The 57,671-nt window shown below is 63.4% G+C and carries 37 protein-coding genes and 3 pseudogenes (1 of these 40 running past the window's edge); 25 read left to right on the top strand and 15 right to left on the bottom strand.

Annotation, left to right across the window (positions count from 1 at the left end; genetic code table 11):
- Positions 1-541: the 5' portion of a transporter gene (locus tag RTI28_RS24535; RefSeq protein WP_410479039.1), read on the bottom strand. Its footprint begins 335 nt before the window's first position; only the first 541 of its 876 coding nucleotides appear in the window; its start codon is at positions 539-541; its stop codon lies off the left edge, out of view.
- 97 nt (positions 542-638) lie between these two features.
- Positions 639-1,616 (bottom strand): helix-turn-helix transcriptional regulator, encoded by a 978-nt coding sequence (locus RTI28_RS24530; protein WP_316922869.1) that lies wholly within the window; start codon positions 1,614-1,616, stop codon positions 639-641.
- A 367-nt stretch (positions 1,617-1,983) separates the two neighbouring features.
- Between RTI28_RS24530 and RTI28_RS24525 the strand changes: the two genes are divergently transcribed.
- The 7 genes and pseudogenes from RTI28_RS24525 (at position 1,984) to RTI28_RS24500 (ending at position 9,298) form a co-directional block, all read left to right on the top strand.
- Complete coding sequence (locus tag RTI28_RS24525; protein ID WP_316922868.1) at positions 1,984-2,991, top strand: AraC family transcriptional regulator; 1,008 nt, start codon at positions 1,984-1,986, stop codon at positions 2,989-2,991.
- Positions 2,992-3,222: 231 nt separating this feature from the next.
- Complete coding sequence (locus RTI28_RS24520) at positions 3,223-3,951, top strand: hypothetical protein (protein ID WP_316922867.1); 729 nt, start codon at positions 3,223-3,225, stop codon at positions 3,949-3,951.
- Positions 3,878-4,141 (top strand): hypothetical protein, encoded by a 264-nt coding sequence (locus RTI28_RS24515; RefSeq protein WP_316922866.1) that lies wholly within the window; start codon positions 3,878-3,880, stop codon positions 4,139-4,141. Before RTI28_RS24520 ends, RTI28_RS24515 begins: the two co-directional genes overlap by 74 nt.
- Before the next feature lie 146 nt (positions 4,142-4,287).
- Positions 4,288-5,004 (top strand): annotated as a pseudogene (locus tag RTI28_RS30515) (cache domain-containing protein); the annotation flags it as partial.
- Between the two features lie 162 nt (positions 5,005-5,166).
- Positions 5,167-5,922, top strand: a complete 756-nt coding sequence (locus RTI28_RS30510; protein ID WP_410479042.1) for a methyl-accepting chemotaxis protein — start codon at positions 5,167-5,169, stop codon at positions 5,920-5,922.
- 153 nt (positions 5,923-6,075) lie between these two features.
- A complete protein-coding gene (locus RTI28_RS24505) occupies positions 6,076-6,984 on the top strand; it encodes a LysR family transcriptional regulator (RefSeq protein ID WP_316922864.1) in 909 nt (302 codons plus the stop codon).
- Positions 6,985-7,726: 742 nt separating this feature from the next.
- Complete coding sequence (locus tag RTI28_RS24500; RefSeq protein WP_316922863.1) at positions 7,727-9,298, top strand: TerC family protein; 1,572 nt, start codon at positions 7,727-7,729, stop codon at positions 9,296-9,298.
- Here the strand turns inward: RTI28_RS24500 and rarD are convergent.
- Both rarD and RTI28_RS24490 read right to left on the bottom strand, forming a co-directional pair.
- Entirely contained in the window at positions 9,261-10,148 is an 888-nt protein-coding gene (gene rarD, locus RTI28_RS24495) for an EamA family transporter RarD (RefSeq protein WP_316922862.1), read from the bottom strand. The genes RTI28_RS24500 and rarD overlap by 38 nt on opposite strands.
- Positions 10,149-10,191: 43 nt before the next feature.
- The gene (locus RTI28_RS24490) at positions 10,192-11,772 is read right to left on the bottom strand and encodes an EAL domain-containing protein (protein ID WP_316922861.1); all 1,581 of its coding nucleotides are present in this window, start codon (positions 11,770-11,772) and stop codon (positions 10,192-10,194) included.
- A gap of 373 nt (positions 11,773-12,145) precedes the next feature.
- On the opposite strand from RTI28_RS24490, the gene hppD reads away from it, so the two are divergent.
- Entirely contained in the window at positions 12,146-13,222 is a 1,077-nt protein-coding gene (gene hppD, locus RTI28_RS24485; protein WP_316922860.1) for a 4-hydroxyphenylpyruvate dioxygenase, read from the top strand.
- A 52-nt stretch (positions 13,223-13,274) separates the two neighbouring features.
- On the opposite strand, the gene RTI28_RS24480 is transcribed toward hppD, so the two are convergent.
- Both RTI28_RS24480 and RTI28_RS24475 read right to left on the bottom strand, forming a co-directional pair.
- The gene (locus RTI28_RS24480; RefSeq protein ID WP_316922859.1) at positions 13,275-14,072 is read right to left on the bottom strand and encodes a CSS-motif domain-containing protein; all 798 of its coding nucleotides are present in this window, start codon (positions 14,070-14,072) and stop codon (positions 13,275-13,277) included.
- Positions 14,073-14,200: 128 nt separating this feature from the next.
- Positions 14,201-14,914 carry a type 1 glutamine amidotransferase domain-containing protein gene (locus RTI28_RS24475; RefSeq protein WP_316922858.1) on the bottom strand — a complete coding sequence of 238 codons (714 nt, stop codon included), beginning with the start codon at positions 14,912-14,914 and terminating at the stop codon, positions 14,201-14,203.
- A gap of 145 nt (positions 14,915-15,059) precedes the next feature.
- Here RTI28_RS24475 and RTI28_RS24470 point away from each other — a divergent pair, with 145 nt between their 5' ends.
- Positions 15,060-15,530, top strand: a complete 471-nt coding sequence (locus RTI28_RS24470) for a nucleoside deaminase (RefSeq protein WP_316922857.1) — start codon at positions 15,060-15,062, stop codon at positions 15,528-15,530.
- Between the two features lie 26 nt (positions 15,531-15,556).
- A complete protein-coding gene (locus tag RTI28_RS24465; RefSeq protein WP_316922856.1) occupies positions 15,557-17,623 on the top strand; it encodes an ATP-binding protein in 2,067 nt (688 codons plus the stop codon).
- Here RTI28_RS24465 and RTI28_RS24460 read toward each other — a convergent pair.
- The 5 genes from RTI28_RS24460 to RTI28_RS24440 form a co-directional block, all read right to left on the bottom strand.
- Positions 17,575-18,540 (bottom strand): lysylphosphatidylglycerol synthase domain-containing protein, encoded by a 966-nt coding sequence (locus RTI28_RS24460; protein ID WP_316922855.1) that lies wholly within the window; start codon positions 18,538-18,540, stop codon positions 17,575-17,577. The genes RTI28_RS24465 and RTI28_RS24460 overlap by 49 nt on opposite strands.
- The gene (gene clsB / locus RTI28_RS24455) at positions 18,537-19,751 is read right to left on the bottom strand and encodes a cardiolipin synthase ClsB (RefSeq protein WP_316922854.1); all 1,215 of its coding nucleotides are present in this window, start codon (positions 19,749-19,751) and stop codon (positions 18,537-18,539) included. The genes RTI28_RS24460 and clsB overlap by 4 nt, the downstream gene beginning before the upstream one ends.
- The gene (locus tag RTI28_RS24450; protein ID WP_316922853.1) at positions 19,748-20,530 is read right to left on the bottom strand and encodes an endonuclease/exonuclease/phosphatase family protein; all 783 of its coding nucleotides are present in this window, start codon (positions 20,528-20,530) and stop codon (positions 19,748-19,750) included. Before RTI28_RS24450 ends, clsB begins: the two co-directional genes overlap by 4 nt.
- The gene (locus tag RTI28_RS24445) at positions 20,527-22,158 is read right to left on the bottom strand and encodes an ATP-binding protein (RefSeq protein ID WP_316922852.1); all 1,632 of its coding nucleotides are present in this window, start codon (positions 22,156-22,158) and stop codon (positions 20,527-20,529) included. Before RTI28_RS24445 ends, RTI28_RS24450 begins: the two co-directional genes overlap by 4 nt.
- Positions 22,159-22,791: 633 nt before the next feature.
- Positions 22,792-23,847: a tetratricopeptide repeat protein gene (locus RTI28_RS24440; protein WP_316922851.1), complete on the bottom strand. Its 1,056-nt coding sequence runs from the start codon at positions 23,845-23,847 to the stop codon at positions 22,792-22,794.
- Between the two features lie 186 nt (positions 23,848-24,033).
- Here RTI28_RS24440 and RTI28_RS24435 point away from each other — a divergent pair, with 186 nt between their 5' ends.
- The 4 genes from RTI28_RS24435 to RTI28_RS24420 are packed head-to-tail and all read left to right on the top strand — an operon-like array spanning position 24,034 to position 45,858.
- Complete coding sequence (locus tag RTI28_RS24435) at positions 24,034-25,737, top strand: ShlB/FhaC/HecB family hemolysin secretion/activation protein (RefSeq protein WP_316922850.1); 1,704 nt, start codon at positions 24,034-24,036, stop codon at positions 25,735-25,737.
- Positions 25,738-25,767: 30 nt separating this feature from the next.
- Positions 25,768-44,016 carry a filamentous hemagglutinin N-terminal domain-containing protein gene (locus RTI28_RS24430; RefSeq protein ID WP_316922849.1) on the top strand — a complete coding sequence of 6,083 codons (18,249 nt, stop codon included), beginning with the start codon at positions 25,768-25,770 and terminating at the stop codon, positions 44,014-44,016.
- Positions 43,904-45,436 (top strand): DUF637 domain-containing protein, encoded by a 1,533-nt coding sequence (locus RTI28_RS24425; protein WP_316922936.1) that lies wholly within the window; start codon positions 43,904-43,906, stop codon positions 45,434-45,436. The genes RTI28_RS24430 and RTI28_RS24425 overlap by 113 nt, the downstream gene beginning before the upstream one ends.
- Positions 45,433-45,858 (top strand): hypothetical protein, encoded by a 426-nt coding sequence (locus RTI28_RS24420; RefSeq protein WP_316922848.1) that lies wholly within the window; start codon positions 45,433-45,435, stop codon positions 45,856-45,858. The genes RTI28_RS24425 and RTI28_RS24420 overlap by 4 nt, the downstream gene beginning before the upstream one ends.
- On the opposite strand, the gene RTI28_RS24415 is transcribed toward RTI28_RS24420, so the two are convergent.
- Both RTI28_RS24415 and RTI28_RS24410 read right to left on the bottom strand, forming a co-directional pair.
- Complete coding sequence (locus RTI28_RS24415; RefSeq protein ID WP_316922847.1) at positions 45,819-46,397, bottom strand: RNA 2'-phosphotransferase; 579 nt, start codon at positions 46,395-46,397, stop codon at positions 45,819-45,821. The two genes, RTI28_RS24420 and RTI28_RS24415, sit on opposite strands and share 40 nt — an antisense overlap.
- A complete protein-coding gene (locus tag RTI28_RS24410; RefSeq protein ID WP_316922846.1) occupies positions 46,390-46,617 on the bottom strand; it encodes a hypothetical protein in 228 nt (75 codons plus the stop codon). Before RTI28_RS24410 ends, RTI28_RS24415 begins: the two co-directional genes overlap by 8 nt.
- A gap of 377 nt (positions 46,618-46,994) precedes the next feature.
- Between RTI28_RS24410 and RTI28_RS30505 the strand changes: the two are divergent.
- The 11 genes and pseudogenes from RTI28_RS30505 to RTI28_RS24370 all read left to right on the top strand — a co-directional run bounded on the left by RTI28_RS30505 (position 46,995) and on the right by RTI28_RS24370 (position 56,504).
- Positions 46,995-47,293 (top strand): annotated as a pseudogene (locus RTI28_RS30505) (DNA/RNA non-specific endonuclease).
- Positions 47,294-47,404: 111 nt separating this feature from the next.
- Positions 47,405-47,728: a hypothetical protein gene (locus RTI28_RS24405; RefSeq protein ID WP_316922845.1), complete on the top strand. Its 324-nt coding sequence runs from the start codon at positions 47,405-47,407 to the stop codon at positions 47,726-47,728.
- Positions 47,729-48,510: 782 nt separating this feature from the next.
- Positions 48,511-51,954, top strand: a pseudogene (locus tag RTI28_RS24400) (DUF637 domain-containing protein); the annotation flags it as partial.
- Between the two features lie 15 nt (positions 51,955-51,969).
- Positions 51,970-52,218: a hypothetical protein gene (locus RTI28_RS24395; protein WP_316922843.1), complete on the top strand. Its 249-nt coding sequence runs from the start codon at positions 51,970-51,972 to the stop codon at positions 52,216-52,218.
- A gap of 720 nt (positions 52,219-52,938) precedes the next feature.
- Positions 52,939-53,214 (top strand): HNH endonuclease, encoded by a 276-nt coding sequence (locus RTI28_RS30500; protein ID WP_410479038.1) that lies wholly within the window; start codon positions 52,939-52,941, stop codon positions 53,212-53,214.
- 12 nt (positions 53,215-53,226) lie between these two features.
- On the top strand, positions 53,227-53,301 hold the full coding sequence (locus RTI28_RS30495) for an HNH endonuclease (protein WP_410479041.1): 75 nt from the start codon (positions 53,227-53,229) through the stop codon (positions 53,299-53,301).
- A gap of 35 nt (positions 53,302-53,336) precedes the next feature.
- Positions 53,337-53,675 (top strand): hypothetical protein, encoded by a 339-nt coding sequence (locus tag RTI28_RS24390; RefSeq protein WP_316922842.1) that lies wholly within the window; start codon positions 53,337-53,339, stop codon positions 53,673-53,675.
- 201 nt (positions 53,676-53,876) lie between these two features.
- Positions 53,877-54,299 (top strand): hypothetical protein, encoded by a 423-nt coding sequence (locus RTI28_RS24385; RefSeq protein ID WP_316922841.1) that lies wholly within the window; start codon positions 53,877-53,879, stop codon positions 54,297-54,299.
- Between the two features lie 43 nt (positions 54,300-54,342).
- Positions 54,343-54,855 carry a hypothetical protein gene (locus RTI28_RS24380; RefSeq protein ID WP_316922840.1) on the top strand — a complete coding sequence of 171 codons (513 nt, stop codon included), beginning with the start codon at positions 54,343-54,345 and terminating at the stop codon, positions 54,853-54,855.
- A 175-nt stretch (positions 54,856-55,030) separates the two neighbouring features.
- Entirely contained in the window at positions 55,031-56,089 is a 1,059-nt protein-coding gene (locus RTI28_RS24375; protein ID WP_316922839.1) for a polymorphic toxin-type HINT domain-containing protein, read from the top strand.
- The gene (locus RTI28_RS24370; protein WP_316922838.1) at positions 56,076-56,504 is read left to right on the top strand and encodes a hypothetical protein; all 429 of its coding nucleotides are present in this window, start codon (positions 56,076-56,078) and stop codon (positions 56,502-56,504) included. The genes RTI28_RS24375 and RTI28_RS24370 overlap by 14 nt, the downstream gene beginning before the upstream one ends.
- A gap of 260 nt (positions 56,505-56,764) precedes the next feature.
- Here the strand turns inward: RTI28_RS24370 and RTI28_RS24365 are convergent, their stop codons facing one another.
- Together RTI28_RS24365 and RTI28_RS24360 are read right to left on the bottom strand one after the other, a co-directional pair.
- Complete coding sequence (locus tag RTI28_RS24365) at positions 56,765-57,055, bottom strand: hypothetical protein (protein WP_316922837.1); 291 nt, start codon at positions 57,053-57,055, stop codon at positions 56,765-56,767.
- Positions 57,056-57,320: 265 nt separating this feature from the next.
- On the bottom strand, positions 57,321-57,671 hold a 351-nt coding region (locus RTI28_RS24360), incomplete at its 5' end, for an IS66 family transposase (protein WP_316922836.1).

Here is a 57,671-nt window from a genome sequence, read left to right as displayed (position 1 = left end):
CTTCCAGTACCCACTTGTCGCCGATGCCCTGGGTGTAGTTGTAGACGAAGGTCGCGCCCCAGCGGTTGGCGCCCGGCGACACGTCGGGGTTCTGTGCGTGGTACTCGCCGACCGGCAGGGTGATCAGGGTCAGCAGGCCGCTGTAGGTGCGCGACGCGGCGTCATTGATGAAGAACAGCGTGCCGCCCACCTGCGGATCGCCGAAACCGCTTTCCCCGCTATGCCGGGCCGCGCCGGGCAGGCGCGCCTCGATATCGGCGAAGGGCACGATGAACTGCGGGGTGCACAGGGTGCCGCAGAGATCGGTGAAGAACACCTGGCGGTAAGCCATGGCATTGACCTTCAGTTCGGCCTTGCCGGTGCTGTCGGCCGGGCCGTGGAAGTCGTCGGCGCGGGTCGCCGGCAGGTACAGCACGCCGAGGCTGGTGCCGGACGGGGCGCCGAAGAAGTCGCGGGCATTGAGGTCGGCGGCGCTGGCGTGCAGGCTCGACAGGCCGCCGGCCAGCGCCAGGGCGCGGAGCAGGGTGTGGGTCATGGGCATTGCGTCTCTTCTTGGTGTTGTTGGCAAATGGCAGGCAAAGCGCGGCCGTCACCGGCGCAAGGCCGGCGAGGCGCGGGGTACGGATCAGCGGTTCAGGTCAGTCGGGGGGCGAGTGCAGCAGGTGGGCGATGCGCGTCTTATCGTTGACCCCGAGCTTGTGGTAGATGGCGCGGATGTGATGGCGCACGGTGTTCGGTGACAGGCCCAGGTCGCGGGCGATTTCCTTGTAGGTCTTGCCTTCGCCGAAGCCCTGGGCGACATCGTTCTCCCGCGGGCTCAACTGCGCCAGGGGCGTGCGCGCACGGGCGGCGAGGAGGAACAGGTCGCCGACCGCCGAGGCTTCGATCTGCAGGTGCTTGCCGTCATGCCCGCGGGCATCCAGCGCGACCGGCAGCAGCGGACCGCTCCAGTCCGGCCACTCGCCGAGCAGCAGATCGACGAAGCCCTTTTCCGCGCAGTGCAGGGTGCCGCGCTGGTCGCACACGGCCAGGGCCAGGTTGCGCGAGGGGGTGAGGGACTCGCGCTTGGCCACCAGGGTGCGGATATGGTTGGCCGACACCGCGGCCACCAGGTGCAGCATGGCGTTGTCCAGCAGCAGCCGGTCCTGCTCGCTGAAGCGCGGCGCGCCGGGGGCGCGGTACAGGGCCAGGTGATCGCTGAGGTGGGTCTGCGGATCGATGTAGACCACGCAGAGCAGCTCGCCGATGCCATGCCGCTGGCCGAGCCAGTTGAGCCCGGCGCCATTGGCCGGGTCGGCCATGTCGATGATGACCGAGTGGCCGGGGTGTGCATGCACGCGGCCGACGGTGACATCGATGTGGCGGATCGACTGCCAGTCCGTCAGGTAGCTGGCCGGCAGGTTGTACAGGTACGAGCTGTGTTCTTCGGGCAAGCCGTCGATCAGCGCGGCGCGGCCCCACCAGGCACTGGCGAAGGGCAGCACCTGGCCGATGCAGTCCAGGGCCGGGCGGTGGAAACCCTCGATATCGTGATGCTGCGCCAGGCGCTGCAGTTCCAGGGTCATGTCGCTGAACGCCTGCAACAGGCGGGCGGGGGCGGATTCGTGCCGGGTCATTGGCGGCTACCTCTGTGCGACTGTTGTTATTGGTTTCGTCAGGGGTTCGAGAAGGACCGGGGCGTCACGGGGGACGTTGGCAGGGCCTGGTAGCGAGTGTCGGCGAAATGGCGCCGGATCACTATCCTGCAGATGCACGATGGTGGGGGAGTCTGTTCGTCGGCACCTGCTGTGCCCGGTGAGGTCGGACAACTGCCTGCGCCCTGCGCAGGTGATGGTTTGCCCTAAGCCGTTGCGCAGCCCTCGGGAAAAGCCTTACGCCATTAAAGGTTAGGGGGCGGACGACGATCAATTGAGTCAGAGAGCGTGGCAGTGGTCGTATGACTGCCTGGACTACGCTCGACTCTTCGCTCTTCGGACTTTCTTCATGCCTACCGTTTCGCGGGCTTTCGCTGCCGCCCTGACCACCGCCCTGGGCGGTTCCCAGCCCGCCGTGCGCGAGCTCTGCCAGCGCCTCGGCGCGCCACTGCTGACGGCCTCGGGGCCGGCTTTCGTTCCCCTTGCCGCCGTCGAGGGGGTGTTCGAACAGGCCAGTCTGCTCAGTGGTGATCCGGGCATCGGCCTGCGTGCCTTCGATCACGCCCATCCGGCCAATCTCGGCCCGCTGGGCTATGCGCTGATGTCCAGCCCGACCCTCAAGAGCGTGCTGGTCGCCCTGGCCGAGCATCACCACCTGGTCGGTACCGGCTTCTGTCTGTTCGTCGAGGAGCGCGTCGAGGGCGTGCGCCTGGTCGGGATGCTGAGCGGTACCGGGCAACGTCCGCTGTCGCGGGTGTTCATCGATGCGGTGGCGGCGATCACACTGGGCCTGTTGTGCTGGCTGGTGCCGGGGCGGGTGATTCGTCCGTTGCGTGCCGAGCTGAGTTATCCGCGCCCCGTCGACTGTCGTGCCAGCGAGCGAATCTACGGAACGCAGGTCGAGTACGACGCGGCGCGCAACGCCCTGTTGTTCAGCCATGCCGATGCCGCGCTGGTGGTGGCCAGCCACGATCCGGCGCTGCATGCGGTGCATGCTGAATACCTGGCGCGCTGGCAGCGCCAGGTCGGCGGCGATCGCCTGAGCCTGCAGGTGCGCGGGGTCATCGGCGAGCAACTGGCCCTGGGCCGGCCGGTGACCCTGGCGGGGGTGGCCGAGGCGCTGCGGCTCAGCCCGCACCGCCTGAGCCGCGGCCTGGAAGGCGAAGGCCACGGTTTCCTGCGTTTGCTCGACGAAGTCAGGCTGCGCGACAGTCACCAGTTGCTGCGCAACAGCGAGCTGAGCTTCAAGCAGATCGCCTACCGGGTCGGCTTTCGTCATCAGAGCGCTTTCAACAAGGCCTGCGAGCGCTGGTTCGGCGTCGGCCCGGGGCGTTATCGCGAGCAGGGGCAGGGCTGAACGGCTTTCGTTTATCCGTGCGGCGCATTCATTTATCCCCCGCCAGCGCGCCGACCTGCGCCGTGGAAAAAGCCGCCACACTATGCCGCACACGTTTGCGCAGCTGTCGAAGGACCTTCTGCCCGTATGCCAGGCATCACCCCTCCACTCGTTTTTCTCCTGCTGTCTGTCCTGCTCGTGCTGCTGTCGCGGGCTTGGCGCCTGCGCCGCGAGCGTGCGCGCAGACACCGTGTGCGCCAGCGCAACGCCAGCGCCCAGTCCACTGCCCGGGCCGCGCTCGGGCAGATGCGCGGCGAGCTGCAAGGCCTGGCCGGGCTGGCCGATCAGGTCAGCCTGCTCGGCGCCGAATGCGACACCACGCTGCAACAACAACAGGGCAAGCTCGAGGAGGTCGCAGCGGCCTTGCTGCGGATCAGGGTGGAGAGCCAGCAACTGACCGAGGACGCGCGCCAGGTGGGCAGCGAAGCGCGGCAGTCGCTGCTACTGGCCGCCAGGGGGCAGACTGGGCTCAGCGCCACCCTGATGGCCCTGCGCAGTGTGGACCGGGCCGTGCTCGCCACGCCGGCAGCGGCGCTCGGCGAGGAAATCAGGGGCCTGGCCCGGCAGGGACGCGACCAGACCTACGACGCCAACCTGGCCCTGGCCGGCGTCGGCGCGGCGGCGAGCAGTATCGAAGAGCGTGGCCTGTCGCTTGCCGTGGCCTGCGAGGCACAGGCGCTCGGCATCGAGGCGCTCGATGCGGCGCTGGCGGAGGTCCGCCAACTGGCCCTCGCCTCGGCCTGGCGTTCGCGCCAGGCGCGTGCCGCCAGCGACGCGCTGCAGGCCGAGGCACAGCGGCTGGATGCCCGCATGCGTGACCTTCAACAGGATGCCGGAGATGAAAAACATGCTGTTCAAGACCCTGTTGCGGCGTTGCCAGGCCTGGCTGAACGGTCTGCGCGGCAAACCGCCGAGCACTGACCAGGAGCCGGCGCAGGCGCTGGTCGAGGCGCTGCGGCAACTGGCCCGGGAAGCCAATCGCCTGGAGGCGCAACTGCACCAGTTGAGCGAGAAACGCCAGGCCCAGGCGCGGCCATCGGGGCGACCGGCGCTGCGTCTGGTGCACAGGGGGGAACCGCCGCTGCCGCCGGATTCTGAAAAACAGTTGTGAATGTTATCGGCGCTGTGAATTGCTGATTGAAACTGTCTTCACTTCACTGTTTTCGAATGTTCAGTCTCGTAAATTCAAATACATAAGTGTATGTTTGCCGGCGCAGGCATGCCTGCCATCACTTATTACAAGAACGAGAGCATTCCATGTCCGGGTTGAGAACGCTGCGCATCAGTTCCCGCGTCACCTTGCTGGTGGCGTGCATGTCCCTGTTCGTCCTGTGCCTGAGCGGCTGGCTGGGGTTGACCCTGCAGCGCAGCCTGCTGGCGGAAAAGATGGCCGGGGTCGGTACCGCGCTGAACACCGCGTCGAACATCCTCGGCCATTACCAGCGCCAGGCCAGCGCCGGCCATCTGAGCGAGGAGGAGGCGCAGCGCCAGGCGCTGCAGGCGGTCAGCACCATTCGCTACCTGGGCGACAACTACCTGCTGGTGCTCGACCTCGACCACCGCATGCTCATGCACCCGACCGCGCCGGCGCTGGTCGGCAAGCGCCTGGCGGATTTCAAGGACGTCCACGGCAAGCCGTTCGCCCGGGAGATGATCGACACCGCGCGCAGCCAGGGCCGCGGCACGGTCGACTACTGGTTCCCGCGGGCCGCCGGTGGCGAGCCGGAGTACAAGGTTTCCGAGGTGTTGCTGTTCAAGCCCTGGGGCTGGGTGCTGGCCAGCGGCATCCATCCCCAGGATGTGCGTGACGAGGTGAACCTGGTGCTGCGCCTGCCGGCGCTGGTTGTCGGCCTGGCGCTGGCGGTGCTGGTGCTGTTCGCCTGGCTGCTGGTGCGCAGCATCACCCGTCCGCTGAACGACACGGTCGATGCCCTGGCCCGCGCCACCCACGGGCATACCGACCTGACCCTGCGCCTGCCGGTGGACGGCAGCGACGAACTGACCCAGGTGTCGCGCAGCTTCAACAGCCTGGTACTGGCCGCCCATGACGTCACCGCCAGCGTGGTCGACGCCAGCCAGGCGATCGCCCGCGCCAGTGACGACCTCGAGCGCATCACCCGCGCGGCGCAGGACAACATGGCCCGGCAGCAGGCGGAAACCGACAGCGTGGTGACGGCCATGACCCAGATGGCCAGCACCGTGCAGGAAGTGGCGCAGAACGCCAGCGTCGCCGCTCGCGCCACCGAGGATGCCGAACGCCAGGCCAGCGAGGGGCGCGGCACAGTGGACGAGACGGTCGAGGCCATTGGCGTGCTGGCCCAGGGGCTGCAGCAGAGCCGGCGGGTGGTGGACCAGTTGGCGGCGGATTCCGCCAGTGTCGCCCAGGTGCTGGACGTGATCACCGCCATCGCCGAACAGACCAACCTGCTGGCGCTCAATGCTGCCATCGAAGCGGCGCGGGCCGGCGAGCACGGGCGCGGTTTTGCCGTGGTGGCGGACGAGGTGCGCGGCCTGGCCATGCGCACCCAGCAGTCGACCCTGGAGATCCAGCGGATCATCGAGCGGGTGCAGGCCGGTGCCGGCGAGGCGGCAGGGCAGATCGGCAACAACGTCGCCGCCGCCGAGCATCCGGTGCAGGCATCGGCCCGCGCCGGCCAGGCCCTGGAACGCATCACCCACTCGGCGGCCACGGTCAGCCAGATGGCCTTGCAGATCGCCAGTGCTTCGGAAGAACAGGCAGCCACGGCGGAGGAGATCAACCGCAGCATGACGCGGATTCACGCCGCCGCCTCGACCGGAACCCGCACCCTGCTGGAGACGGGGGAGGCCTGCGAGGGGCTGAAGCGGGTGTCGCGGCTGTTGCAGGAGCAGGTGGCCAGGGTGGTGATCTAGCGGCCACCCGCGCTTGCCCAGCAAAAATATGCTCCCTGCGCAGGAAAATGCTGGTTTGCCGCCGCCCTTCGGGCGCTGCGTCTGCGCTAAGGTGTCAGGCACAACGACAGAACGCTGCGGGACGGAGCCGGCAGCCGGGCAGGAGAGGTTCACGTGGCTTCCTACACCTTGCGGCAACTCAAGTATTTCGTCACCACCGTCGAAGCCGGCAGCGTCGCCGAGGCCTCGCGCCAGCTGTACATTGCCCAGCCTTCGATTTCCACGGCGATCAAGAGCCTGGAAGAAAGCTTCGGCGTGCAGCTGTTCATCCGTCATCACGCCCAGGGCGTGTCGCTGACACCCAGCGGCAAGCGCTTCTACAGCAAGACCAAGGCGCTGCTGCAGATGGCCCGGGAGTTCGAGCAGAACGCCCTGGCCGACAACGACACCGTGGCCGGACAGATCGACATCGGCGTGTTCGAGACTGTCGCGCCGCTGTACCTGCCGCGGCTGATCGCCGGCTTCCGCGAGCGCTATCCCGGCGTCGATATCCGCCTGCGCGACGGTGAGCAGCAGGAGCTGATCCAGGGCCTGACCTCGGGCGCCTTCGACCTGGCTTTTCTCTACGATCACTACCTGGACAACACCATCGAGACCGAGCCGCTGATGCCGCCGCAGAAGCCCTATGTGCTGCTGCCGCACAAGCACCGCTTCGCCAGCCAGGGCCAGGTGTCGCTGCGCGACCTGTGCCCGGAGCCGATGATCCTTCTCGACGTGGCGCCGAGTCGCACCTACTTCGTCAGCCTGTTCAACGAGCTGGGGCTGACCCCGAACATCGTCTTCAGCTCGCCTTCGATCGAAATGGTTCGTGGCATGGTCGGGCAGGGCTTCGGTTTTTCCCTGCTGGTCACCCGGCCCAGCTCCGAGTGCACCTATGACGGGCAGAAGGTGGTGGCGGTGGAGATCGCCGAGCCGGTGGAAACCTCGGGGCTGGTGGCGGCGCGGCTCAAGCGCGTGCAGTTGACCCGGCCGGCGCAGTTGTTCGTGGATTTCTGCCGCGAGGAGCTGGCGCACCTGGCCTGATTTGCCGGTCCGCGTTGCTTGCGCTTTGCCCGTAGGCGGATGGCTTGCGCGTGAAGGTCATAGGTATCTACATAACGTTGAAGGCTTGGCGGGGAACTGCATCGAGGCTGCCAGGTGCTTGCCGTGACAGGTGCAGTGTCCTTGAGATCGAGCGCCGCCCGCGCGGCGCATCGCGGATGAATCCGCTCCCACATCGGTTGCAACGTGCCTATGTCTGTCAGGCCATGGTTGACCGCCTTGTTGGTTCGACGCGATATCGAGCCGAACCTGACAGCCTCCCCGCGATACATCGCCGCAAGACAAAGGCTGACAACTCAACTCTCACAGGCCATGGCACGTTGCAATAGATGTGGGAGCGGATTCATCCGCGATGCGCCGCGCGGGCGGCGCGCGATCTGGAGGGCGCTGCAAGACTCGAGACAGGCACCTGGCAGCCTTGATGCGACTCCCCGGCAAGCCTTCAAAGCCGCTTCAACCGGGAGATGGCGCCGTTGCTGGTGGTATCGATGTGGGTCGAGGTATTCGGCTGATGGCGTGGGACAAAGTCACCCAGCCTGCACCCTTGCTACAGATTGAAATACTTTCCCCCTGTAGTAAAACGCCGCTACAACTGTAGGATCAACGTCCCTTTTTGATCTCAGGTTGATATGACTTCCTTCTCTTCGGAGCCCCCCAGTACCAGGCCTTCATGGCCTGTCCTCGTTTCCCGTCCCCGTGACGCTTCCTGCATGAGTGCCCATCCATGGAATGGCTAGCCGACCCCACCGCGTGGCTGGGTCTGGCCACGCTGATCGTCCTGGAACTGGTCCTGGGCATCGACAACCTGGTGTTCATCGCCATCCTCGCCGACAAGCTGCCGCCCCATCAGCGCGACCGCGCGCGGGTGATCGGCCTGTCGCTGGCGCTGATCATGCGCCTGGGCCTGCTGGCCTCGATCTCGTGGATGGTGACCCTCACAGCGCCGCTGTTCGAGGTGTTCGACAAGTCGTTCTCCGGTCGTGACCTGATCATGCTGTTCGGCGGTGTGTTCCTGCTGTTCAAGGCCACCATGGAACTGCATGAGCGCCTCGAGGGCCACGTAGTGCAGGCCGGCGGGCCGGTGCGGCACTCGGCGTTCTGGCCGATCGTCATGCAGATCGTGGTGCTCGATGCGGTGTTCTCCCTAGACGCAGTGATCACCGCCGTGGGCATGGTGGAGCATCTGTCGATCATGATGATCGCGGTGATCTTCTCCATCGGCATCATGATCGTCGCCAGCAAGCCGCTGACCCGCTTCGTCAACGCCCACCCGACGGTGATCATGCTGTGCCTGGGCTTCCTGATGATGATCGGCTTCAGCCTCACCGCTGAAGGCCTGGGCTTCCACATTCCGAAGGGCTACCTGTACGCGGCGATCGGTTTCTCGTTGCTGATCGAGGCCTTCAACCAGCTGGCCCGGGCCCGTCGCAAGCGCAGCCTGCAGCAGCACCGGCCGCTGCGTGAGCGCACTGCCCATGCGGTCCTGCGTCTGCTCGGCGGGCGCCGGGTGGAAGCCGATGAGGTTGGCGAGGAGATCGCCGACCTGGTGGGCGATGGCCAGGAGCAGGTGCTGTTCGACCGGCGCGAGCGGGTGATGATCAGCGGCGTGCTGAACCTCGCCGAGCGTCCGATCAAGACGCTGATGACGGTGCGCGCCGAAGTCGACGCCATCGATCTCGCGCAATCGCCGCAGGCGATCCGCGAGGCCCTGGGCCACTCGTCGTACTCACGCCTGCCGCTGATTCGCGACGGGCGCATCGAGGAGCCGCTGGGCTACGTGCACAAGAAGGAACTGCTCAAGGAACTGCTGGCCGGTGGCGAGCCGGACCTGGAGCAATTGATGCGCGCGCCGCTGAACCTGCTGGAGAGCTTCAGCATCCTCAACGCCCTGGAACAGATGCGCGCCGAGTCGACCCACATCGCCTTCGTGGTCAACGAGTTCGGCGATTTCACCGGCGTGTTGACCATGACCGACATCCTCGAATCGATCGCCGGCGAATTGCCCGACGCCAGTGAGGTGGAGGGGCCGGGCATCGTCGCCGAGCAGGGCGGCTACCTGGTCAGCGGGGCGCTGAACCTGCGTCAGATCCAGGCGCAGATCGGTTTCGCCGCCCGGCCCACCGACGACTACCAGACCCTCGCCGGGCTGGTGATGAGTCTGCTCGACCGCCTGCCGGTGGTCGGCGACCAGTTGGCCTGGGACGACTGGACCATGACCGTGGTCGCGGTGGAGGAACGGCGGGTGCGTCAGGTCCGCCTCATACCGGCGAGCGTCGCTGACGCAGCAGGTGCCTGACGCCTTCGAGCACCAGCACCAGCACTGCCAGCCAGATCGGCAGGTAGGTCAGCCACTGATCCTGGGCGATGCTTTCGCCCAGGATCAGCGCCACCATCACCAGCAGCACCGGTTCCACATAGCTGAGCAGGCCGAACAGGCTGAACGCCAGCATCCGGCTCGCCAGCACGTAACTGATCAACGCCAATGCACTGATGGCGCCCAGCAGCGGAATCAGGCCGTAGAGTTGTGGGTGGGTGGCCAGGTCATCGGCGTTCAGTGGTCCGCTGATCACGAAGTACAGGGCGGCGGGCGACATCAGCAGCATGTCGGTCCACAGTCCACCCAGGTGATCGGTACGCAGGCGTTTGCGCAGGACGAAATAGATCGGATAGCCACCCGCGACCACCAACACCTCCCAGGCGAAGCTGCCGTGTTGGTAAAGCTCGTGGCCGACACCGGCGGCGGCCAGGGCGACCGCGATTTTCTGCAGGCGTGACAGGCGTTCGCCGTAGACCAGGCGACCGGTCAGGACCATGGTCAGCGGCAGCAGGAAATAGCCCAGCGACACCTCCAGGCTGCGCCCTTGCAGCGGTGCCCAGAGAAACAGCCACAACTGCACCCCTACCAGGGCCGAGGTCGCGCACAGACCGAAGAACAGCGCGGGCGTCTGCCGCACGCGGCGCAGCAGCCCGGTCACCAGTGACCAGTCGCGGGTAACGATCATGAACAGGGTGGCGCAGGGCAGGGTCAGGAGCATGCGCCAGCCGAAGATTTCCTCGCCATCGAGCGGGGCGAGCAGGGAGGTGTAGTAGTACATCACGGCGAACAGGCAGGATGCCATCACCGATAAAGCAATGCCTCTGGACAAGGGGGCCTCGAACAACAGTAAAGCGGGGGGAAGGATTGGCCGCTCATGATCTCAGGGCCGGCGCCGGTTGGGCAACCGCCGCGGGCCGGGGCTGGTCGGCCAGGGCCTTGACGAAGTCGTTCAGGGGCATGGGCCGGCCGAACAGGTAGCCTTGCTGGTAGTCGACCCCGAAGCGCGCCAGGTAGTCGCGTTGCTCCGCGGTTTCCACGCCCTCGGCGACGATGCCCAGGCCGAGTTTGCCGGACAGCTCGATGATGCTGTCGAGAATGTGCAGCGACAGGGCATCGACGCCGATCATGGCGACGAAGCTCTGGTCGATCTTCAGGTAGTCCACCTTGAACTGGCGCAGGTAGCTCAGGCTCGACTGGCCCGTGCCGAAGTCATCGATGGCCAGCAGCACGCCCATGCTGTGCAGGCGCTCGAACAGCGCGTCGGTGGTGGCGCTGGGGATGATCGGCGTGCGTTCGGTGAGCTCCAGGGTCAGCGTCAGGCGGCCCGGCGGGAAGGCGTCGAGCAGGGCCTGGCAGTCGTCGCACAGGGTCAGGTCCTGGCAGTGCGCGGCGGTGATGTTGATGCCCAGGTGAAAACCGTCCTCGAACAGCCCGGCCCAGGGCGCGAGGTCGCTGGCCAGCTTCTCCATCAGGCGCCGGGTCATGGCCACGATCTGCCCGCTGTGCTCGGCGAAGGGAATGAACAGGTCGGGGCGCACCAGCCCTTCCCGTGGGTGGTGCCAGCGCATCAGCACCTCGGCGCCGGACCAGCGGTAATCGCCATGGCGCACCACCGGCTGGAAATAGGCGACGAACTCGTCGGCCTCCAGGGCCCGCTGCAGCTCGGCCCGTGGTGACGAGGCACGCCGCAGTTGCCAATGACAGGCGCTACCGGCGCTGGCGCCGAGGAACAGCAGCAGGCCGAACAGCGCCGGGTATTCGCTGCGCATCAGGCGCCAGGTGTAGTCGGCGGCGAAACCGCTGTGCAGGGAAAAGGCGTAGCGCTGCGAGGCGATGGCCCGGCCGGCGACGGCGTAGTCCGGCACCGGACCGCTGTTGACCTTGCCTGCGCGGTCGATCCAGTGCGGGCCGACCTGCAGACGCAGGTCGATGTCCGGGGCGATCAGGCGCAGCGCGGTGATCAAGTGGGTGCCGTCGATGGTGGCGATGGCCGCGCGCGCGCCGTCGCTGGCCCGATAGACCAGCAACGGATGGTCGGGGGTGACCGAGTTGCCGTCCATCAGCCACAGGCTGCCGGCGGTGTAGTCGTCCGGATCGACCTGTTCGCTGAAGTCGCCGAACAGCGAGCTGCAGTACAGGTGATTGGCATGGATCAGGTTGGTGGAGCGCACGAACGGGCGTCGGGTCACCTGTTCGCGCAGGGCCAGGGTCACTTCCGCGCAGGGCTTGTCGGCCAGCGGCAGCAGGGCGTTGGCGGCGCTCGCGGCGTTGTCCAGCAATTGCTCCAGATGCTCGACCACCTGTTGTGCGCTGTTCAGGGCACGGGCCTGCAGTTCGCGCTGGGCCTGCCAGTGCATGATCGCCAGGCCGCAGAGCACCGGCAGCAGGCCCACCAGCCAGGGCAGCAGGCGGCGCAGGGTGCGGCGGCGATAGCGGTTTTTCTGCAGGGGCATGCCGGGTCCGTCCGAAAACGTTTCCGCACAGCATAGCGGGTGAGGGGCGGCGGATCGTGCGGGGGCCTGTGTGGGCGCGGGCAAGCGCGCTGCCACAATGACTCGGTTGGGCCAAACTCTGACAGGACAGGCGACAAATCAATTTACGCACTGTAGAATCTGGTTACGCATACAATAATAAGGTTCTCCGTCTCGCGGGGAATCAAGCCCGCCGAAAATGGGTCTCCTATGAAGTGTCATGGTTTCAAGCTGATTCTTGGTGACTACCTTGCCCGCAGTACCCGCGGCATCTCCTGCGCGCCACCACGTTCACTCGCATCGACCGCCTGGTAACGAAGGTTATTGAACCGTTTTGATGATGAGGAATACGAACATGGCAGATCTCTTCGACAACCCGATGGGCCTGATGGGCTTTGAATTCATCGAGCTCGCATCGCCGACCCCGGGCACCCTGGAGCCGATCTTCGAGATCATGGGCTTCAGCAAGGTCGCCACTCACCGTTCCAAGAACGTGCACCTGTACCGCCAGGGCGGGATCAACCTGATCCTGAACAACGAGCCGAAAAGCGTCGCCTCCTACTTCGCCGCCGAGCATGGCCCGTCGGTCTGCGGCATGGCCTTCCGCGTGCGCAACGCCCATGAAGCCTACGCCCGTGCCCTGGAACTGGGCGCGCAGCCGGTGGAAATCGAAACCGGGCCGATGGAACTGCGCCTGCCGGCGATCAAGGGTATCGGCGGCGCGCCGCTGTACCTGATTGACCGTTTCGAGGAAGGCAGCTCGATCTACGACATCGACTTCAACTGGATCGAAGGCGTCGATCGCAATCCGGTAGGTGCCGGGCTGAAGATCATCGACCACCTGACCCACAACGTCTATCGCGGGCGCATGACCTACTGGGCCGGCTTCTACGAGAAGCTGTTCAACTTCCGCGAGATCCGCTACTTCGACATCAAGGGCGAATACACCGGCCTGACCTCCAAGGCCATGACCGCTCCGGACGGCATGATCCGCATTCCGCTGAACGAGGAGTCGTCCAAGGGTGCCGGGCAGATCGAAGAGTTCCTGATGCAGTTCAACGGCGAGGGCATCCAGCACGTGGCCTTCCTCACCGACGACCTGCTCAAGAGCTGGGACGCCCTGAAGAAGCTCGGCATGCGCTTCATGACCGCGCCGCCGGAAACCTACTACGAAATGCTCGAAGGCCGCCTGCCTGCTCATGGCGAGCCGACTGCCGAGCTGCAGAGCCGCGGCATCCTCCTGGACGGTTCGTCCAACCCGGATGACAAGCGCCTGCTGCTGCAGATCTTCTCGGAAACCCTGATGGGCCCGGTGTTCTTCGAATTCATCCAGCGCAAGGGCGACGATGGTTTCGGCGAGGGCAACTTCAAGGCGCTGTTCGAGTCGATCGAGCGGGACCAGGTGCGTCGCGGTGTGCTGAGCACCGAGTGATCGGTTCCCGGTAGCCAATAAAAAAGCCAGCGAAAGCTGGCTTTTTTGCATTTCAGACCAGGTGCCTGAGCGTGCGCCGGCGTCGGTACATTGCCCAGTAGCTGCCCATGGCGGTCATCAGCCCCACCAGCAGCAAGGACGGCGCGATGCTCAGGCTGTTTTCCCACAGCTGGCCGGCGGCATGCCCCGGCGGGTAGCTGACGTGGATGGTATAGCCGTACAGCGGTGACACCTGGCTGCGGTAGGGCGTCGGCGCCTGCTCGCTGGCGTCGATGACCTCGCCGCTGGCACCGATCAGCATCGGGCCGAACTGCAGGCTGACGCTGTCCGGCTGGCGGGTACCTTGCAGCACGCGCTGCAGCAGCTTGCCGTCGGCCACGGCGAGCACGCCGAAGGGATACTCCTGCAGGCGGTAGTAGAGGATCGCCGAGTCCGGGGTATTGTCGTTGCCCGGTTCCAGGCGCAGGCGATGGTTGAAGTACTCGCCGGGATCGACCAGCAGGCCGGACTCGCCCCGCAGCGTGCTGCAATAGGCGCGGTTCTCGCGGACCAGCGTCAGCGAGCGCAGCTCCGGATTGGCCACCACCTCGCTGTGCAGGTACGGCAGGGCTTTCTCGCAGGAAAATTCGGCCAGGTTGAGCACCTTGTTGCTGGCGCCGTGCAGGGCATCGAGCAGGCTGTCGATGCCTTTGCGGGTTTCGCGCAGGACCACGTCGGTGGACTCGTCGAGCTGCTTGTTCACCTGCCAGGCCATCACCATCAGGCCGCAGGCGACGGGCGCCAGGCCGATCAGCAGGGTGGTGAGCAAGGCGAGCAGCGCATGGCCGGAATGAGGAGTACGAGGGGGCATGTTTCACCTATCTGTAGGAGGGTCTGGCCCACTGGACGTGGGCTGGACCGAAGCCGATCAGCATAAGTGAGCGCTATACCCTCTTCCTGTAAGAGCACAGGACAGGGGCTGTGCGATAGTTCGTTTCGTCACGCCGTCGGGCCGCTGCCCCTGCGCTCCAGCGCCGCCACCACCAGGCGGCCCACCGCGGCGCCGGACGCCGGGTTCTGCCCGGTGATCAGGCGGCCTTCCTTCTGGTCGGCAATGGCGAAGGGCTGCCACGGGTCCTCGGCCTTGCAATAGAGGCCGCCGCGAGCGCTGAGCTCGGTTTCGGTCAGAAAGGGCACGACCTTGTCCAGCTCCGCCAGTTGCTCCTCGATATTGGAAAAGCCGGTCACTTCGCGGTCCCGCAACAGCAACGAGTTGTCACTGAGCTTGATATTGAGCAGGCCGACCGCGCCGTGACAGACCGACGACACCACGCCGCCGTTTTCATGGATCTGCCGGGCGATGTCCTGCAGCTGCGGGTTGTCGGGGAAATCCCAGAGCACGCCATGCCCGCCGGCATAGTAGATGGCCCGGTAATCCCGCGCGCGCACCTGGCCGGGGGCCAGCGTAGTGCCCAGGCGGTTCATGAAGGCCTTGTCGTTGTACCACTGCCAGTCGATGTCCTGCGCCATGCTCAGGCTGTGCGGGTCGATGGGCACGTAGCCGCCGGCCGGGCTGAGGTAATCCACGTGGTAGCCGGCCTGCTGCAGGACATCGGCGAAGTGCACCGCTTCCCCCAGCCACAGGCCGGTGGGACGTTTGAGGGTCGGGTATTTCGCCGTGTTGGTCAGCACCACCAGAACTTGCTTGCTCATTGCGGTGATCCTCGGGGGGAGGGATTGCGCGGGGATGAGGGAGGTTTTCAGACTGTACAGCATAGTCCCCAGGGAAAAGCCCGCCACGAACCATGGCTATGTGCTAGCGTTTTGTAATGGTTCCCATGTTCAAGGAGATTCACCCATGGTCGATGCCCAGCAGCAGTCGCAGCAGTTCATGCAGGCCGCCATCGACGAGGCGCGCCTGGGGCTGGAGGAGGGCGGCATTCCCATCGGCTCGGTGATCGTCCATCGCGGGCGGATCATCGGTCGCGGGCACAACCGTCGGGTCCAGCAGGGCAGCGTGGTGCTGCATGGCGAAATGGACGCCTTCGAGAATGCCGGTCGTCAGAATGCCCGGGTCTACGCCGAGGCCACGCTCTACACCACCCTGTCGCCCTGCGCCATGTGCAGCGGGGCGATCCTGCTGTACGGGATCGGCGAGGTGGTGGTCGGGGAAAACCGCACCTTCATGGGGGAAGAGGCGCTGCTGCGCGAGCGCGGGGTGCGGGTCACGGTGTTGCAGGACGAACGCTGCATTGCGTTGATGAACGATTTCATCCGCGAGCGTCCGGCACTCTGGAACGAAGATATTGGCAAGGAGTCCGACTGCTGACAGCAGTCGAAGGAAGCGAGCCGAGCATGCACATCATTCATCTGGCCCCGCGGCCCGTTCTACAAGGCGGAATGAGTGAAGCGGTCCGCCAGTTCGACTGGAGCAGGACCTCGCTGGGGCCGCTGCACCGCTGGCCCAGTTCGTTGCGCATCGCCGTCGACCTGATGCTGTCTTCGCGTTTTCCCAGCTGCCTGGTCTGGGGCAGCGACATGGTGACCCTGCACAACGATGCCTTCGTGCCCATTCTCGGGACCAAGCCCAGCCCTCTGGGGCGCCCGTTCCACGAGGTGTGGAGCGATGTCTGGGGCGAGCTGGGCGCGCTGGTGTTCCGGGTCATGGAGGGCGAGGCGGTATTTCTCGAGAACTTCCCGCTGATCACCAGCCGCAACGGCGTGCTGGAACAGGTGTATTTCACCTTTTCCTTCAGTCCGGTGCGGGACGAGAGCGGCCGGGTCGCCGGTTTTCTCGACACGCTGCTGGAAACCACCAGCAATGTCGAATCGGAGCGGCAATGGCGCGAGCTGGCCTGTTCCTTCGAGCGCCAGGTGCAGGAGCGTACCGCCGATCACAATCGCCTGTGGGAGCTGTCCAGCGACCTGATGCTGGTGGTGCAGGGCGACCTGCGCCTGCGCACCTTCAACCCGGCCTGCCGGCAGTTGCTCGGCTGGGACGACGACCTGCAGCGCGAGTCGTTGCTCAACGTGCTGCATCCGGACGATCGCGACGTGGTCTGCGGCATCCTCGATGGCACGCAACCGGCCGGCGAAGGCCGTCTGCGCCATGCCGACGGCCACTACCGGCGTTTCACCCTGAGCGCCATGCCCGGGGACGGCTTCACCACCTTGCTGGGGCACGACGTGACCCTCGACCGCGAGCGCGAGGCGGCCCTGCGTCAGGCCGAAGCGCTGCTGCGTCACGGCCAGAAAATGGATGCCGTCGGCCAGCTGACCGGCGGTATGGCCCATGACTTCAACAACTTGCTGGCCGGTCTCAGCGCCAGCCTGGAAATGCTCGAACGGCGCATCGTCCAGGGCCGTACCGAGCAGCTCGGCAAGTACCTGCAGGCCGCCCGCCAGGCCTCCGACCGCGCTTCCGAACTGACCCATCGCCTGCTCGCCTTCGCCCGGCGCCAGCCGCTGTCGCCGCGGCCGACCAACCTCAACGACCTGCTGGGGGAAATCGAGCCGCTGATTCTCCAGGCCATCGGCCCGGGCATCGACCTGCAGCTGCAGGTGGACCCGCGACCCTGGTGGGTGCTGGTCGATACCAGCCAGATGGAAAGCGCCCTGATCAATCTCTGCGCCAACGCCCGCGATGCCATGAACCGCCGCGGGAGCCTGAAGATCAGCACCAGCAACGAACGCCATTACGCGGGGATTTCCAACGTCGACCTGGCGCCCGGCGACTACTGCTGCCTGCGTATCCAGGACAGCGGCCACGGCATGCCCGCGGGGGTCCTGGAGCGTGTCTTCGATCCGTTCTTCACCACCAAGCCGGCTGGCCAGGGTACCGGCCTCGGGCTGTCGATGGTCTACGGTTTCGTCCGCCAGTCCGGCGGCAGCGTGCGCATCACCTCGGAGGAGGGCAGCGGCACCTGCGTCGAGCTGCTGCTGCCGCGCTTCGTCGGCGAGCCGCAGCCCCTGCCTGTGCCCCAGGTGCCCGCCGCGGCGCTGCCGATGCCGATGCGCAACGAGCGGATCCTGCTCATCGACGACGAGCCGACCCTGCGCATGCTGATTCGCGAAGCCTTGCAGGACCAGGGCATGGAAGTGCTGGAGGCCGAAGATGCGCACAGCGGCCTGGCCCTGTACGACAGCGCCGGCCCCATCGACCTAGTGGTCTCGGACATCGGCCTGCCCGGCGGCATCAGCGGCATCGACGTGGCCAAGACCTTGCGCCACCGCTCGCCGGGCCAACGCATCCTGTTCATCACCGGTTTCACCGAGGAATCCCTCAGCAGCGGCGGCGTGCTCGAGCCCGGCCTGGAGCTGCTGACCAAGCCGTTCGGCCTGGACAGCCTGGTGCACAAGGTCACCAGCATGCTTCAGCCGGAACGGCCCTCGACCGAGGTCACCGAAGCGCCCCGGCGCTGACGCCCGGCCAGGCGCTCCAGCAGCAGGTAGACCACGCAGGCGAGCAGCAGCGGCAGGAGGAAGTACACCGCGCGGTAGCCGATCAGCGCCGCCAGCAGCGTGCCCTGGCTGTATTGCCCGTGCAGCAGGGTGATGAACACGCTCTCCAGCACCCCCAGCCCCGCCGGAATATGGGTGATGACGCCGGCGATGCTGCTGACCAGCAGGATCGCCAGGACGGTCGGGTACCCGGCCTTGTCCGGCAGCAGGGTGAACACCACCAGGCCCATCAGGCACCAGTTGCCCGCGCCCATCAGCCCCTGCAGCGCCGCCAGGCGCCAGCCGGGCAGGGTGATGGTCTGGCCACGCACATGCCAGTGCCGACGGCGGGCGAAACGGCAGGCCAGCAGGTAGGCGCTGGCGACCGCGAGCATGCCGACGCCGATCAGGCGCAGCCCCGTGGCACCGATTTCCAGGCCCGCCGGCAGCGCCGGAAAGCCCGCGGCGAACAGGCTGCCGGCCACCAGCAGGTAGCCCAGCCAGTTGGTCACCAGGCCCAGGCCGAGGATCCGGGTGATGGTCGCTGTCTCCAGGCCCAGTCGCGAATACAGGCGATAGCGCAGGGCGACCCCGCCGACCCAGGCGCTGAGGTTGAGATTGAACGCATAGCAGACGAACGCCAGCGGCAGCACCTGCCTGGCGGGCAGGTGGTGTCCGCTGTAGCGCCGGCCGAGCAGGTCGTAGCTGCTGAACAGGGCGAAGCTGCACGCTGCCAGGCCCAGCGCCGTGAGCAGCACGCCGGGGCGGTAGGACCTCAGCGCGTGCCAGACCTCGCCCCAGTCCTGGTTGCGCAGGAGCATGAACAGCAGCACCGGGACCAGGATGAAGAACGCCAGGGTCAGCGCCTGGCGCGCGCGTCGCCACGGCGAGCGTTTCATGACAGACGCTCCTGCGTGCCCGGGTCGATCGGGTACAGCGGTTTCAGACGCGGCTTGTGTGCCGGCAGGGTGCCGACCAGCGCCGGAAAGTAGCGGGTGAAGTGGAAGGTCAGGAAGATCAGCGGTGCCCGCCACCAGTAGCCGCGCAGGATACGTTGCAGGGTCACGCGCTTGCAGCGGGTCTGGCGCAGCTCGTCGAGGTGCTCGTACAGGCGCTGGTTGAACGCCGCGTCGCGGATCACCAGGTTGGCCTCCAGGTTCAGCGACAGGCTCAGCGGGTCGAGGTTGCTCGAACCCACCGTGCTCCATTCGCGGTCGACCAGGGCCACCTTGCCGTGCAGCGGCCGCTCGCAATATTCGTGGATGCGCACCCCGTCGCGCAGCAGGTAGTTGTATAGCAGCCGCGAACACAGGCGGACCCAGGGCATGTCCGGCATGCCCTGCAGGATCAGGGTCACCTCGACCCCGCGCCGCGCGGCATTGCGCAGTGCGCGCAGGAGGCGATAGCCGGGGAAGAAATAGGCATTGGCGATGACGATGCGCTCGTGGGCACTGACGATGGCGCGCAGGTACTGCTGCTCGATATCGCTGGGGTGCTGGTGGTTGTCGCGGATGCACAGGCGCATCGTCGCCTGCTCGCTGTCCGCGTCGGCTACCGCTGCCCGGTGCCACCAGGGGCGGTGGCGCCGGGCGAGCCGGGTGTGGCGGTCGAGCAAGGCCAGGGTGGCCTGGCGCAGGTCCTCGACGATCGGTCCGCGCACCTGCACGGCGTAGTCCTGCTTGGCCAGCGGGCCGAAGTCGTCGAGGTGGTCGGCGGAATAATTGATGCCGCCGACGAAGCCGAGGCTGCCGTCGATCACCAGGATCTTGCGGTGCAGGCGGCGGAACAGGTTGGTGCGCACGCCCAGGCGCATGGGGCTGGGGTCGAAGGCCTGCAGTTCGACACCGGCATCGAACAGCGCCTGCAGGTAGTCGCGGCTGAGCTCGGCGCTGCCGTAGCCGTCCACCAGCACCTGCACGCGCACCCCGCGGCGGGCGGCGTCGATCAGCACCTGACGCAGCTCCAGGCCGACCTTGTCCTCGTAGATGATGAAGGTTTCCAGCAGTACCTCTTCGCGGGCCTGGCGAATGGCCTCGAACGCCGGCGGGTAATAGCCCTCGCCGTTGATCAGCAGCTGTACCTGGTTTTCCCCACGCCATTGGCTGTTCATAGCAGGACCTCGACACACAGGGGCAGGTGGTCGGACAGGTGCGACCAGGGCTTGCGCGCCATTACCCGAGGCTCGCGGGCCCGGGCATTGCGCAGGTAGATGCGGTCCAGGCGCAGCAGCGGCCAGCGCGCCGGAAAGCTGCGCGCCGGGGCACCATAGGCCTGGCTGAACACCTCGAACAGTCCGCACTCGGCGAGTACCGCGTCGGCGCGCTGGCGCCAGTCGTTGAAATCGCCGGCGATCACCACCGGGGCCTCCGCCGGCAGGCTGTCGAGCAGGCGGCAGAGCAGCGCCAGTTGCTGACGGCGCTGGCCTTCGTCGAGCCCCAGGTGCACGCAGACCGTGTGCAGGCGGCGCTCGCCGGGCAGGGCCAGCAGCGAATGGAGCAGGCCGCGTTGCTCGCTGCCATGGACGCTGACATCGAGGTTGCGATGTTCGAGGATGGGAAACTTCGACAGCAGCGCATTGCCGTGCTCGCCGTCCGGGTACACCGCATTGCGCCCATAGGCGAACATCGGCCACAGGCTGTCGGCGAGAAACTCGTACTGCGGCAGCGGCGACCAGGCGGGAAACCGCGTGGCATGCCGGCTGTGGCTGCCGAGCACTTCCTGGAGAAACACCAGGTCGGCGTGATGGGCGTGCACCGCCTCGCGCAGTTCCGGCAGCACATAGCGCCGGTTCAGTGGGCTGAAACCCTTGTGCACATTGACCGTCAGTACCCGCAGCGCGGTCACCGGGGCCAGTTCGCTCAGCTCGATCGGGCGTTGCACCTGGCTCATGGAGCGCCCTCGCCGGCGAGCATCCGCGCCACCCGCTCCTGCAACTGTTCGAAGCTGAACGGCTTGTTCAGCACCTGCATGTCTGCGTCGAGACGGCCCAGATGCGCGGACTCGCTGTCACCGTAGCCGGTGATGAACAACACGCGCAGGCCGCTGCGCAGCTTGCGCGCGATCTCCGCCAGCTGGCGTCCGCTCATGCCCGGCAGGCCGATGCTGCAGATCAGCAGGTCATAGGGCCGCTCGGCGCGCAGCAGGGTCAGGGCGAGGTTGGCGTCGGAGACGTCCTGGCACTGGTAGCCCTGATCGCCGAGGGTATCGCGCACCAGCTGGCGCACCGTGGCGTTGGATTCGACGATGAGGATGCGCCTGTCGTGGCTGTCGCGCCGTCGGCTGCCGGAGGCCACCGGGCCTTGCGCGTCTTCCGGGTAGTGGCGTGGCAGCAGCAGCTCCACTTCGGTGCCCTGGCCGACCCGACTGTGCAGGCTGACATGGCCATGGGACTGGCGGCTGAAGCCGTAGACCATCGACAGCCCCAGGCCCGTACCGTGACCGCTGGGCTTGGTCGAGAAGAACGGGTCGAAGGCGCGATCGACGATGTTCTGCGACATGCCGCAACCGTTGTCGCTGACGCTGATGCGCACGAAATCCGAGCCGCTCAGCGGGTGGGCGTCGGGCAAGGGTCGCGGCAAGTGGCGATTGCTCACCTCGATCCGTACCTCGCCGCCGCCGGGCAATGCATCACGGGCATTGCTCAGCAGGTTGTCGAGGGCTTCCTGCAACTGGCGGGCGTCGGCCTTGGCCGGCCACAGGGATTCGTCGATGCGCACCTGTACATGGACCGTGGGGCCGAGCAGTTCACCCAGGCGCTTGCGTTCCAGCAGGGCAGCCAGTTGCACCGGCCGGTCGTCCAGCGACTGGCGGCTGGAAAACGCCAGCAGGTTGTGGGTGATGCCGGCCGCGCGGTGCACGGCCTTCAGGCCCATGTCCACCAGTTTGGGAATGTCCTCGACGCGCTGCTGGCCGAGGCGCTGGCGGATCAGTTCGAGGCTGCCGCCGATACCGGTGAGCAGGTTGTTGAAGTCGTGGGCGACACCGCCGGCCAACTGACCGATGGCTTCCATCTTTTCCTCCTGGCGCAGGCGCTGTTCTTCCTCGCGCAGATGGCGTACGCGCTGCTCGGTCTGGCGTTGCAGGTCGGCCAGCTCCAGGCCCTGTTGGCAACTGACGTACTGGCGGCGGCGGGCGCGCAGGGAGGCGTGGATCAGGTCGAGCAGATCCTGCTCGGGGAAGGGACAGGGCAGGATGAACAGATTGCCCAGGGCCAGGCACAGGTCCGGGCTTTGGCTGATGGATTGCAGGCCATCGCCGAGCAGGACGACCGGCAGGTCCGACCATTGTGGCTGGTTGCCCAGGTAGCGCTTGAACAGCGACTGATCGAAGCCGTCGAGGCTGGTATGGGCAACGATGGCCAGGCCGGCGCCGCTGTCCAGGGCATCGGCCAGTTCCTGCAGGCTGGTGGTGGCCAACGCACTGACACCGGCCTGGTCCAGCAGGCTCAGGGTCAGTCCGCTGATCGCCGGCGGGGCCAGGATCAGCGCACGTTCGCTGTTGGCTGACGAATCGTTCACGGTGGATCTCCTTGGAAAGTGCCCTGCCATGCGGGGTGCACTCTCTCTGGACCACAGCGTGAAAGCTCGGGTTCAACCGGTTTTCCCGGATGGTTTCACGGACAAAGGGCGGGGCAGGATTCTGCTTGAAAGCAATCAGCGTAGGAGCGGCTTCAGCCGCGAACGGCGGCGCAGCCGTCGTGAAACCTGGGTCCCGAATTTGCCTGACACACCGTGCACTCAGGTTTCATGGCCGCTTCGCGCCCAATCGCGGCTGAAAGCCGCTCCTACAGGTATCGCGGCGTTGGTGAGGCCGGGTGCAATCAGCGTAGGAGCGGCGTTGGTGAGGTTGGGGGCAATCGGCGTAGGAGCGGCTTTAGCCGCGAACGGCGGCGCAGCCGTCGTAGAACCTGGGACCCGAATTTGCCTGACACACCGTGCACTCAGGTTTCATGGCCGCTTCGCGCCCAATCGCGGCTGAAAGCCGCTCCTACAGGTATCGCGGCGTTGGTGAGGTTGGGTGCAATCAGCGTAGGAGCGGCGTTGGTGAGGTTGGGTGCAATCGGCGTAGGAGCGGCTTCAGCCGCGAACGGCGGCGCAGCCGTCGTAGAGCCTGAGTCCCGAATTTGCCTGACACACCGTGCATCCAGGCCCCTACAATCCCTGCTGCACCAGCGGATCGTCGGGATTCTGCTGTTCCAGCTGGGCCAGGAGGATCTGCACGTTCTGCAACTGGCCGCTTTCCTTCCAGTACTCGATCAGCAGCGCCCGCGCCTTGCGATTGGCCGGTTGCCGGGCGAGCACGGTTTCCAGCTGTTTCTGCGCCGCATCGAGCTGATCGAGGCTGTGCAGGGTGCGGGCGAGGGTGTAACGGTAATCGTTGTTGTCCGGCTCCAGTTCCACCGCCCGGGAAAAAGCCAGCAGGGCGTATTCCTCCTGCTGGTGGCGCAGCAGCCACTGACCCAGTTCGAACTGCAGCGCCGCCGAGTCGGGATGGCGTTGCAGGGCCTTGGCCAGTGCCTCACGTGAGGCGTCGGTCTGTCCCTGGCGGTCGAGCAGGCGGACTTGGGTGGCGATGGCGTCGAGGTCTTCCGGGGCCAGCTCCAGGGCGCGCCGCAGCGCGGTGCTGGCGGAGGCGAAGTCCTGTTCGTACAGATACAGGCGGGCCAGGTGGACCTGGTCGCGCACTTCGTCGCCCCTGGCCAGCAGGGCCAGCTGATACTGGTCGAGGACCTCCTGCAGCGGGCCGTAGTACAGGCCGATCTCGTCCGGCGTCAGTCCCACCAGCGCGTCCACTGCAGCGAAGCGCACACTGTCGTCCTCGTCGTCCAGCAGTGGCCCGAGCAGCAGGCTGCGCTGGCTGGCGGGAACCATGGCGGCGATCGCCGCGACAGTGGCGCGGCGCACCAGCGGGTCGTCGTGGCGCAGGTCCTTGCTGGCCAGTTTCAGCGCCAGCGGCGAGGGGTAGTTGGGCAATTCGGCATACAGGCTGGCGCGGCGGATCGCGGACAGGTCGTCGCGGGCCAGTTGCTGGTACAGCACCCGTGCCGCGCCGGGCAGGCCGTTGTGGGCCTGGGCCAGGGCCTTGGCATAGGAGTGCTTGAGCGCCGGATTGGGCGCGGGGGTATCGTCGCGCAGCAGGTAAACGCCCAGCCCGAGCGACAACAGCAGGGCAAGGCCGGCGAACAGGTAGACACGCGGTCTGGGCATGCGTAATCCGGTAAAGGGCGTTCGGAAAAGGGCCAAGCTTGGGTCAGACGAATGGTTGAGTCAATGTGTGGGGTATTCGCTGCGCTCCCGCGAATGGATAGATGTCACCCGCTTGACGCCATTTTTGCACCTCTCTAATATCGCGTCGCCACTGATGGCATAGTGATACTGAATGGACGCTTTGTCATGCACCTCCACCACCTTGCGAGGAGGTGGTGCCTGCTGGCCTTCGGCCTGGGCGCCGCCATACCTGCCGTAGCGGCCACCCCCGGCGAACAGGACCTGATCCGCGATCGCCAGGACCGTCTGCTGCAGGAGCAGCAGCGCCGTCTCGACGAACTGCGCGAACTGCCCGGCAAGGCGGTGCCCCCCAGCGCGCCCGAAACCGCCCCGGACACCCGCTGCTTTGTCATCGACACGATCGAGATCAAGGGCGCCGACCAGCTGTCCCGGGCCGAGCGCGAACGCCTGGTCAAACCCTGGCTGGGCCAGTGCCTCGGCGTCGCCGAACTCAATGCCGTGCTCAAGGCCATCACCGATCACTACCTGGCTCTGGGGCTGGTCACCAGCCGGGCCTACCTGCCGCAGCAGGATCTGTCCAGCAGGCACCTGGAGATCCAGGTGGTGGAAGGGCGTCTGGAAGGCCTGAAGAGCAGCGACGAGAGCGGTTTGTCGCCACGCGAACTGGCCATGACCTTTCCCGGCAGCACCGGCGAATTGCTCAACCTGCGCGAAATCGAACAGATGGTCGACCAGCTCAATCGCCTGTCCTCCAACCAGGCGAAGATGGAGCTGGTGCCCGGCTCAACCGTGGGTGGCAGCACCGTGCAGGTGGCCAACACGCCGAAGAAGCCCTGGCGCGCCAGCCTGTCGCGCAACAACGACGGCCAGCGTGCCACCGGTGAACAGCAGTGGGGCTATGGCCTTGAGTGGGACAGCCCGCTGGGCCTGGTCGATCAACTGATACTGCGTGGCGGCCACGATGCGCTCAGCGATCACCAGCGCACCTCCAACAACCAAATGCTCTTCTACAACCTGCCCTGGGGCTGGTGGAACTTCAGCTACTCGTACAGCCAGGGTGAGTATCGCTCCCGCGCCGAGGCCAACAACTTCAGCTTCAAGCAGACCGGCGACACGCAGAACCACCAGTTGCGCGCCGAACGGGTAATCCACCGCGACAGCCTGTCGAAAACCGCCCTCAATAGCGGCCTGGCCTACCTGCGCTCGAACAACTACATCGAAGAAAGCCGCCTGGAAAACAGCAGCAACCGACTCAGCGAAGCGCAGTTCGGCATCAACCACGGGCGCCGTATCGGCAACGCCTTCGTCAACCTCGACCTGGGCATGCAACAGGGTATCGGTGCCTTCGATGCCCAGTCCGGGCGCACTGCCAACCATGCCGATCCCGATGCGCGCTACCGCAAGTACACCCTGACCCTGAGCTACCTGCAGCCGTTCAGCCTGTGGGGCGAGAACCTCAGTTTCAGCAGCCTGCTCACCGCCCAGCGCAGCGAAGACCCGCTGTACAGCCCACAGCGCATGAGCCTCGGTGGTCTGTCGTCGGTGCGCGGCTACAAGGACCAGTCGCTGACCGGCGACAGCGGCGGCTACTGGCGCAACGACCTGCGCTGGAGCCGGCCGGTGAATGCCGAATGGCTGCGTCCGCTCCTCGCCGAATACGGCGTCGCCGTCGGCTACGACCAGGGCGTGATCCGTGGCGACCGCTACAACGACGAGCAGCATGGCCGTGTGTCCGGCAATGCAGTCGAACTCTTCGCCCGCGGCCAGCACCTGACGGCCAGCGTGACCTTTGCCCGTTCCCTGGAGCGCCCGGACGTGATCGCCGAGCGTGAGTCGCCCCTCTATTTCCGTGTGGAGCTGCTGTTGTAAGCCCCGCCACCGCTTAGCCGAGACCACGACATGGACGTCCGTCAACTCGCTTTCCTGGCCCGCCTGCCTTCCTCGACCGTGCAACCGCGCGAGTCGTTCTGCGGCATTCCCAAGCGTGCGCTGGCGTTCCTCCTGGCCAATGTCATGTTCTGGCAACCGCTGTGGGCGCAGGCCGACGGTATTGCGGTCAGTGCGGCGGGCACGGGCCTGGCCCAGGCTGGCAATGGCGTGCCGATCGTCAATATCGCCGCGCCCAATGCCAACGGCCTGTCGCACAACCAGTTCAAGGACTACAACGTCGATGCCCAGGGCCTGATCCTCAACAACGCCACAGACCGCACGCAGAATACCCAACTGGGCGGGATCATCGTCGGCAACCCGAATTTCAGCGGGCGCGCCGCCGATATCATCCTCAACGAAGTCAACGGCGGCAGCCCCAGCCAACTGCGCGGCTACACCGAGGTGGCGGGCAAGTCGGCCCATGTCATCGTCGCCAACCCCCATGGCATCAGTTGCGACGGCTGCGGCTTCATCAACACCCCGCGCGCCACCCTGAGCACCGGCAAGCCGGTCATCGAGAACGGCCAGTTGACCCGCTACCAGGTGGACCAGGGCAACGTCGCCATCCAGGGCGCCGGCCTCAATGCCGGCAACGTCGACCAGTTCGAGATTATCACCCGCGCCACCCAGATCAATGCGCAGGTGCAGGCCAACAAGCTGGAGATCGTCGCCGGGCGCAACGATGTCGACGCGCGTTCGCTGAGCGCCACCGCCCGCGCCGCCGATGGCAGCCAGGCACCGGCGCTGGCCATCGATTCCTCGGCGCTGGGCGGCATGTACGTCAACACCATCCGTCTGGTCGGCACCGAAGCCGGGGTAGGGGTGAAGCTGGCCGGCAACCTGATCGCCGGCGGCGACATCCAGCTCGATGCCAGCGGCAAGCTGAGCCTGGGGCAGGTCTTCGCCGGCGGTTCGGCGACGCTCAAGGCGCAGAGCCTCGATGCCCAGGGCATGTTGTATGCGGGCAAGGACCTGGCCGTCACTACCCGGGGCGACCTGACCAACCGACAGAGCCTCGCCGCCGGGAGCCGTATTGCCCTGGACAGCGCCGGGCGGGTGAGCAACCTGGGCGTCATCGAAGCCGGCGTGAATGGCGACAACAGCCGCAACAGCCAGGGCGATCTGCGCATCGACGCCGTGGCCATCGACAACACCGGGCGCACACTGGTCGCCAGTCGCGATGTCGCTATCGACACCAGCGACCTGGCCAACCAGGGCGGAACCCTGAGCGCCGGACGCAATGCCCAGGTGAATGCCAGCCAGCTGGACAACCAGAACCGCGGACGCCTCCTGGCCAGCAGCAACCTCGCAATCAGCGGCCAGACCCTGCTCAACAGCCAGGGCGGCCTGCTCGGCAGCGGCGCCGCCCTTGGCGTCAGTACCGGCAGCCTGATCAACCGCAACGGCGAATTGTCCGCCATGGGACAGGTCACCCTGCGGGTGGCGACGCTGGACAACGTCGCCGGTCTGGTCGCGGCCGGACAGTTCCTCGATCTCTACGCCAGCGGTGCGTTGAACAACAGCGGCAGCGGCCAGATCACCGGCAAGCAGGGCCTGAGCGCCAGCGTCGCCAGCCTCGACCAGCACGACAACGGTCGCCTGCGCAGCGATGCCGCGCTGACCCTCGACCTGCGCCACGGCCAGCTGGACAACCGGACCGGGGTGATCAACGCCAGCGGCCAACTGACCCTGAACAACCTCGCCGCGGTCGACAATCGCCAGGGCGAGATCTCCAGCAAGCGCGGCTTCACCGTCGCCGCCAGCAGCCTGGACAACGACGCCGGCAAGCTGCTCAGCGACCAGGCCTTGACCCTGAGCATCGTCCGCCAGTTGAGCAACAGTGCTGGCCTGATCTCCGCCCAGGGCCTGGGTATCGACGCCGCGAGCCTGTTGAACGGCCGCCAGGGCATGCTCTCCAGCGAAGCCGGCCTGACGGCGCGGGTCACCGGGGTACTGGACAACCACGATGGCAACCTCACCGCGTGGGGTGCCATCGACCTGGCCGTGGGCAGCCTCGACAACAGCGCCGGGCGTCTGCATGGCCATGCCGGGCTCAGCCTGGACCTCAATCGTGGTCACTGGAACAACCAGGCCGGCCTGCTCACCGCGCCTGGACAGTTGCAGTTGCGCAATCTCGCCAGTGTCGACAACCAGAGCGGCGAGATCTCCAGTCGCCTCGGTTTCGACCTGAACGGCGACAGCCTGGACAACCGTGGCGGCACGCTGAAAGGCGAGGGCACGCTGGGGGTGAGGCTCGCCGGCGCGCTGGACAACCGTAGCGGCATCCTGGCCAGCGGCCAGGCCCTGTACCTCAACGCCGCCAGCGTCGACAACCGCTTCGGCCAGCTGACCGGCAACACCGACTTCACCGCGACCATCGCCGGCAACCTGCTCAACCAGAGCGGCCTGTTCAGCGCCGGTGGCAACCTGCAATTGGACAGCGCCGACCTGATCAATCACAACGGCCAGCTCGTCGCCGGCGCGACCCTGACGCTGCGTGCCGGGCAACTGGACAATGGCAATGCCGGGCGGCTCCATGGACGCGATGTGCGGGCCAGCGTCTCCAGGCTGGAGCAGAGCGGTGGTGGCCAGCTGTACAGTCAGAACGACCTGACCCTGGACCTGAACGACGGTCACCTGAGCAACCAGGGTGGCCTGATCAATGCCCCGGGCCAACTGCTGCTCAAGCAACTGGCCACGGTCGACAACCGCGGCGGGGAAATCTCCGGCAGACGCACCTTCGACTTCACTGCCGCGACCCTCGACAACCGTGGCGGCAAATTGCTCGGCGACCAGGGACTGATCCTGCGCATCGCCCATGCCCTCGACAACAGCGCCGGACTGGTTTCGGCGGCGGGCCTTGAGGGGCGTCTGGGCAGTCTGGTCAACCGTGGCGGCACGCTGACGGTCGGCTATGCCCTGGGCCTGAGCGTCGACGGTCTGCTCGACAACGGCAGCGGCAAGGTGCTGGGCCGTGACCTGGGCCTGGGCGCCGCCACGCTCGACAACCGCGCCGGACTTATCCAGGGCGACAGCAGCGTGGCCCTGGTCAGCACCGGTGCCTTGCTCAATGGCGGCGGCAACCTGAACGCCGGCGAGCGCTTCTCCCTGACCGCCACGAGCCTCGACAACACGGCGGGAAGCTGGACCAGCAACGGGGTGTCGAATGCGACGGTGACCGGGCTGTTGCTCAACCAGGGCGGTACTGTCGCGGCGGCCGGCGATCTTGGCCTGGACCTCGGCGACCTGTTCAACCAGCAGGGCCGCATCAGCAGCAAGGGCACCCTGCGCCTGAGCGCTGCCAGTGTCGACAACCGCAACGGCGACCTCTTCGCCCGCCGGCACCTCGACCTGATCGGTCGCGCCACCCTGAACAACGCCAAGGGCACCCTGCGCAGCGACGGCAGCCTCATGCTGCGCGTCGGTCATCTGGACAACAGTGCTGGCGGAAGGATCAGCAGCGCCGGGCAACTGACCGCCAGTGCCAGCGCTCTCGACCTGAACGACGACGGCCAGTTGCTCAGCGAGGGTGGCCTGAGTCTCGATCTGAATCACGGTCATCTGAGCAACCGGGGCGGTCGCCTCAATGCCGCAGGACAGATCCTGTTCAGCAACCTTGCCACGGTGGACAACTACAAGGGCGAGATCTCCAGTAACCTGGCCTTCAGCCTGGTCGCCTCGGCGCTGGCCAACAACGACGGTCAGTTGCTCAGCAGGCAGGGCCTGACCCTGCGCATCGCGCAACTGCTGGACAATGGCAAGGGTCTGATTTCCGCGCCGGACCTGGACATCCAGGCCGGCAGCCTGGACAACCGCGCGGGCCGGCTGAGCAGCAGCGGTGCGCTGCTGGCCCGCACTGACGCGGCGCTGGACAACCGCGACGGCAAGCTTCTCGCCAACACGGCAGTGGTCGAGGTGGGCAGCCTGGACAACCGCAGCGGCCTGGTGCAAGGCGATACCAGCCTGAACCTGACCAGCCGTGGCGCGCTGGACAATCGCCAGGGCACCCTGTTCAGCGGCCAGTCCCTCGATCTGGCCAGCGCCAGCCTCGATAACAGCGGTGGCAAGTCGTCCAGCGACGGCCGTCTCGGCGCACGAGTCTCCGGGCAGTTGCTCAACCAGGCCGGCCTGCTGAGCAGTGCCGGCGACCTGACCCTGGTCGCCGGTGCCACCGACAACAGCACGGGTGGGCGGATCACCAGCGCGCAGCAACTGGATGTCTCGGTCGCCAGCCTCGACCAGCACGACGACGGCCGGCTCTACAGCCTCGCCGGGGTCATCCTCGACCTGAACCACGGTCACCTGGACAACCAGGGCGGCCTGATCAACGCTCCGGGGCAATTGCTGCTGCGCAACCTGAACAGCGTCGACAACCGCGGTGGTGAAATCTCCAGCAGCCAGGCTTTCGCCCTCGCGGCCACCTCTCTGGACAACCGGAGCGGCAAGCTGCTCGGCCAGCAATTGCTCACCCTGCGCATTGCCCAGGCGCTGGACAACGGCGCCGGCCAGATCTCGGCGGCGCGCCTGGATGGTGGTGCCGGTACGTTCGTCAACACCCAGGGCAAGGTCAACGTGCGCGATGACCTGACGCTGGTCGTCAAGGGCACCCTCGACAATGGCAGCGGTGAACTGCTGGTCGCCGACGGGGTGATCGACGCCGGTACCCTGGACAACGGCAACGGCCGTATCCAGGGCGACCGCAGCCTGACCCTGACCAGCAGCGGCGAAACCCGCAACGGCAATGGCACGTTGACGGCCGGCAAGCGCCTGTCGGTCAACGCCGCCAGCCTGGACAACAGGCAAGGCACGCTGTTCGCCAGCGAGCGCCTGGCCCTGGTGCTGGGGGGTACGCTGAACAATGCCAAGGGCATCCTGCGTGGCGAACAGGTCGTCGATCTGCGCGCGGGGCAGGTGGACAACAGCGACGGCGGTCGCATCAGCAGCGGTCAGGAACTGATCGCCAGCTTCCGCGGCCTCGATCAGCACGATGACGGCCAGTTGCTCGGGCAGACCCGGCTGACCCTCGACCTCAACCAGGGCCATCTGAACAACCAGGGTGGGCGGGTCAATGTCCCCGGCCAACTGGTCCTGAACAAACTCGGCTCCGTCGACAACCGCGGCGGCGAGATCTCCAGCAGCCTCGGCTTCCTGCTGGCGGCCGGCTCGCTGGACAACGGCAGCGGCAAGCTGCTCAGCGAGCAGGCGCTGACCTTGCGTATCGCCCGCCTGCTGGACAACAGCCAGGGCCTGATCGCCGCGCCGACCCTCGATATCGAGGCCGGCAGCCTGCTCAACCCGTCCGGCAGCTTCAGCACCGGTGGCACCCTGACCCTCGGTGTCGCCGGCCTGCTGGACAACCGCCTTGGCAAGCTGTTGGCCAGGGATGCCGTGATCACCTCGGGTACGCTGGACAACCAGCAGGGCCTGGTGCAGGTCGATGCGCTGCTCGACCTGAGCGCTTCCGGCAGCCTGGATAACCGCCGCGGTACGCTGTTCGCCGGACAGGGCCTGGACCTCGATGCTGCCAGCCTGGACAACAGCGGCGGCCAACTGAGCGCCGGGAACTGGCTGCTCGCCACGCTCAGCGGGGAATTGCTCAACCGTACCGGCCTGTTCAGCAGTGCCGGCACCCTGACCCTGAGCGCCGGCGACATCGACAACAGCAACGGTGGCCGCCTGCGCAGCGACGGGCAGTTGCAGGTCTCGGCCGCCAGCCTCGATCAGCAGGATGATGGCCGGCTGTTCGGCCTGGATGGTGTCACCCTCGACCTCAACAAGGGCCACCTGAACAACCAGGGCGGCCTGATCAACGCGCCGGGCCAGTTGCTCCTGAAAAACTTCGGCACGGTGGACAACCAGGGTGGTGAAATCTCCAGCCGGCAGACCTTCGCACTGGCCGCGACGAGCTTCGACAACCGCAGTGGAACCCTGCTTGGGCAGCAGAGCATCGGACTGGACATCGCCGGTGAACTGCGCAACGGCAAGGGGCGTATCGGCGCCCGGGCCCTGGGCCTTGACGCCGCCAGCCTGGACAACCTCGAAGGCACGATCGAGGCCCGCGACGACCTGACCCTGACCCTCGATGCCGCGCTGCTCAACCTGCAGGGCAAGCTGCTCGGTGCCAACACCCGTATCACCAGCCAGTCGCTGGACAACACCAACGGCCTGATCCGTGGCGATACGCTGCTGAGCCTCACCCAGCGGGCTGCGGCGAGCAACTTCAAGGGCCAGTTGCTGGCTGGCCAGAGCCTCGTCCTCCACGCGACCAGCCTCGACAACAGCCAGGGCCGCCTGAACAGCGCCGGCGCACTCGACCTGCGCCTGGATGGCCTGTTGCTGAACCACAAGGGTGTACTCGATGCCAGCGGCGATCTGCTCCTGCGCGCCGGACAGGTGGACAACGGCGACGGCGGACGCATCACCAGCACGGGTCATCTGGACGCCAGCATGACCGGTCTCGACCAGCACGACGACGGCCAGCTCTACAGCCAGTCCAGCGTGACCCTCGATCTCAAGGGCGGCGCCCTGAACAACCAGGGGGGCCGAATCAATGCCCCCGGTCAGTTGCTCCTGAAAAATCTCGGGACCGTGGTCAACCACGGCGCGGAGATTTCCAGCAACCTGGGCTTCGTCCTGGCGGCCACCTCCCTCGACAACGCGGGCGGCAAGCTGCTCAGCGAACAGGGCCTGACCCTGCGTATCGCCCGTGCCCTGGAAAACGCCAGAGGCCTGGTATCCGCCGCTCGCCTGGATGTCCGCGCGGGTAGCCTGGGCAACCAGGCCGGCAGCCTGAGCAGTGCCGGCAGGGTGGAGTTGCGGGTCGACGCGGCGCTGGACAACGTCGGCGGCAAGGTGCTCGCCGACAGCCTGCTGATAGACACCGGTTCGCTGGACAACCAGCAGGGCCTGGTCCAAAGCGATGGTGCTCTTGACGTCACCAGCCATGATGTACTGGATAACCGCAAGGGCATCCTGTACGCCAAGCAGGGCTTCGACCTGGCCGCTGACAGCCTGGACAACCGCGGCGGCAAGCTGAGCGCCGACATCCGCCTGACCGCGCTGATCAGCGCGCAACTGCTCAACCAGGCCGGCCTGATCGACGCTGGGCAACTGCTGGAGGTGACCGCCGGGCGCCTCGACAACAGCGCCAAGGGCAACCTCTACAGCCTGGGTGCTGTCACCCTTGACCTGAAAAACGGCCACCTCGACAACCTGGGCGGGGTGATCAACACCCCCGGCCAGTTGCGCTTCAACAACCTCCGCAGCGTGGCCAACCTGGGCGGCGAAATTTCCAGCAACCTGGCCTTCGAGCTGGCCGCCGAGCGCCTGGAAAACGGCGGCAAGCTGCTCAGCGCACAAACCCTGACCCTGCGCATCACCCGCGCCCTGGATAACACCAAGGGGTTGATCAAGGCCGCGGCGCTGGATATCAACGCGGGCAGCCTGGGCAACCTCAAAGGCACCTTCGACGCCCGCGACAGCCTGGTTTTGCGCGTCGATGGCACGCTGGACAACCAGCAGGGCAGCCTGTTCGGCCGCACGACCTCGGCCACCAGCGGTGCGCTGAACAACGATGCAGGCCTGATCCAGGGCGACGCCACGCTGACCCTGGTGCAGACCGGCGCCAGCAGCAACGTCGGCGGTCGTCTGCTCGCCGGTGAAGTGCTGAGCCTGAGCGCAGGCAGCCTCGACAACACGGCCGGCACTGTCATCAGCGATGGCACGCTGGGCATCACCACCACTGCACAGCTGCTCAACCGGGGCGGTCTGCTCGGTGCGGTGGGCGATCTGAAAGTGCAGGCCGCCAGCCTGGACAATCAGCTCGCGGGCCAGGTCATCGGCAAGAACGATCTCACCTTGACCGTTTCCAAGCTCGACAACCGCGGCGGCAATCTGATCGCCACGAAGCAGTTGCGGGTCGAAGGCACGACTTTCGACAACCGGATCGGCGTGCTCAACGCTGGCGAGGCCATAACCCTCGAGGTGGCCGAGGTGGACAACCGCGCCGGCCAGATCGCCGGGGTGTCCAATCTCACCGTCACCGGTACCCGCCTGGACAACAGCGCGGGCGGACGCCTGGTCGCCAACGACCTGTTGACGCTGACCCTGGCGCGCCTGGACAACCAGAACAAGGGCATGCTTTCCGGGCAGCGGTCCGTCACCATCACCGCCGGGCAGGTGGACAACAGCGCCCAGGGCAGCCTGTACGGCAAGACTGGCCTGTCATTGATCCTGCGCGCGGGCAGCGGTGTCAGCGGCCAGTTGAACAACGGCCAGGGCGTGCTGCGCAGCGATGGTAGCCTCGGCCTCGACCTGGCCAGCCTGCTCAACGACAGCGGCCGCATCAGCAGCAGCGGCAAGCTGGAACTGAAGGCGGGGCAGGGCATCAGCAACCTGGGCGGCAACCTGCTCGGCAGCGGCGTCCTGACCCTCACCAGTGGCAGTCTCGACAACAGCGGCGGACGGATCGCCGCGGACGGGGCCGTCAGCGTTACCACCGGCGCCTTCAGCAACCTGGTTAAAGGCCGCCTGACCAGTGTCGATCGCCTCGACCTGACGGCGGACGCGGTAGACAACCGTGGCGGTGTCATCGCCAGCGGCAAGGCACTGAACGCCAGCCTCAGCGGTCTCGACCAGCGCAATGGCGGCCAACTGTTCAGCAACAGCGCCCTGACCCTGGATATGCGTAAAGGCCTGCTCGACAACCGCGGCGGCCTGATCAACGCACCGGGACCGCTGCAGTTGCGCAATCTGGACAAGGTGCTCAACCAGGGCGGCGAGATCTCCAGCGAACAAGGCTTCACCCTGGGCGCCCTGAGCCTGGACAACAGCGGCGGCGACCTGCTCAGCGACGGCGCCCTCGAACTGATCATCGACAAGGCGCTGCTCAACGTCGGTGGGCAGATTTCCGCTGCCGGCCTGACCGCCAAAGCGGGCAGCCTGGACAACGGCGATGGCCTGTTCGGCAGCACCGCCGACCTCGACCTGACGGTCAGCGAGGCCCTGAACAACGCCAGCGGTGAAGTGTCTGCCGCCGGCACCAGTGTGGTTCGCGCAGACAGCCTGACCAACGGCAATGGCCAGGTGATGGGCGATGTGTCCCTCGACCTCAGGGTGACCCGCGCACTGGGCAACCGCAACGGCACCCTCGGCGCCGGCAGCACCTTGCTGGTCAAGGCCGGCAGCCTCGACAACAGCTACAAGGGCAGCCTGGTCAGCGATGGACGTCTGGACGTGACGGTCACCGGCCTGCTGGACAACCAGAACGGCGGGACGGTGCTGGCCAAGGGCGTCATGGAGCTGGTCATTGCCACCTTCGATAACCGTGACGGTCGCTTGTCCGGGCAGAGCGCCCTGACCCTGCGTGGCACCTCGCTGGACAACCGCGAAGGGGTGGTCCGTGCCAACCAGGACATGCTCCTGCGCCTGGCCCGGCTGGACAATAGGGCTGGCGTGCTCAGCGGCGTCAAGGCGCTGGACCTCGGCGCGAGCGAACTGCAGAACCAGAACGGTCTGATCAGCGCCAGCGGCAAACTGACGCTCGGGGCCGACAGCGCCAACAACAACCAGGGCCGCATCGCCAGCCAGCGCGACCTGGTCGCCAGCGTCGGCGTGCTCGAACAACAGGATGGCGAGCTGGTGGCCCAGGGTGGGCTGAGCCTGACCGGCGACCTGCTGAACAACGGTGCCAACGCACTGGTAGGCAGCAAAGAAACGCTGAAACTCGTGGTGCAGTCGATCAACAACCAGGGCGGCACCCTGTCCAGCCAGGAGAACGTCACGGTCGCTGGCGGGTCGCTGAGCAACAGTGGCGGCAAGGTCCTGGCCGGCACCACGCTGGAAGTGGCCAGTGCACGGGTGATCAACCAGGCCAAGGGCCTGCTGTTCGCCCAGGACGTCAGCCTGACCGGTGCGCGCCTGGACAACGCCGGGGGCAGTATCGCCGCGCAGCATTCGTTGCTGGTGCGCCTCAGCGCCCAGGCGGACCCGCTGCTTGACGGCAGTATCGGCAACGGGGCGGGTGTCCTGACCAGCGAGGGCACCCTGACCCTCGACGGGCAGCGTCTGGACAACCGCGGCGGCAGCATCTCCAGCGCCGCGTTGTTGAAGACCAATGTCGCTGACCTGCTCAACCAGGACGGCGTCATCGAAACCGCGCAGATCCTCGACCTCATCAGCGCCAGCCTGAACAACAGCGAGGCGGGCCTGATCAAGAGCCAGGGCGCCGCGACCCTCGTCACCGGCGGCTTCAGCAACGACCTCGGCGGTCGCCTGATCAGCAGTTCCACCCTGAACCTCACCGCCGGACAGGTCAGCAACGGCGGTCGCATCGCCAGCACCGGCCTGCTCACGGCGAGCCTGGGCGGTCTGATCCAGCAGAGCGGCGAACTGTTCAGCAACAGCCAGCTGAGCCTCGACCTCAACAAGGGCGACCTGTACAACGCCGGTCTGCTCAACGCCTCGAACCTGGTCCTGAAAAACCTGCGCGACGTGAGCAACCAGAACGGCGAAATCTCCAGCCAGAACGCCTTCACCCTGACGGCGCGCAACCTCGATAACGGCAATGGCAAGCTGGTCAGCAACGGCGGCCTGACCCTGCGCATCAGCGATCTGTTCGGCAATGCGAAGGGGCGTGTCAGCGCCGCCGGCGTGGACGCGCAAAGCCTGCGCCTGAACAACGGCGGCGGCATGATCAGCAGCCATGGCGTGCTTGACCTGACCGCCAGCGAGTCGCTGTTCAACCAGTACGGCACCCTGATCGGTGACGAGCTGCTCACGCTGAACAGCGCCAGCCTGGATAACCACAACGGCGAGATTGCCGGCAAGGCCGCTGTCGGGCTGGACGTCGGAACCCTCGACAACCACGACGGCCAGGTGATCGGCCTCGACAGCGTGGGCGTCGAGGCCACCTATCTGAACAACCGCAGCGGTCTGCTGGGTGCCACAAAAGCGCTGAAACTGGAAGTCGGAAGCATCGAGAACCAGGGCGGCGAGCTCACCAGCAACAGCGATGTGACCATCGTTGGCACGCACCTGGACAACAGCGATGACGGCGTAGTCTTTGCTGGCGGCAACCTCGGCCTGAAGCTGCAGAGCGTCATCAACCAGTCCCGCGGCCAGTTGCGCGGGCAGAGCATCAGCCTGAGCGGCACCGGACTCGACAACACCGGCGGCAGCATCGTCGCGCAAAGGCCGCTGGAGCTGACGCTCAGCGGCGATCTGCACAATGTCGGGGGCTCGCTGAGCAGCGAATCCACCCTGCAGGTGGAAGCACGCGACCTCGACAACAGTGACGGCAGCCTGAGCAGCGCCGGCAATCTGAGCGTCACCCTCAAAGGCGCCCTGAACAATGCCAAGGGCGAACTGCTCGGCGACGCTGACCTGAGCCTGCGCAGCAGCAGCCTCGACAATACCCTGGGCAACATCAGCGCCAAGGGCGCGGTCACCGTGGTCACCGGCCTGCTGGGCAATGCCGGCGGCCGCCTCAACAGCGCCGAGACCCTGAACCTCAGCGCCGGCCAACTGAACAACGGCGGCAGCATCGGCAGCCTCAAGGCCCTTACCGCCAGTGCCACGGGCCTGGCGCAGCAGGGCGGCAAGCTGACCAGCAACATCAGCCTGAGCCTCGACCTCAAGGGCGGCAAACTGGACAACCAGGGCGGCCTGCTCAACACCGCGGGTTCCTTGTCGCTGATCAACCTCGGCAAGGTCAGCAACCATGGCGGCGAGATCTCCAGTGCCAAGGCTTTCACGCTCAACGCGGACAGCCTGGACAACAACCAAGGCCGCGTACTCAGCAGCCAGGCGCTGAGCCTGGTGATCAGCCAGGCCCTGAGCAACATCAAGGGCCTGGTGGGCGCCGCCAGCCTTGGCGTCGAGGCCGGCTCGGTGAACAACAGCCAAGGCACGCTCAACAGCCGCGGCGACCTGATCCTGACCAGCCATGGCTTGCTCGACAACCGTCTAGAGGGCCTGGTCAGCGCGGCTGGCGCCCTCACCCTGACCAGCGGCGACCTCTACAACCAGGGCGGCAGCCTGCTCGGCGCGAGCGCCGCGACCCTGGTGACCGCTGCCCTGAACAACAGCGCTTCCGGCCTGATCAACAGCCAGGGCGCGCTGACCCTCGATGCGAGCAGCCTCGACGGCAGCGGTGGCGAAGTGTCCGCCCGTGGCGCACTCGTACTGAACCTCGATGAACTGCGGCTCGGCGAACTGCGGCTCGACGGCGGGCGCATCGTCGGCGACCAGGACGTCACCCTCGACCTGCGCGGCAAGGGCCTGACCAGCAACGGTGGCCTGATCCTCGCCAAGGGCTCCCTGCTGCTCGACCGCGTGGGTGTGTTCAGCAACGCCGGCGGTGAAGTCTCCGGGCGGGGCAACCTGACGCTCAACGCCAGTAGCCTGGACAACAGCGGCGGCAAGGTGATCAGTACGCAACTGCTGACCCTCGATGTCGACAGCGTCACCAACCACCGTGGCCTGCTGTCCGGCTGGCAGGGCCTCACGTTGACTGGCGTGAGCCTCGACAACAGTGATGTCGGCACCCTGTCCAGCCGCGATGGCGCGCTGGACGTGGCACTGAGCGGTGAGCTGCGCAATGGCGGCGACGGTGCGCTGGTCAGCAAGGGGCGCATGGATGTCGTCGCGGACAGCCTGGCCAATACGGGCGGCACGCTGTCGAGCGGTGCGGACCTGCAACTGGTGGTTGCCAGCCTGGGCAACCAGGCGGGCAACATCGATGCCAAGGGGCTGCTGAGCATCAAGGGCGTCGATCTCGACAACAGCGCGGGGCGGATCGCCGGCAACAGCAACCTGGTCCTCGATCTGGACGGCACTCTGACCAACACTGACGGCACCCTGGTCAGCGCCGGCGGCCTGCTGCTCAAGAAGGCGCTGCGGGTCGCCAACCAGCACGGCAAGATCGTCAGCCAGAACACCCTGGAACTGCGCGCGGGCAATATCGACAACGATCAGGGCGGCACCATCGCCGCCAGTAACCAGGTCAAGGTCATCGCCAGCTCCGAGCTGCACAACGATGCCGGTGGCCTGATCTACAGCCAGGACGCCGATGTCCGGCTGGAGGCCTGGCGCTTGCACAACCAGCAGGGCGACGTGCAGGCGCGCACCGCTCTGCGGGCGCAGGTCACCGATGCTCTGGGGAACCGCAACGGCACGCTGATCGCCCAGGGTGGCGATCTCGTGGTCGAGCATGCCGGCAGCCTCGGCAACCAGGGTGGCACGCTGGCCAGCCTCACCGGCCTGCTCGACGTCAAGGTCACCGGCACGCTGGACAACGCTCGCGATGCGCTGGGCAAGGGCGGTGTGCTGCAGGGCCAGCAGTTGAAGGTCGCGGCCGGTGTGGTCGACAACAGCGGCGGGCGGGTGGCCGCGCAGAACGGCGACGCGAGGATCAGCGGCGGCGATTTCATCAATGCCGGGGGCGGCTTGTATGCCAAGGGGCTGGTGCGGGTCGACGGGCTGGGCCTGGACAACCTGGGCGGTCAGGTCGCTGGCAACCGCGTCGAGCTGGCGCTGAGCGACGAGCTGCGCAACCGCTCCGGGGTGATCGAGAGCGACAGCCACCTGCTGCTGTCGGCGGCTGACGTGGACAACCAGGGCGGTGTGCTGCGGGCGCTGGGTGGCGCAGGCAAGAGCGACTTCCAGGTGCGCGATCACTTCGACAACCGTTTCGGCAAGGTGGAGGTGAGCAGCAGCGATCTGACCCTGAACAGTGTGCGCCTGAGCAACCTGGGTGGTTCGGTGCTGCATGCGGGCACCGGTACCTTCAATATCGCCACGGCGCACGTCATCGCCAACCAGGGCACCTTGATCACCCGCGGCGGCCTGACCTTGATCGCGGACAGCTGGACCAACAGCAGTGTGGTTCAGGCCGGGCGCCTGACCCTGTACATCGGCACCCTCAACCAGACGGCGCAAGGTCAGTTGCTCGCCTCGGACAGCCTCGACGGGACCGGTGGCAACTGGACCAACGCCGGCCTGATCGCCAGCGATGGTTCGGCCAACCTGACCCTGGGTGGCCTGTATCAGGGCAGTGGCCGCTACAGCAGTCTCGGCACCCTCGGCCTGAACGCCGCGCAACTGAACCTCGATGCCGTTGGCAGCATCGCCGGTGGCGCCGAGACCACTCTGGTGGTGAGCGGCGTGCTGGGCAATGCCGGGCGCCTGACTTCGGCGGGCAACCTGAACCTCGGCGCGGGCACGCTGAACAACACTGGCACCCTCGGCGCCAGGGACAAGCTGCTGGTCAGCGCTGGCACGCTGCGCAACGAGAACGGCCTGATCTACAGCGGCGCCGACATGCAGTTGCTGACCCAGAACTTCACCAACCGCTTCGCCCAGGTGTACAGCATGGGCAGCCTGCTGGTCGGCGCGGACGCGAATGGGACAAGGGCCAATCTGCTGGAGAACCGCTCCGGCAGTATCGAAAGCGCCGGGCAGATGACCCTGGCAGCCAATACCCTGAACAACGTGCGGGATGTGCTGGAGTACAGCCAGCATGAGAAGGTCAATACCAGCATCGAGCGTTTGTCGTGCACCCTCATTCCCATCATCGGCTGCGACCAGCGTAATGATACCCAGATCAATGGCTACTGGCAGATCAACGAAACCGACCGCCTGAAGATCAGCCAGGCTACCGCGCAGTCAACCATTGGCAGTGGCGCCAACCTGCTGATCAGTGCCGGCACCCTGAGCAACTCCGCCAGCAGCATTTCCGCCGCCGGCGATATTTCCGTCACCGCCACGACCGTCAGCAACCAGGGCGTGCAGGCCCAGGAAATCCAGACCACACGCAAAGCCATCAGCTACGTCAAGGAGACGGTTGGTGCGGAGCAGATGGCCGCGATCTTCAACCAACGCAACAATCCCAACCCCTCGGCGACGTTCGAAGCCGACCTGGCCAACTTCCTGCGCTGGATCATTGCAAAGCCCGAGGTGAGCACGACGGTGGTCAGCGGCTCCACCCTGGACGCGATCATTCAGGCTGGTGGCAACATCAACGTCAACGCCTCGCAGAACATCAACAACAGCGTGATCCGCCCCTGGTACTCGTATGTCGCGGCGGGCGCGAAAACCACTGATACCGGCGCCGGCAGTGCCTACTCGACTGCCGTCAGCATCAATGCGCAACTGCCGCCGAACCTGGCGCAGCGGCGCATCGACCCGCTGAGCCTGCCTGGCTTCAGCCTGCCCACCGGGCAAAACGGCGCGTATCGCATCAGCCAGGTCGACGCCAGTGCTGCTCAGGTCGCCCAGGGCGACAGTGGCCCGCGCAGTTGGACCCTGGACAGCGCCAGCGTTGCCGTAAGCCAGCGTGAGCAGTCGCTGCCGGCCGGCAGCGGCCGTGTCCTGCAACTGGACAGCGTGGCCCAGCTGAGTGCCAACAGCCAGCAAGTGTCGGTGGGCGCGCGGCAGGCCAGCGGCATCGCTGCCAGCATCGCTGCCATCGATGTCGCCGCGGTGAGCTCGGTCAACAATGGCGCCTGGCAGTCCGGGCGCAGCGACGGCACAGACATCACCCGTCTGGATAGCGTCGGCAGCCAGGCGTCGGGTGGCGACGGTTCCGGTTCGCTCAGCGCGTCAGGGCAGTCCGTCGTCGTGGCGGGTATCGGTGGCAGCCGCGATACGCAGATCGGCATCACCACGCCGGGCGGCGCGTCACCGAGTGTTCCGGGCCTGTCCTCGGGCAGCCGGGGCACGACGGTCAATGCCGGCCGGCAGGGGCCGGGACTGAACCTGGGCAACCGCGATACGCAGATCGCCGTCAGCGTGTCAGCCGGTGGCAATCAGCCGGGCCTGAACGTTCCCGGCTTGTCCACGGGCAGTCGCAACACCACGGTGGCCGGCCAGTCCGGAACCGGCACAGCGGGTCTGACCCCGCTCGAGCGCGATACCACAGTCGTGTCGACGACGCCTGCTGATGCGTCCGGCCCTGACCTGAGTGTTCCCGGTCTGTCCACGGCGCCTCGTGGCACCAGCGTGGCCACTGTCCAGCAAGGCGCGCGTCCCGATGTGGCCTTGCCGGGCCTGACCCCGGTTGTACGTGAACAGCAGGTTGCCGTGGCTCCCGTGCAGCCCGGCCAGGCGGTCACTGTCGCCCCGCAGGACACCCGCGTCGTCCCCGCGACCCAGCGTCCCGACACCCCGCAGGTGGACAGCCGCGCCACGGCGGTCAACGCTCCGGCCATCACGCAGCCGACCCCGGCCAGCGGCCAGACCATCGAGCGCGTCCAGGGCCTGCCCGACGTCATCGCCTCCTCGCAACCGCACAAATACCTCGTCGAAACCAACCCGGTCCTCACCGAACTCAAGCAGTTCATGAGTTCCGACTACCTGCTGGCCGGCCTCGGCTACAACCCGGACGACAGCGCCAAGCGCCTGGGCGATGGTTTCTACGAGCAGCGCCTGATCCAGCAGGCGGTGGTGGCGGGTACCGGACAACGTTTCCTCGCCGGCTTGAACAGCGACGAGAAGATGTTCAAGTACCTGATGGACAACGCCATCGCCAGCAGGCAGCAGCTGAACCTGGCGGTCGGCGTCGGCCTCACGGCGGAGCAGGTGGCGGCGCTGACCCACGACATCGTCTGGCTCGAAGAGATCGAGGTGAAGGGCGAGAAGGTGCTGGTGCCGGTGCTGTACATGGCCAACGCCAACAATCGCCTGGCGCCCAATGGCGCGCTGATCGCCGGCAACGACGTCAACCTGGTGGCCGGGCAGGACCTGCTCAACGTCGGCACCCTGCGCGCGGCCAACAGCCTGTCGGCCATGGCCGGCAACGACATCATCAACAGCGGCCTGATCGAAGCGGCAAACCGCGTCGACCTGCTGGCGGGCAACAACATCATCAACAAGGCCGGCGGGATCATCTCCGGCCGCGACGTGAGCCTGACCACCATCCTCGGCAACGTCATCAACGAGCGCTCCAGCACCAGCCACAGCAGTGGCGATGCCTTCAACAACGGGCGTCGCGACTTCCTCGACAGCGCCGCGCGGATCGAGGCGGCCAACGACCTGAGCATCAAGGCCGGGCAGGACCTGATCAACCAGGGCGGCGTGCTGCAGAGCGGGCGTGACACCCGCCTGCAGGCCGGGCGCGACGTGCTGCTGGGCTCGACCGAGGACATCAACACCCTGGCCGGAGGAGGGCGGACCAGCCAGAGCATCAGGCAGAACGGCAGCAGCGTCACCGTCGGGCGTGATTTCAGTGCCGTGGCGGGGCGCGATTTTGCGGCGATGGCGAGCCGGATCGATGCGCAGCGCGACATCGATATCTCGGCCACGGGTGACGTGACACTGATGTCGGCGGCGGACGAGGAACATTCGTCGTTCGTCTCGAAGAAGCTCAAGACCCAGGAAGACCATGTCAGCCAGGTGGCGACCACGCTCAAGGCGGGCGGCGATGTGGCGATCAGCGCCGGCCATGACCTGGCGATGAGTGCCAGCCGGATCAGCGCGGGGGATGAGGCCTACCTGGTAGCGGGCGGCAAGCTGGCCCTGCTGGCGGCCGAAGACAGCGACTACTCGCTGTACGACATGAAGAAGAAGGGGAGTTTCGGCAGCAAGAAGACCCAGCGCGACGAGATCACCCAGATCACCTCGATCGTCAGCGAGATCACCACCGGCGGCGACCTGACGCTGGAGAGCGGCAGCGACCAGCGCTACCAGGCGGCGAAGCTCGGCAGCGGTGGAGACCTGACTCTCGACAGCGGCGGGGATATCACCTTCGAGGCGGTGAAGGACCTGCATCAGGAGAGCCACGAGAAGAGCAAGTCCGACGCGGGCTGGTTCAGCATGAAAGGCGAGGGGAAGACCGACGAGACCCTGCGCCAGAGCCGATCCGAAGCTTGCGTGGCTGCAGCAACTGGAAGCGCAGGGCGGGGTCGACTGGCGGCAGGTGCAGGAGATTCATACCAGCTTCAAGTATGCGAATTCGGGGTTGGGGCCGGCGGCGCAGATTGTCATTGCGATTCTGATGGCGGCTATCGTTGGGCCGGCTGCAGCGGGGATGGTGGCAGGTGGAACCACGGCTGGCGCGGTTGTAGGGGCAGTCGCCGCCAACGCTGCCACGAATGCGACCGTCAGTCTCATCAACAATCGCGGCAACCTGGGGGCGGTGTTCAAGGACGTGACGTCCTCGGACGCCATGCGTGGATATGTGGTGTCCGGTGTCACCGCTGGACTCACCTCCGGTTTCTATGACGGTTGGACCGGCACCGAGACTGCTGCTGGTGGTGCATTGCCGAACGCCGGGAAGGTATTTGCCAACGGTGGTTTGAACACACTTGAGGGCGCTACCCGCTTCGGCGCCAATCAATTGCTGCAGAACGGCACTTCGACCCTTCTGGATCGGGCGTTGGGCGGTGATAGCCAGTTTGACGATGCATTGCGTAGCAGCCTGGCCAATACCTTCGCGGCGGTCGGATTCAATGCCATTGGCGACGCCTATGTCGGACAGCCCAAGACCGAGATCAACAGGATAACCAAGATCGGTCTGCACGCGATCATGGGTGGTCTGGCTGCGGAGGCCACGGGAGGTAACTTCAAGACCGGGGCATTGGCTGCGGGTTTGAACGAAGCAGTCGTTGACAAGCTGGCGAGTCAGTTTGGCGAGATGCCGAAAGCGGACAAGGACCGGCTGCTGGTGATGAGTTCGCAGCTGGTTGGAGTGCTTGCGGCGGCGGCATCTGGTGGTGATGCGAAAGAGATGAGTACGGGGGCTTGGGTAGCGTCGAACTCCACTCAGTACAACCATCTCAGTGATCATGAGATGCAGGTCTTCGCAAAGGAGCTAAGTCAGTGCATTGGTGCGGACTGTGATGCCATTGCAGGCCGCTATTTTGCTCTTCATGAGCTCAATGAGGCGGCTGTCAAAAAGGCTTGTGACGGTAACAATCTGAAGGGGTGTCAAGCCAAGGCTATCGAAATTGAGGAGGCTGTCTTCAAATGGCAGCAACTTGGTTACTATGCCGACGTAGGAGGGCATGCTGGCGAGATTTTACGCGCATTTCATCAGCTGAATCTGGATGCCAAAGCCGGTGGCACGGCAGGTGTGGCATCGTCGTCTACGGGGGCGATGGTTGAGGCACTTGGTGTCAATCCGGCTAGTGAAGCTGGTGTAGCCCTGGGGGGAGCGTTAGCGGCGGTAATCGGTGGGAAGTTAGCAACTGGGAAAACCGGATTTGGAGGGACAAAAGGCGCAGGCAATGCAGCAATTTATGCTGCTGATGATATTCGCTTCTCGCAGAATTCTGTTTCGTTCAACAAGACAGATCGGGTCTCTGGCACGAATTACACCTACGACGATTTAGTCCAGAGCATGAAAACCAATGGCTGGAAAGGTGATCCGGTTGATGTGGTGAAAATGCCTGATGGCAAGCTGACTAGTATGGATAACACTCGAATTGCTGCTGCCAGAGAAGCGGGGATCGACGTTAATGCTAGCGTTCGTGGATTTGATGAACCACTGACGCCAGCTATCCAAGAGGCGAGAGGGTGGCAGAATTTTGATACTTGGGGCGAGGCAATAACTGGTCGTATAAACAAGCAGTCAGGAGGGTTTTCTACCTCCAATCCTTACGGTTCAACAGAGCCACCACGTATTTCAGGAGGCAGGAAATGATAAAGCCTTTCTTGTACGAGCTTCCAATTTTGCCAGAAGGTTTTCAATTTCCTATTGACTATCTAAATGTAGTTTTGGCAGGGGATGTAGATATATCGCCTTGGCGATTTTTAACTAAAGATATGGGGCTCTCTCTGTTTTACTATGGCTCTATGCTTTTGAAATTTCCAGAGAGTGCTCTGGTCCCATTTGCAATTATTCAAGATGAGTCTGGTTCATATAATGATGGTTGGGTGGTTCTCGCTTGTTTTGATGGAGGCAAGGGGGAAGGTTTAGCTGTTCGGATTTATGATTACTCAAGGCCAAAATCAAGCCCTTTGGATAACTGTTATTACTCTAGCTTCTCTGAGTGGTTTAGTGCTGCCCAAGAGGAATCTGCTCGCTATAAAACTGATCGGGTCGAAGACGAAGGCTGTTCCTGATGTATGAAAAAAATGGGGACGTGACTCGTTAACCATACGTCATTCTCCGCCTTCAAAAACTTGAAGCCCTGCTGGTACATCCGCAGGGCTTCAATTTTTAGCACTACAGGTTTTCCATATCGCTGTCCGACCGCTACGGCGGTGGCGATGTCTTGTGATAGATGGACATGATGGCGAGAACCCGCAATTAATCCGTGTTGCTGAATTGACTTTATAAAGCGAGTCGCTGTTCCGTGGTATAAGAACTCGGGCGGCTCTTTCTCAGTATGCTGGAGGTTTACACCACCAGTTGAATGCCCCTGCACGGCGCGAATGTATTGCGCATCGTTAGAAATGGCAAAGCGCTTCTTATCGCTGCTGCTCACAACGGCCAGGATTAGTTCGCGGTCTAGAGTGCGTCCTTCCTTAGCTGCGCCTGAAATTAAACAGTCAATTTCTGCCCAGCCTTCCGTGTCTAGCTGAAGTCCAATGGACTGCGGTTCATGTCGCAGTACATAGCTGAGAAACTTACTGACTTCGTTGAGCTGTTTGCTATTCATGGTTGTTGTTTTGACTCTGGGCTGGGTACAAAAAACGTTTTGTCTGGTGTTTCAAAATCATCGCATCGAGTAGGGCGAGCGCAGAGCGGCGTTCGTCCTCGTCCATTTGCACCACTGCTTCAAATTTGAGCTTTAGTTCGTTCTGCGGTTCTCGCTCGTTTTTTTCAACCACCAGCCAATCGGTGGAGACGTTAAAGGCCACGGCCACCTTCTTGAGCATCTCAAACGATGGTTGGGCCTCACACTTGGGTGATATGGACTCCCACGGTGTTGGATCAGGCTGTGTTGCTTGCGTAGCTGCAAGAAGCGTTCAGTGAAGCTCATCCAGCACAAGCGTTGGTGCTGGTCGATGCCTGGCATTGTCACCTCTGGTTCTGACGAGGGTTGGTGAAAGTATCTATATGAAGCCTACAATAATACCTGATGAGATACTTGACAAGGTTCTGAGGAGATACCGAGTGGCCCACATCCCCGAAGCCGAACTGGAGCGCCTCAAGCGTGAGGTGTCGCTGGTTCGGCTGATCCCGAGAGGTTGAAGTTAGCTCTGGTGGCAAGGGCGCTTGATCGAAAGATCTCAACAAGCCTGAGCCCAATACGATTTATAAAGTGGACGGAAACAAGACCTATCAAATAGATGATCTGGGGCACGTTGAGAAAGTCGAATCAAATCTTTCACTGACTGAAAATAATCGGAATACGTATCAACAATGTGTAGCAGGCAAATGCGGCATCAATGGGGAGGAAGGTGGGCATTTATCGCTAGTGCTTTCAATGGACCTGGTGAGAGGTTGAACCTCGTTTCCATGAATGGAAACTTGAATAAAGGTGAGTGGAAGTCGATGGAGAATACATGGGCTTCTGCACTCAAAGAGGGGAGGGGGTCTGGTGAAGATTGAGCCTGTCTATTTGGGAGAAAATAGTCGGCCAGACAGCTTCAGCGTAAAGTACTAAATGGGTGGTGCTCGTCCAAATGGAAATGTGTTTAAAAATTCACCAGGTGGAAATTGATGCGAAGCGATGACGATATTTATAATGATCTCGGGGGGGTATTGCTTCAAGTTGCTCCCGAAGGATCTTGCAAAATTATAATGCGTGCTAAGTTGTCCAAGGGGCTGGATAGCTGTGAATGTGATTGTATTCATGAGGGAGATAATGTTTCCTGGTTTACGGCAGGTGGGCGAGCTAATACGGATATGTTAGGTCTTTTAATAGAGCTGCGCCGTTGGTGTTTTAATAATAAGCCTGCGGGTGGGCTGCCTCTTTGGGGTGGGTGCGAGGTGGTCTTGAACTTAGTTGGGTTTGGAGTAATTATAGATTTTATTTGTTCTTGAAAGAATAAATAATCCAAAGGGCATTGAGGAAGGGGGGATTTGTTTTGAGACGGTGCGGTTCAAATTTGGTCCGCCCCTTTCCTTCTCACGATTAGATGGGGACGCTCGGTCCCGCCGCTCGCTTCAATAATGACTCTACCAGCGCTTGGCAGATTTCCAGCGAATGCTGTGTAGCCCACGCCAGACTTTGCATCGGTCTGCTCGCCGACTCGCAGACCTGAAAGTTGGTTTCGTACGCCGAGGCCAGGGACATGGAGAGATGTACCAGCGCATCTTCCATGCTGGCGTTCGCGCATACGCTAAATAGGGGTGGGTGTGTACCGCTGCAGGAGCCGAAATGAGTGTGGGCGGTAGTCAGGCGCGGGGTGGGAGGATCCGGAACGAGCTTCTTCACTGGTGTATCTCCTTTTGCTGTAGCCCGCCATCCAACGCCGCGAAACGAAGGGTGGCAGCTGTACGTGGGTTCGCGGACCGAGGCAAAAGGAACCCGGCAGACCAGAGGGTCTCCCACGCACAGCCGCCATTACACAAAGAGCGGACGCAAAAAAAGCGCCGGCAATCTGGGTAGGGCGCTGTCAGAGCGCCTTTTGCAAACAGACCGCGAAGTCTGTGTCGCTGAATTGGCAGCGACCGGCGAAGACTAGGTGCCCATTTCCAGGAGTGCAACGCCTGAACAGGCGGAAAAGTATGCTTGGGAAATGGACTACATGAAAGTCGGATCAGGGTGAAGATTTGTAGCTTGATGCGGCTACATATTTTCCGATTGGAGTTAGTAACAGAGTCTCGTCCCGACTGTTAACGCCAACAACCGTCTGGCGCCCAATGGCGCGCTGATCGCCGGCAACGTCGGCACCCTGCGCGCGGCCAACAGTCTGTCGGCCATGGCCGGCAACGACATCATCAACAGCGGCTTGATCGAAGCGGCAAACCGCGTCGACCTGCTGGCGGGCAACAACATCATCAACAAGGCCGGCGGGATCATCTCCGGCCGCGACGTGAGCCTGACCACCATCCTCGGCAACGTCATCAACGAGCGCTCCAGCACCAGCCACAGCAGTGGCGATGCCTTCAACAGCGGACGTCGCGACTTCCTCGACAGCGCCGCGCGGATCGAAGCGGCCAACGACCTGAGTATCAAGGCCGGGCAGGACCTGATCAACCAGGGCGGCGTGCTGCAGAGCGGGCGCGACACCCGCCTGCAGGCCGGGCGCGACGTGCTGCTGGGCTCGACCGAGGAAGTCAACGCCCTGGCCGGAGGAGGACGGACCAGCCAGAGCATCAGGCAGAACGGCAGCAGCGTCACCGCCGGGCGTGATTTCAGCGCCGTGGCGGGGCGCGACTTTGCGGCGATGGCGAGCCGAATCGATGCGCAGCGCGATATCGCTATCTCGGCCATGGGTGACGTGACGCTGATGTCGGCGGCGGACGAGGAACATTCGTCGTTCGTCTCGAAGAAGCTCAAGACCCAGGACGACCATGTCAGCCAGGTCGCGACCACGCTCAAGGCGGGCGGTGATGTGGCGATCAGCGCCGGCCATGACCTGGCGATGAGTGCCAGCCGGATCAGCGCGGGGGATGAGGCCTACCTGGTAGCGGGTGGCAAGCTGGCCCTGCTGGCGGCCGAAGACAGCGACTACTCGCTGTACGACATGAAGAAGAAAGGGAGTTTCGGCAGCAAGAAGACCCAGCGCGACGAGATCACCCAGATCACCTCGATCGTCAGTGAGATCACCACCGGTGGCGACCTGACGCTGGAGAGCGGCAGCGACCAGCACTACCAGGCGGCGAAGCTCGGCAGCGGTGGCGACCTGACTCTCGACAGCGGCGGGGATATCACCTTCGAGGCGGTGAAGGACCTGCATCAGGAGAGCCACGAGAAGAGCAAGTCCGACGCGGGCTGGTTCAGCATGAAGGGCGAGGGGAAGACCGACGAGACCCTGCGCCAGAGCGAGATGGTTGCCCAGGGCGATCTGGTGATCAAGGCGGTGGGCAGCATCAAGGCCGATGTGCTGCAGGTGAACCAGCAGACGGTGCATGAATCGATCGAGGCGATGGTCAAGGCCGATCCGAAGCTTGCGTGGCTGCAGCAACTGGAAGCGCAGGGCGGGATCGACTGGCGGCAGGTGCAGGAGATTCATACCAGCTTCAAGTATGCGAATTCGGGGTTGGGGCCGGCGGCGCAGATTGTCATTGCGATTCTGATGGCGGCGGTGCTTGGGCCGGTGGTGGCCGGGATGGCCGGTGGCGGTATACCAGGAGCGGTCGTTGGGGCTATGGCATCCAGTGCGGCGACCAACGCAACGGTCAGTGTCGTCAACAACCGCGGCAACCTGGGAGCGGTGTTCAAGGATGTGACGTCCTCGGATGCGATGAAGGGCTATGTCATTGCAGGCGTCACGGCAGGCGTAACCGAAGGTCTCATCGATCCGAAGCTCAAAGGCACGAACACGGCGCTCAAGAGCACAGCCGGCCACGATTTGAGCACACTACAAGGGATTGGAGGGTTCAGTGTCCGCGCCGGCGCCATTGGCTTGACCTCCGGCGTCGTCAAGACCGCAGTCAACGGCGGCAGCCTGGGCGACAACCTGGTGGACGGCCTGGTGACACAAGCCTCGACCGTTGCGGCGGCCACTGCTTTCAACTTCATCGGCAGCTACGCCGAGAAGCAGTACAACGCTGCTGAACGGGCGGGTGACCCAGCCGGCATGGCGATGTGGGCCGAGGGCGGTGCCGGACGTATTGCCTTGCACGCATTGGCTGGCGGAGCGATTTCGGCAGGTACGGGGGGAGATTTCACCACGGGCGCGGTTGCGGCGGGCGCCAGCCAGGCGATGGCCAGCGTGCTCACCGAAATGTTCGAGAAACAGCCGAAATTGCGCGAAGCCTTTGCGCAGATCGTCGGTTTGACCTCGGCCGGGCTGGCCACTGGTGACTACGAGAAAGGCGCCTGGATCTCCCAGATGGCCGATCAGTACAACCGCCAGGCGCATCCTGAGGAAGTGCGCCTGATCAAGAACCAGGCCGCAGCACTGGCGCAGGAACAAGGCATCAGCGTGACCGAGGCCGAGCAGCGGATGGCCCGGGCGTTCGCCTACTACACCGACAAGGAGTGGCAGAAACTATTGAGCAAGGATGGTCTGGTGATCGAAGCCAGCACCATGGATCACCTGGCCAAGGCGCTGACGCCACTGGCCAAGCGCTACGAGCCCAATGACCCGACAGTGGGGGCCGATGTTCCTGTCCTGGCCGAGACCAGGCAATACACGCCTGAGCTGACCCGCGAGTATCTGCAGAACTACGCAAGCAATCACACCGAGGTATTCAACGACACCAGCCTCCACAGCGAATACCTGGGGAAATTGACGCCCTATGGACTGGATGAGTACAGCCAGTACTACTCGCGAAATCTCTCGCTCAATCCCGACAGGGTATTGGGAACGGGTGCTTTCGAGGGTATCGGTAACGCACTCGCTGAAATGGCCAAAGGTGCGTACGGCCTGGGTCAGGGATTGGTCTACGCCCCTGAAAACACCACATTGGCGTTGCTTCACGGACTGGCCTCGAACAACCCGCTGGCGGAGTATCAGGAAGCCAAGGGGCTGGCCAATCTTTACCGCCTCCAGGGTAACTATGACGCCGCGGCCAGAGTGGAGATGGAGTGGCAGACCGGGTTCGCAACGAGTCTGGTTGCGGCGGGGCGGGCCGGAAAAATCAGCGCGTCGGCGTTGGCGGAGTTCAAGGCGCAGCAGGAAGCGGCGTGGAAAGGTCTTGATGGGCCTTCGGGTGTCACACCTGTATCAGAGAAGGGGGTAACGGTTGGCGGTGGAGCAGCCAAGCCAGATTTTTCGCCCGATGCTGAAGCTGGGATGCCCTATAATCACCCGGTTGCGGAGGCTGGTGGTGCAAAAGGCGCAGGCGAAGTCGCTGGCTCTATAAAAAACTTCTCAATTGCTGATCGCGTATTTGGCCAGCTCAATGATCCTCGGATGGGGCAGCTTGCAGGAAAGCTTGATGCCGATGCTTTGCAAAACCTTGCCAATAATCCCAGTGCTACTAGGTTTATGGACGCAAGGACAGGGCATATCAATGTAATTCAAGAAGTTGAAGGGAAGCTGATTCGGATCACTGTGCCAAGAGACGAGATGAAGATTATTTCCGTTGGCCCAATTAGACCGAACCAAGTTAAAAATTTGTTAGGTAAGGGCGACTTTGTCCAGTTACCTTGAATTTGCGGAGAGCTTATGGCTTCAATTCATATTGAGGAAATTCAGAAAATCCTGTCTGAGCAAGGCAATAAAGATGCATTGCCAAATCAAGCTAATGGGGAGGGCTACTTTCTAGAGATTCGATTTGACAGCCCTACTCGAAGGGCGTCCGGGATTGTTGATGATGAGTACAAGGATAGAGTAATAACTCTAGATTGCCCTTACGGTACGATTGTTATTTTGTGCGATGGAGAGGGTCAGCTGAAATCAATTGAGTTAAGTTGATTGTACAGTGATAGCGCTCTCCCAGCACCGGCCTTGCGCCGGTGTTGTTTTATCGGTCAAGCCTTTGCTTTTTCTGCTATCTGGCTGCTACCGAACTGCTACTTATCTGCTTTCCATTGCTATGTTTGCGCTACTTTCTGGCTATTTTTGCCAGCGGACAAGCCGCTGGCGAAGGGGCTGACCCTCTGGCCGATGCCTATCCTTAAATTTGCGGTGTTTTCACGACTGGTGCTGTAGGGCTTGATAGGTCGTGGGCGGTTGTAGGTTCTCAAGAAATTGAGGTCGCGGAGCTTGAGTTGATGGGCGAGAAAGTTAAAATTGAGTCAGAAGCATTCGTGGGCCTTACTATACTTGGGCCTAGGTTTATTGTTGATTAAGTGGCCGAGAAAGTGCGCCTGGAACTTGCGCTCTAACTATTTAAACTAGTGGTTGGACGTCTTGGGGGAGCGTGGGCAGTATCATAACCCGCGTCGGGCCAGTTTTTTCCCACGACAGCCAGTCGCCAGTCGCCAGTCGCCGGTCGAGTCCGGCGCGCAGTTCGCGCTACATCTGGCGTTGCGCGCCTAGACAACGAAATTCGCGTCGGGTGATACTGTTGGTGCAAAAGGTAAAGGCTCCGAGGCTCCGTACAATCCGCAAACTACCAGAAATGAGCTGGAGTCCACTTATGGGCGTGACGACGTTCTTTCCACTACGGTTCCGCCAGCTGATGGGCGGAATGTGCATCTTGCAGGGCAGCGTCATCCGGTAACGGGAGTCGTATTCGATAACAGGGGCTTTCCTATATTTGATGATGTGACTGCATTTGATACGCGGATATCAATTGATGCCTTTAAGTCTGCGAGTTATGAGGGGCAAATGAAACTTGCGACCAAAGATTTGTTAGGGGCTATTCAGCAAGGTCAAGTGAAAGCTTCAAGCTTCACTGCTAAGCAACTCCAGCAGATTGGGGCAGGGTCAAAGAAAATCGATGGGTATACGTGGCATCATCATTAAGATAGTGGGCGAATGCAGTTGGTCCCTGAATTGATTCATAAGAAGACGGGGCATATCGGTGGCGAAGCCATGGGGGGTGGAATGTGAGTCTGAATGAGCCTAGTTGCTTCAGTGATGAGCTGATGGCGTTCGTTATGACCTGTATTTTTTGTGGGGCTATAAGCAGGGATGAACTTAATTTTTGGTGCGCTCAAGCGTTGTCGCTGAATAACGCTCCAGCATTTTTGTATAACTTAATGGATTTTCATGATGAGATTTTCAAGGTCTATAAGGTAATTGGCTATGTGCCTCATTGGGAACATACGGAAGATGACGAGCATGCTTTGTATGGTATTGCTGTCCGTCGAGGGTTTGAGCCTTACGACATGCCTTTAACGTCGAATGAAGCGCTTGCGTGTCTTGAGGCGTCGCCAGATATTGAGCAGCTGTTTGGCCAGGTCTTTGACTTCATCAAGCTGTAAGTAGGTGCAAAAGGAGCCGCAAGTGTAGGAGAGGTCGGGGCCAGTGCAAAAGGTTCGACCGGTACGCCTGCTTGGGCTAACTCTGAAGGTCCGTATAGTGGACAGCTTTCTGGAAATTACTCTTCAGGAACGACTACTGTTAATGGGCAGATTGCAGATGGCGTTGGTGACTTTAGCCGTGGGCTAGGTGCAAAAGGAGTTGTGACGCCGGAAGTACCTGCCAATTCAATGGCTGCTCGGATTGGCCTGCGAGAAGACCTCGCCGCACAAGCTGGAATTCCTCGAAATATGGTTGAAGCCCCGTCGAATATTTGGGGTAAGTCCATCGATGACATTCAGCAGTCGTTCAAGATGGATGGTGCAAAGCTCACATATGTGCCACCCAAGCCTGGATCGTCAAAAAATGCGCAGGTTTATAAGGTTGAAGGTGGCGCAACCGGAATTAAAGAAATTCAATACGGTCCGTCAACTGTTGGTAAGGATGTTAAATCCACACATGTGGGCGAGTACTACAAAGTTACATATACTGATGGCAGCAAGGCGAAAGTGGTCGATCCTCTTACCTATAGGCCTAAATTTAGCGGCCCTCCAGTCCAATTTATGATGTCAATACTATATATTTGAACCCACAGGGCCAGAAGGTGGTATTTAATCCTTCTACGAATACATGGATTCCAAAATTACTACGTCAGGTGAGTTTTTCATAGATTGGCATGCTCCCATTGTTCCTGGGGTATCCCTCGCAGGGATTCCGCTCTATAGGTTTCCTGGCTCACCAATCCTACAAATGCATAGGCATGGGTTTGAGCAGTGCGGAGATTGTGGGTTTTCTTTCTCGGTTTTTGATGATGCTGTAATTAATGATTTGCTAAAAGGTATCCCTGCTTTATCAATTTCGATAAGAGATGGAAGGCTATACGCTGTTAAGGTTTATAACTTTAGCTTTCCTAGTGACCCGGCAGAGCAATTTATTTACAAGGGGTGTCTGCCAGGTGGAATGGTATTGGGGAGTCCTGTTTCCGATATATTGCCACTCACAAGCTTAGAGTTTGATGAGGCTGAGGAATGGTTTTATACCGACCCTAACTATGGTGTTGTTGAGATAACTGGGTGGGGAGTTCCTATCTCAGATAAGCCTGGACAAATTATTACGGCGATATGCGTGATTCCCGGCTCGTAAGCGTTATATAAAAACCTAGCCAACGAGCTGGGGTTTTTATTGTCTGCGATTTGTTACTGCCCGAACCGCCTCCGTTCATGCTCCGCCTGATACAAGGACTGCGTATCAGGAAACCAAGGGGCTGACCAATCTTTACCGCCTCCAGGGCAACTATGACGCCGCGGCCAGAGTGGAGATGGAGTGGCAGACCGGGTTCGCAACGAGTCTGGTTGCGGCGGGGCGGGCCGGAAAAATCAGCGCGTCGGCGTTGGCGGAGTTCAAGGCGCAGCAGGAAGCGGCGTGGAAAGGTCTTGATGGGCCTTGCTGTTTTGCTGCCGGCACATTGGTCGCTACTCCAACAGGCGATCGTGCGATCGAAACCCTCAAAGTCGGCGATATCGTCTGGAGCAAGCCGGAGCATGGAGGTGAGCCGTTCGCGGCGGCAATTCTTCAGACCCACGAGCGCAACGACCAGCCGATCTACAAGCTGACCCTGGAAAACACCCGTGCCGATGGAGAGGTGAAGCAGGAAACCTTGTTCGTCACCCCGAGCCATCCGTTCTATGTGCCGGCGCAGCGCGAATTCGTGCCGATGATTCAGCTCCGGACGGGGGATCTACTGCAGTCTCTGGGGGATGGGGCCAGTGAGAACACCTCCAGCCGGGTCGCTTCGGTGGAGCTGTATCAGCCGATCGGCAGGACCTACAACCTGACGGTGGATATCGGGCACACGTTCTATGTTGGAGAACTGAAGACGTGGGTGCACAATACCGGGCCTTGCGATATCACCGGCATTCTGGAAGGGCTTGGCAGGCCAACGAGTGCTGGGGGGATAAAAGTAGTCGAGGGAGAAGTGGGTAGTTATGGCTCCACGGCTCCTCGTAGCGTTGGCGATGGCCTGACGCCGGACCATATCCCCTCACTCGCCTCAGTCAAGGAAGCGTTGCGCCAGATGGGGGTCGAACTGACTGAGGCGGATTTGAAGGCGTTGCGCAATAACACAAACTGTGTTGTGGTCAAGACGTGCAGTCATATGTCGGACTCACGAACATACGGTGGGCGAAATAACCAGGAAAAAATCAAAATGGACGGGTCGGATTTGTACAAGGCGGCCGAGGCTGACTTGAACACCTGGCAACCTGTTTGGCAACGAGAAGGTTGGTCGGCAAGTAAAATTGAGCAAGTACGCACTGAGGTACATGAGTTGAATAAAAAACTATTTGAGGAAATGGGAGTTGTCTATGAACCCAAATGACTATATGGGGCGGCCGCTTCTCGACTTGGTAGCTCATTTTAAACGTTCGATTCCCTTGGTCGAGTATTCTAAGATCGACGATGACGAATTCTTGAAGTTGCCTGAGCAGGGGGTCTACTTTCAAGCGGGAAGTGACAGCATCGTCCGTGCATACAGGGTTTATTACCAGGCCGTAGGTGAGTACTTTCCTGCGGATACCGAAACCAGATACTCCTGTTTCGGTATCGTGACCGTTGACGACGCTGTAAGGCTCTTCGGGCAGCCTGTGCGTGTCATCCCTTCAGTGCGCATTCCCACTAGGCCCCCAACCAACCCAGGCTATTTATTCGATGCTGGTGATGAAAGAACAGTCTCTGTTTATCATGAAGCAGATGTCATCATCTGCATTCATGTGAAGCTCGCCCGTCAGGAATAACCTGTTCGGGAAAGGGGACGGTTTTTTAAGGTGTTTTTAAAATAAGTCCGTCCTTTTTGGTTGAATGGCACTCGTAAGGTGCTTCGGACGCTCGTTGTTCTGATCTCTGCCCTTGCTCATTGACGTGGTTTGGTTAGCAGGAATAGGCCTGATGTCTTCGTTTTACGGCGCAAGATCGATAACACCACACCAGCCGCACGCACCTTTGAACAATTTGCATCTGCTTATGTGGGACCGCATGTGCGGCCCCTGAAGCGTTGTTAACCCTGTCTATTCAACAGCGCTTTGATCAACGCCTGACAGATTTCCAGCGACTGACATGTAGCCCACGCCATGTCCGCAGTAGGTCGAGACAACATTTCGCAAAGTTGCCAGTTGGTTTCAAAGGCTGATGTGAGCGCAGCAGAAAGATGAACCAACGCATCTTCGATATCGGCCTCCTCGCACACCGTGAACAACGGTGGGTGCGCGCCCTGGCAAGCGCCGAAGTGAGTATGGGCAGTGGTGCGACGAAGGTTTGAGAGAGGTGGATCAGGTACCAGCTTTTTCATGATGTTCTCCTCGGGTCCAGATGTGCTGCCACTCTCCGGCTGTCAAACAGGAGGGTGGCAACTGTGCGTGGGTTGACAGACCAGGGACCATGAGGAGAACAACCTGGCGCGCCCGAAGGCGCCCACACGCACAGCCGCCATAACGACTAGCGCTCCTCGAACATCGGTCTTCTGGCCTGTCAAAGCCGGTCGTTGGTTTGCAACGACCGGCGAAGACTAGGGTAAGCGCTCCATAAACCCCACCTATCCAAAGATGGACGAGCGCTTAGCTATGCAGATGAGGCGTGCAATTCCAAGGCAGCAGGGCTTCGTAATCTTCCACTGAGGACGCCTGCGGCAGGCGTTCCAGTGCGTGGCGCAGCCACGCATAAGGCTCTTTGCCGTTGGCTTTGGCTGTCTCGACCAGGCTGTAGAGTTGCGCACTGGCCGTCGCGCCCTTGGGCGTGTCGCTAAACAGCCAGTTCTTTCGGCCAATGACAAACGGGCGGATGGCACGCTCAGCGGCGTTATTGTCGATCGGCAAGTAACCCTGCTCGAGGTAACGCTCCAACTTGCTCCAGTTGCTGGCCAGATAGCCGATGGCTTTGCCCAAGGCGTTCTGCGTCGTGACCTGGGG

It is taken from the genome of Pseudomonas sp. zfem002 (assembly GCF_032621685.1).
Classification (GTDB): Bacteria; Pseudomonadota; Gammaproteobacteria; order Pseudomonadales; family Pseudomonadaceae; genus Aquipseudomonas; species Aquipseudomonas japonica.
Note: the sequence above shows the minus strand (reverse complement) of the source record. Positions and strands in the feature narration are given on the sequence as shown.

Coding starts and splice junctions, on each gene's coding strand:
- hppD (WP_316922860.1), top strand. CDS start 12,146: ATGGCAGATCTCTTCGACAACCCGATGGGCCTGATGGGCTTTGAATTC.
- RTI28_RS24470 (WP_316922857.1), top strand. CDS start 15,060: ATGGTCGATGCCCAGCAGCAGTCGCAGCAGTTCATGCAGGCCGCCATC.
- RTI28_RS24480 (WP_316922859.1), bottom strand. CDS start 14,072: ATGCCCCCTCGTACTCCTCATTCCGGCCATGCGCTGCTCGCCTTGCTC.
- RTI28_RS24390 (WP_316922842.1), top strand. CDS start 53,337: ATGGCGTTCGTTATGACCTGTATTTTTTGTGGGGCTATAAGCAGGGAT.
- RTI28_RS24435 (WP_316922850.1), top strand. CDS start 24,034: ATGCACCTCCACCACCTTGCGAGGAGGTGGTGCCTGCTGGCCTTCGGC.
- RTI28_RS24365 (WP_316922837.1), bottom strand. CDS start 57,055: ATGAAAAAGCTGGTACCTGATCCACCTCTCTCAAACCTTCGTCGCACC.
- RTI28_RS30510 (WP_410479042.1), top strand. CDS start 5,167: ATGGCCCGGCAGCAGGCGGAAACCGACAGCGTGGTGACGGCCATGACC.
- RTI28_RS24430 (WP_316922849.1), top strand. CDS start 25,768: ATGGACGTCCGTCAACTCGCTTTCCTGGCCCGCCTGCCTTCCTCGACC.
- RTI28_RS24530 (WP_316922869.1), bottom strand. CDS start 1,616: ATGACCCGGCACGAATCCGCCCCCGCCCGCCTGTTGCAGGCGTTCAGC.
- RTI28_RS24490 (WP_316922861.1), bottom strand. CDS start 11,772: ATGCCCCTGCAGAAAAACCGCTATCGCCGCCGCACCCTGCGCCGCCTG.
- RTI28_RS24420 (WP_316922848.1), top strand. CDS start 45,433: ATGATAAAGCCTTTCTTGTACGAGCTTCCAATTTTGCCAGAAGGTTTT.
- RTI28_RS24465 (WP_316922856.1), top strand. CDS start 15,557: ATGCACATCATTCATCTGGCCCCGCGGCCCGTTCTACAAGGCGGAATG.
- RTI28_RS24440 (WP_316922851.1), bottom strand. CDS start 23,847: ATGCCCAGACCGCGTGTCTACCTGTTCGCCGGCCTTGCCCTGCTGTTG.
- RTI28_RS24395 (WP_316922843.1), top strand. CDS start 51,970: ATGGCTTCAATTCATATTGAGGAAATTCAGAAAATCCTGTCTGAGCAA.
- RTI28_RS24415 (WP_316922847.1), bottom strand. CDS start 46,397: ATGAATAGCAAACAGCTCAACGAAGTCAGTAAGTTTCTCAGCTATGTA.
- RTI28_RS24405 (WP_316922845.1), top strand. CDS start 47,405: ATGCGAAGCGATGACGATATTTATAATGATCTCGGGGGGGTATTGCTT.
- RTI28_RS24380 (WP_316922840.1), top strand. CDS start 54,343: ATGGATTCCAAAATTACTACGTCAGGTGAGTTTTTCATAGATTGGCAT.
- RTI28_RS24375 (WP_316922839.1), top strand. CDS start 55,031: ATGGAGTGGCAGACCGGGTTCGCAACGAGTCTGGTTGCGGCGGGGCGG.
- RTI28_RS24515 (WP_316922866.1), top strand. CDS start 3,878: ATGCTGTTCAAGACCCTGTTGCGGCGTTGCCAGGCCTGGCTGAACGGT.
- RTI28_RS24410 (WP_316922846.1), bottom strand. CDS start 46,617: ATGCTCAAGAAGGTGGCCGTGGCCTTTAACGTCTCCACCGATTGGCTG.
- RTI28_RS24460 (WP_316922855.1), bottom strand. CDS start 18,540: ATGAAACGCTCGCCGTGGCGACGCGCGCGCCAGGCGCTGACCCTGGCG.
- RTI28_RS24525 (WP_316922868.1), top strand. CDS start 1,984: ATGCCTACCGTTTCGCGGGCTTTCGCTGCCGCCCTGACCACCGCCCTG.
- RTI28_RS24475 (WP_316922858.1), bottom strand. CDS start 14,914: ATGAGCAAGCAAGTTCTGGTGGTGCTGACCAACACGGCGAAATACCCG.
- RTI28_RS24500 (WP_316922863.1), top strand. CDS start 7,727: ATGGAATGGCTAGCCGACCCCACCGCGTGGCTGGGTCTGGCCACGCTG.
- RTI28_RS24370 (WP_316922838.1), top strand. CDS start 56,076: ATGAACCCAAATGACTATATGGGGCGGCCGCTTCTCGACTTGGTAGCT.
- clsB (WP_316922854.1), bottom strand. CDS start 19,751: ATGAACAGCCAATGGCGTGGGGAAAACCAGGTACAGCTGCTGATCAAC.
- RTI28_RS24450 (WP_316922853.1), bottom strand. CDS start 20,530: ATGAGCCAGGTGCAACGCCCGATCGAGCTGAGCGAACTGGCCCCGGTG.